The organism is Armatimonadota bacterium, from assembly GCA_025059775.1.
Taxonomy (GTDB): Bacteria; Sysuimicrobiota; Sysuimicrobiia; order Sysuimicrobiales; family Sysuimicrobiaceae; genus Sysuimicrobium.
Map to the genome: position 1 here is coordinate 1 of JANXCW010000008.1, position 55,057 is coordinate 55,057.

At 69.2% G+C, this 55,057-nt stretch carries 61 protein-coding genes and 1 pseudogene (1 of these 62 cut by a window edge); 16 read left to right on the top strand and 46 right to left on the bottom strand.

The features are described 5' to 3' along the window. The 4 genes from N0A24_07120 to N0A24_07135 all read right to left on the bottom strand — a co-directional run. The coding region (locus tag N0A24_07120; protein MCS7173151.1) for an HAD-IC family P-type ATPase at nt 1–3,847 on the bottom strand (3,847 nt) is incomplete at its 3' end. A gap of 598 nt (nt 3,848–4,445) precedes the next feature. Beyond that, nucleotides 4,446–4,748, bottom strand: a complete 303-nt coding sequence (locus tag N0A24_07125; GenBank protein ID MCS7173152.1) for a hypothetical protein — start codon at nt 4,746–4,748, stop codon at nt 4,446–4,448. 291 nt (nt 4,749–5,039) lie between these two features. Then, complete coding sequence (locus tag N0A24_07130) at nt 5,040–5,645, bottom strand: hypothetical protein (protein MCS7173153.1); 606 nt, start codon at nt 5,643–5,645, stop codon at nt 5,040–5,042. A gap of 1,200 nt (nt 5,646–6,845) precedes the next feature. Beyond that, a complete protein-coding gene (locus tag N0A24_07135; GenBank protein MCS7173154.1) occupies nt 6,846–7,214 on the bottom strand; it encodes a PadR family transcriptional regulator in 369 nt (122 codons plus the stop codon). Nucleotides 7,215–7,729: 515 nt separating this feature from the next. Here N0A24_07135 and N0A24_07140 point away from each other — a divergent pair. The 4 genes from N0A24_07140 to N0A24_07155 all read left to right on the top strand — a co-directional run bounded on the left by N0A24_07140 (nt 7,730) and on the right by N0A24_07155 (nt 10,050). Next, nucleotides 7,730–8,209: a sigma-70 family RNA polymerase sigma factor gene (locus N0A24_07140; GenBank protein MCS7173155.1), complete on the top strand. Its 480-nt coding sequence runs from the start codon at nt 7,730–7,732 to the stop codon at nt 8,207–8,209. A 38-nt stretch (nt 8,210–8,247) separates the two neighbouring features. Then, on the top strand, nt 8,248–8,787 hold the full coding sequence (locus tag N0A24_07145; GenBank protein ID MCS7173156.1) for a zf-HC2 domain-containing protein: 540 nt from the start codon (nt 8,248–8,250) through the stop codon (nt 8,785–8,787). 214 nt (nt 8,788–9,001) lie between these two features. After that, on the top strand, nt 9,002–9,313 hold the full coding sequence (locus N0A24_07150) for a hypothetical protein (protein ID MCS7173157.1): 312 nt from the start codon (nt 9,002–9,004) through the stop codon (nt 9,311–9,313). Between the two features lie 8 nt (nt 9,314–9,321). Continuing rightward, a complete protein-coding gene (locus N0A24_07155; GenBank protein ID MCS7173158.1) occupies nt 9,322–10,050 on the top strand; it encodes a S8 family serine peptidase in 729 nt (242 codons plus the stop codon). 65 nt (nt 10,051–10,115) lie between these two features. Here the strand turns inward: N0A24_07155 and N0A24_07160 are convergent, their stop codons facing one another. From N0A24_07160 to N0A24_07250, 19 genes are all read right to left on the bottom strand, one after another. Beyond that, nucleotides 10,116–10,427, bottom strand: coding sequence for a hypothetical protein (locus N0A24_07160; protein ID MCS7173159.1), 312 nt, complete (start codon nt 10,425–10,427; stop codon nt 10,116–10,118). 3 nt (nt 10,428–10,430) lie between these two features. Continuing rightward, nucleotides 10,431–10,808, bottom strand: a complete 378-nt coding sequence (gene fliS, locus N0A24_07165) for a flagellar export chaperone FliS (GenBank protein MCS7173160.1) — start codon at nt 10,806–10,808, stop codon at nt 10,431–10,433. Then, complete coding sequence (gene fliD, locus N0A24_07170; protein MCS7173161.1) at nt 10,805–12,145, bottom strand: flagellar filament capping protein FliD; 1,341 nt, start codon at nt 12,143–12,145, stop codon at nt 10,805–10,807. Before fliD ends, fliS begins: the two co-directional genes overlap by 4 nt. A 76-nt stretch (nt 12,146–12,221) precedes the next feature. Next, nucleotides 12,222–12,515, bottom strand: coding sequence for a flagellar protein FlaG (locus tag N0A24_07175; GenBank protein MCS7173162.1), 294 nt, complete (start codon nt 12,513–12,515; stop codon nt 12,222–12,224). A gap of 60 nt (nt 12,516–12,575) precedes the next feature. Then, complete coding sequence (locus tag N0A24_07180; GenBank protein MCS7173163.1) at nt 12,576–13,793, bottom strand: flagellin; 1,218 nt, start codon at nt 13,791–13,793, stop codon at nt 12,576–12,578. Between the two features lie 180 nt (nt 13,794–13,973). After that, a complete protein-coding gene (gene csrA, locus N0A24_07185; GenBank protein ID MCS7173164.1) occupies nt 13,974–14,207 on the bottom strand; it encodes a carbon storage regulator CsrA in 234 nt (77 codons plus the stop codon). 8 nt (nt 14,208–14,215) lie between these two features. Beyond that, nucleotides 14,216–14,638, bottom strand: coding sequence for a flagellar assembly protein FliW (gene fliW, locus N0A24_07190; GenBank protein MCS7173165.1), 423 nt, complete (start codon nt 14,636–14,638; stop codon nt 14,216–14,218). Nucleotides 14,639–14,641: 3 nt separating this feature from the next. After that, entirely contained in the window at nt 14,642–15,508 is an 867-nt protein-coding gene (gene flgL / locus N0A24_07195; protein ID MCS7173166.1) for a flagellar hook-associated protein FlgL, read from the bottom strand. Then, the gene (flgK, locus tag N0A24_07200) at nt 15,508–16,914 is read right to left on the bottom strand and encodes a flagellar hook-associated protein FlgK (protein MCS7173167.1); all 1,407 of its coding nucleotides are present in this window, start codon (nt 16,912–16,914) and stop codon (nt 15,508–15,510) included. The genes flgL and flgK overlap by 1 nt, the downstream gene beginning before the upstream one ends. A 9-nt stretch (nt 16,915–16,923) precedes the next feature. After that, nucleotides 16,924–17,382 carry a flagellar protein FlgN gene (locus N0A24_07205; protein MCS7173168.1) on the bottom strand — a complete coding sequence of 153 codons (459 nt, stop codon included), beginning with the start codon at nt 17,380–17,382 and terminating at the stop codon, nt 16,924–16,926. After that, nucleotides 17,366–17,626: a hypothetical protein gene (locus N0A24_07210; GenBank protein ID MCS7173169.1), complete on the bottom strand. Its 261-nt coding sequence runs from the start codon at nt 17,624–17,626 to the stop codon at nt 17,366–17,368. The genes N0A24_07205 and N0A24_07210 overlap by 17 nt, the downstream gene beginning before the upstream one ends. Before the next feature lie 63 nt (nt 17,627–17,689). Next, entirely contained in the window at nt 17,690–18,100 is a 411-nt protein-coding gene (locus tag N0A24_07215) for a hypothetical protein (GenBank protein MCS7173170.1), read from the bottom strand. Continuing rightward, nucleotides 18,088–18,363, bottom strand: a complete 276-nt coding sequence (locus N0A24_07220) for a hypothetical protein (GenBank protein ID MCS7173171.1) — start codon at nt 18,361–18,363, stop codon at nt 18,088–18,090. Before N0A24_07220 ends, N0A24_07215 begins: the two co-directional genes overlap by 13 nt. Next, nucleotides 18,363–19,463, bottom strand: coding sequence for a flagellar basal body P-ring protein FlgI (locus tag N0A24_07225; protein ID MCS7173172.1), 1,101 nt, complete (start codon nt 19,461–19,463; stop codon nt 18,363–18,365). The genes N0A24_07220 and N0A24_07225 overlap by 1 nt, the downstream gene beginning before the upstream one ends. Nucleotides 19,464–19,482: 19 nt before the next feature. After that, the gene (locus N0A24_07230; GenBank protein MCS7173173.1) at nt 19,483–20,100 is read right to left on the bottom strand and encodes a flagellar basal body L-ring protein FlgH; all 618 of its coding nucleotides are present in this window, start codon (nt 20,098–20,100) and stop codon (nt 19,483–19,485) included. Beyond that, entirely contained in the window at nt 20,063–20,563 is a 501-nt protein-coding gene (locus N0A24_07235; GenBank protein MCS7173174.1) for a flagella basal body P-ring formation protein FlgA, read from the bottom strand. The genes N0A24_07230 and N0A24_07235 overlap by 38 nt, the downstream gene beginning before the upstream one ends. Before the next feature lie 3 nt (nt 20,564–20,566). Then, nucleotides 20,567–21,355, bottom strand: coding sequence for a flagellar basal-body rod protein FlgG (gene flgG / locus N0A24_07240; GenBank protein ID MCS7173175.1), 789 nt, complete (start codon nt 21,353–21,355; stop codon nt 20,567–20,569). 14 nt (nt 21,356–21,369) lie between these two features. Next, nucleotides 21,370–22,074 (bottom strand): hypothetical protein, encoded by a 705-nt coding sequence (locus tag N0A24_07245; protein ID MCS7173176.1) that lies wholly within the window; start codon nt 22,072–22,074, stop codon nt 21,370–21,372. A 59-nt stretch (nt 22,075–22,133) separates the two neighbouring features. After that, a complete protein-coding gene (locus N0A24_07250; protein ID MCS7173177.1) occupies nt 22,134–22,925 on the bottom strand; it encodes a J domain-containing protein in 792 nt (263 codons plus the stop codon). Between the two features lie 105 nt (nt 22,926–23,030). Here N0A24_07250 and trxB point away from each other — a divergent pair, with 105 nt between their 5' ends. Next, nucleotides 23,031–23,954, top strand: coding sequence for a thioredoxin-disulfide reductase (gene trxB / locus N0A24_07255; protein ID MCS7173178.1), 924 nt, complete (start codon nt 23,031–23,033; stop codon nt 23,952–23,954). Nucleotides 23,955–23,982: 28 nt separating this feature from the next. Beyond that, nucleotides 23,983–24,291: a DUF4282 domain-containing protein gene (locus N0A24_07260; GenBank protein MCS7173179.1), complete on the top strand. Its 309-nt coding sequence runs from the start codon at nt 23,983–23,985 to the stop codon at nt 24,289–24,291. Nucleotides 24,292–24,295: 4 nt separating this feature from the next. Here N0A24_07260 and trxA read toward each other — a convergent pair whose 3' ends face one another. Next, nucleotides 24,296–24,634 (bottom strand): thioredoxin, encoded by a 339-nt coding sequence (gene trxA, locus N0A24_07265; protein MCS7173180.1) that lies wholly within the window; start codon nt 24,632–24,634, stop codon nt 24,296–24,298. Nucleotides 24,635–24,748: 114 nt separating this feature from the next. On the opposite strand from trxA, the gene N0A24_07270 reads away from it, so the two are divergent. Then, entirely contained in the window at nt 24,749–25,864 is a 1,116-nt protein-coding gene (locus tag N0A24_07270; GenBank protein ID MCS7173181.1) for a site-2 protease family protein, read from the top strand. Here N0A24_07270 and N0A24_07275 read toward each other — a convergent pair. The 6 genes from N0A24_07275 to N0A24_07300 all read right to left on the bottom strand — a co-directional run bounded on the left by N0A24_07275 (nt 25,861) and on the right by N0A24_07300 (nt 32,590). Further along, nucleotides 25,861–26,370 carry a tetratricopeptide repeat protein gene (locus N0A24_07275; GenBank protein ID MCS7173182.1) on the bottom strand — a complete coding sequence of 170 codons (510 nt, stop codon included), beginning with the start codon at nt 26,368–26,370 and terminating at the stop codon, nt 25,861–25,863. The genes N0A24_07270 and N0A24_07275 overlap by 4 nt on opposite strands. Nucleotides 26,371–26,377: 7 nt before the next feature. Then, entirely contained in the window at nt 26,378–27,646 is a 1,269-nt protein-coding gene (gene serS, locus N0A24_07280) for a serine--tRNA ligase (GenBank protein MCS7173183.1), read from the bottom strand. 9 nt (nt 27,647–27,655) lie between these two features. Continuing rightward, nucleotides 27,656–29,242, bottom strand: coding sequence for a phosphoglycerate dehydrogenase (serA, locus tag N0A24_07285; protein ID MCS7173184.1), 1,587 nt, complete (start codon nt 29,240–29,242; stop codon nt 27,656–27,658). A 2-nt stretch (nt 29,243–29,244) separates the two neighbouring features. Beyond that, nucleotides 29,245–30,396, bottom strand: coding sequence for an alanine--glyoxylate aminotransferase family protein (locus tag N0A24_07290; GenBank protein ID MCS7173185.1), 1,152 nt, complete (start codon nt 30,394–30,396; stop codon nt 29,245–29,247). A gap of 847 nt (nt 30,397–31,243) precedes the next feature. Next, nucleotides 31,244–31,657, bottom strand: coding sequence for an archease (locus tag N0A24_07295; protein ID MCS7173186.1), 414 nt, complete (start codon nt 31,655–31,657; stop codon nt 31,244–31,246). Beyond that, nucleotides 31,658–32,590 (bottom strand): LysR family transcriptional regulator, encoded by a 933-nt coding sequence (locus tag N0A24_07300; protein ID MCS7173187.1) that lies wholly within the window; start codon nt 32,588–32,590, stop codon nt 31,658–31,660. It lies immediately after the preceding gene. A gap of 114 nt (nt 32,591–32,704) precedes the next feature. Between N0A24_07300 and selD the strand changes: the two genes are divergently transcribed. The 3 genes from selD (at nt 32,705) to N0A24_07315 (ending at nt 34,970) form a co-directional block, all read left to right on the top strand. Then, nucleotides 32,705–33,754, top strand: coding sequence for a selenide, water dikinase SelD (selD, locus tag N0A24_07305; GenBank protein MCS7173188.1), 1,050 nt, complete (start codon nt 32,705–32,707; stop codon nt 33,752–33,754). Nucleotides 33,755–33,906: 152 nt separating this feature from the next. After that, the gene (locus tag N0A24_07310; GenBank protein MCS7173189.1) at nt 33,907–34,170 is read left to right on the top strand and encodes a hypothetical protein; all 264 of its coding nucleotides are present in this window, start codon (nt 33,907–33,909) and stop codon (nt 34,168–34,170) included. Then, a complete protein-coding gene (locus N0A24_07315) occupies nt 34,134–34,970 on the top strand; it encodes a ParB/RepB/Spo0J family partition protein (GenBank protein MCS7173190.1) in 837 nt (278 codons plus the stop codon). Before N0A24_07310 ends, N0A24_07315 begins: the two co-directional genes overlap by 37 nt. On the opposite strand, the gene N0A24_07320 is transcribed toward N0A24_07315, so the two are convergent. Continuing rightward, entirely contained in the window at nt 34,967–36,400 is a 1,434-nt protein-coding gene (locus N0A24_07320; protein ID MCS7173191.1) for a BON domain-containing protein, read from the bottom strand. The two genes, N0A24_07315 and N0A24_07320, sit on opposite strands and share 4 nt — an antisense overlap. Before the next feature lie 46 nt (nt 36,401–36,446). Between N0A24_07320 and N0A24_07325 the strand changes: the two genes are divergently transcribed. Next, entirely contained in the window at nt 36,447–37,355 is a 909-nt protein-coding gene (locus N0A24_07325; GenBank protein ID MCS7173192.1) for a hypothetical protein, read from the top strand. Here N0A24_07325 and N0A24_07330 read toward each other — a convergent pair. Then, the gene (locus tag N0A24_07330; GenBank protein ID MCS7173193.1) at nt 37,307–37,954 is read right to left on the bottom strand and encodes a histidine phosphatase family protein; all 648 of its coding nucleotides are present in this window, start codon (nt 37,952–37,954) and stop codon (nt 37,307–37,309) included. The two genes, N0A24_07325 and N0A24_07330, sit on opposite strands and share 49 nt — an antisense overlap. Continuing rightward, nucleotides 37,951–38,871 carry a ribosome small subunit-dependent GTPase A gene (gene rsgA, locus N0A24_07335; protein MCS7173194.1) on the bottom strand — a complete coding sequence of 307 codons (921 nt, stop codon included), beginning with the start codon at nt 38,869–38,871 and terminating at the stop codon, nt 37,951–37,953. The genes N0A24_07330 and rsgA overlap by 4 nt, the downstream gene beginning before the upstream one ends. Before the next feature lie 45 nt (nt 38,872–38,916). On the opposite strand from rsgA, the gene N0A24_07340 reads away from it, so the two are divergent. Together N0A24_07340 and N0A24_07345 are read left to right on the top strand one after the other, a co-directional pair. Then, nucleotides 38,917–39,840, top strand: coding sequence for an ABC transporter ATP-binding protein (locus N0A24_07340; GenBank protein MCS7173195.1), 924 nt, complete (start codon nt 38,917–38,919; stop codon nt 39,838–39,840). Further along, on the top strand, nt 39,840–40,601 hold the full coding sequence (locus N0A24_07345; GenBank protein ID MCS7173196.1) for an ABC transporter permease: 762 nt from the start codon (nt 39,840–39,842) through the stop codon (nt 40,599–40,601). The genes N0A24_07340 and N0A24_07345 overlap by 1 nt, the downstream gene beginning before the upstream one ends. 347 nt (nt 40,602–40,948) lie before the next feature. Here N0A24_07345 and N0A24_07350 read toward each other — a convergent pair whose 3' ends face one another. Next, on the bottom strand, nt 40,949–41,926 hold the full coding sequence (locus N0A24_07350) for a site-specific DNA-methyltransferase (GenBank protein ID MCS7173197.1): 978 nt from the start codon (nt 41,924–41,926) through the stop codon (nt 40,949–40,951). Nucleotides 41,927–42,020: 94 nt separating this feature from the next. On the opposite strand from N0A24_07350, the gene N0A24_07355 reads away from it, so the two are divergent. Beyond that, nucleotides 42,021–43,262, top strand: coding sequence for an FAD-binding oxidoreductase (locus N0A24_07355; GenBank protein MCS7173198.1), 1,242 nt, complete (start codon nt 42,021–42,023; stop codon nt 43,260–43,262). Nucleotides 43,263–43,265: 3 nt separating this feature from the next. On the opposite strand, the gene N0A24_07360 is transcribed toward N0A24_07355, so the two are convergent. From N0A24_07360 to N0A24_07415, 12 genes are all read right to left on the bottom strand, one after another. Next, complete coding sequence (locus tag N0A24_07360) at nt 43,266–43,523, bottom strand: hypothetical protein (GenBank protein ID MCS7173199.1); 258 nt, start codon at nt 43,521–43,523, stop codon at nt 43,266–43,268. A 69-nt stretch (nt 43,524–43,592) separates the two neighbouring features. Beyond that, nucleotides 43,593–44,048, bottom strand: a complete 456-nt coding sequence (locus N0A24_07365) for a DinB family protein (GenBank protein ID MCS7173200.1) — start codon at nt 44,046–44,048, stop codon at nt 43,593–43,595. Nucleotides 44,049–44,165: 117 nt separating this feature from the next. Further along, entirely contained in the window at nt 44,166–44,453 is a 288-nt protein-coding gene (locus N0A24_07370; GenBank protein MCS7173201.1) for an HU family DNA-binding protein, read from the bottom strand. A 114-nt stretch (nt 44,454–44,567) separates the two neighbouring features. After that, nucleotides 44,568–46,997 (bottom strand): DNA gyrase subunit A, encoded by a 2,430-nt coding sequence (gene gyrA / locus N0A24_07375; GenBank protein ID MCS7173202.1) that lies wholly within the window; start codon nt 46,995–46,997, stop codon nt 44,568–44,570. A gap of 14 nt (nt 46,998–47,011) precedes the next feature. After that, nucleotides 47,012–48,907, bottom strand: a complete 1,896-nt coding sequence (gene gyrB, locus N0A24_07380) for a DNA topoisomerase (ATP-hydrolyzing) subunit B (protein ID MCS7173203.1) — start codon at nt 48,905–48,907, stop codon at nt 47,012–47,014. A 137-nt stretch (nt 48,908–49,044) separates the two neighbouring features. Beyond that, nucleotides 49,045–49,287: a DUF370 domain-containing protein gene (locus tag N0A24_07385; GenBank protein MCS7173204.1), complete on the bottom strand. Its 243-nt coding sequence runs from the start codon at nt 49,285–49,287 to the stop codon at nt 49,045–49,047. Between the two features lie 39 nt (nt 49,288–49,326). Next, nucleotides 49,327–49,620 carry a DUF721 domain-containing protein gene (locus N0A24_07390; protein ID MCS7173205.1) on the bottom strand — a complete coding sequence of 98 codons (294 nt, stop codon included), beginning with the start codon at nt 49,618–49,620 and terminating at the stop codon, nt 49,327–49,329. Beyond that, nucleotides 49,617–50,672 (bottom strand): DNA replication/repair protein RecF, encoded by a 1,056-nt coding sequence (locus tag N0A24_07395; protein MCS7173206.1) that lies wholly within the window; start codon nt 50,670–50,672, stop codon nt 49,617–49,619. Before N0A24_07395 ends, N0A24_07390 begins: the two co-directional genes overlap by 4 nt. Then, entirely contained in the window at nt 50,644–50,886 is a 243-nt protein-coding gene (locus N0A24_07400; GenBank protein ID MCS7173207.1) for an RNA-binding S4 domain-containing protein, read from the bottom strand. Before N0A24_07400 ends, N0A24_07395 begins: the two co-directional genes overlap by 29 nt. A gap of 1 nt (nt 50,887) precedes the next feature. Beyond that, the gene (dnaN, locus tag N0A24_07405; GenBank protein MCS7173208.1) at nt 50,888–51,994 is read right to left on the bottom strand and encodes a DNA polymerase III subunit beta; all 1,107 of its coding nucleotides are present in this window, start codon (nt 51,992–51,994) and stop codon (nt 50,888–50,890) included. 211 nt (nt 51,995–52,205) lie between these two features. Then, nucleotides 52,206–53,570 (bottom strand): chromosomal replication initiator protein DnaA, encoded by a 1,365-nt coding sequence (gene dnaA, locus N0A24_07410; GenBank protein MCS7173209.1) that lies wholly within the window; start codon nt 53,568–53,570, stop codon nt 52,206–52,208. After that, complete coding sequence (locus N0A24_07415; GenBank protein MCS7173210.1) at nt 53,567–54,385, bottom strand: ATP-binding protein; 819 nt, start codon at nt 54,383–54,385, stop codon at nt 53,567–53,569. The genes dnaA and N0A24_07415 overlap by 4 nt, the downstream gene beginning before the upstream one ends. 439 nt (nt 54,386–54,824) lie before the next feature. Between N0A24_07415 and rpmH the strand changes: the two genes are divergently transcribed. Both rpmH and rnpA read left to right on the top strand, forming a co-directional pair. After that, nucleotides 54,825–54,959, top strand: a complete 135-nt coding sequence (rpmH, locus tag N0A24_07420) for a 50S ribosomal protein L34 (protein MCS7173211.1) — start codon at nt 54,825–54,827, stop codon at nt 54,957–54,959. A gap of 47 nt (nt 54,960–55,006) precedes the next feature. After that, a pseudogene (gene rnpA, locus N0A24_07425) lies at nt 55,007–55,057 on the top strand (ribonuclease P protein component) (it continues 285 nt past the right edge of the window).

A 55,057-nucleotide genomic window follows, 5' to 3' on the forward strand; every position in this document is an offset into this window, starting at 1 on the left:
CGATGATGGAGACCTCCGCGAGCCGCTCGGTGAGCGTCCGCGCGTCGAGCTCGCGCAACTCACTCGCGTGGAGCAGTCGGCCTGGGCCCACCGGGAGCCCGGCCGCGCGGGCCACCGACTCCGCGGTGGCGGGGTGGTCACCCGTGATCATGATCACGCGTACGCCGGCCTCATGGCAGCGGCGCACGGCGTCCCGGACCTGCGGCCGCAGCCCGTCGGCAATGCCAATCAGTCCCAGGGCGACGAGGTCCCTCGGGTCTTCCAGCGGCGTTTCGACAGCTCCCTCTGCCACGAGCAGCACCCGGAGGCCGTCACGCGCAAGTCCCAGCGCCGTCTCCTGTAAGGTCTCCAAGCGGTCCGGACTCGGATCTCCGGAAGGATTGGCCATCGCGGCGCAGCGCGGCAAGAGGAACTCAGGGCTGCCCTTGAGGACCACCCGGTCGCGGAGCCTGACCGCATGGTACGGGCGGACGGAGTCGAAGGGCAGCTCCTCGAGTCGGGCCGGACTGCCCGCATCCGGCAGGTCAAGGGCGCGGGCGGCCTCGAGGATCGCCGCATCCGTGGAGTGAGCGAGGGCGTCGCCGCGGTCGAGGGACGGACTCGCGAGGGCCGCCGCGGCCAACAGCCGGCGGGCGGGATCCGAGACGAGCGGGGAAACGTCCTCGGTCCCCGCCGCGGTCACGAGGCGCTGGACCCGGAGCTGCCCGCGTGTCAGGGTGCCTGTCTTGTCCACACAGAGCACACTGACCCGCCCCAGGGCTTCCACGGCTGCGGGTCTCCTCGGGAGCACTCCCCGTCGGGCCAAGCGGCGGGCGGTCGCGGCCTCACTCAAGCGCGCGAGCAGAGGCAGGCCTTCGGGCACCGCGGCCACGGTAAGACTTGCACCCAGGGCGACCTGACTGACCACGGGCGCACCCCGGGCGATCCCCGCGACCGTGACGAGCGCCCCCGCGGCGACCGACACCGGCAGACTGAGGCGCGTGAGCTGCGCTAGACGCGCAGCCAGGCGGTCCCCAGGAGGCAGTACGTCTCCCAAGGCTTGCCGGGTGGCCCCCAGGCGGGTATCCTCGCCGACCCCGACTACGACCGCCCTGGCGCTGCCACTGAGGACGTCCGTACCGGATAGGACGATGGCCCGCTCGTCATCCGCTCGGCTGTCCTTGACCACCGGCACCGACTCTCCCGTCAGCGCCGCTTCATCCACCCGCAGGCTCTCGCTGTGGAGGAGCCTGGCGTCCGCGGGGACGCGGTCCCCGAAGCCGAGCAGGATCACGTCCCCGGGGACGAGCTCGGAGGGGGCGAGGAGTCGTTCGACCCCGTCGCGCAGCACACGGGCAGGCGGTGCACTCAGGCGGGCGAGGTGCGCAGTGGCCCGGGAGACGCTGTGCTCCTGCCAGCTGCCCACGGCCACATTGAAGAGAAGGGTTCCGAGGAGGATGACGAAGTCGAGGTGAGCACCTACCAGGAAGGAGAGCAGGGCGCCAGTAGCCAGGACAGCGAGAAGCGGTGAGTTCAGCTGATCCATGAGCGCCCGCCCCCAGGAACCCTCCGCCCGGTCGAGGGGCAGTGCCCTGCGACGCCGCCGGGCCTCCGCCTCACTCAGCCCCTCAGGCCGACTCTGCAGGTGCTCCAAGACCTCGGCCGGGGAGAGGCGGGCCCAGCGCTCCGGTTCGGGATCGACGAACCCAAAGCCCGTCGGGTCCTCCCCTCCCCGCAGACGCATCCAGCCGGCCACCAGGGCGAGGAACGCGCTTCCCGCGGACACCAGAGCGAGGGCCGGCGAGGGTCCCCCTCGGAGTCCGAGCCCCGCGGCGAGCCCGTTCGACGCCAGGGAGAGCGCCACACTATCGCGGACCGCGAGGTCGCGCCGATGCCCCGCTTCCACTAGAGCGGCCACCGACGCGAGCCGTTGGACCACCGCGTCCGCGGTGGCATCGAGGGGACGCCGGTGGGGCGCCACGAGGACCGAAATGTGCGCCGCCGCGCAGGCCGGACCCGTCTGGCCATGGTCCGTCACGTAGAGGACGACCTCTCCCTGGGCCCGGAGGTGGTGGACGAGTTGCGCGGCATCGGGAGCCACTACCGTCTCCACGTCGGCCCCGCGGAGCCACGCGGGGACGGTCCCATGAGGGATCCGAACGAGGAGCCGCGCACCGGTTTGCGCACAGGCCCGGCGGAGGGGGTCGAGATCCGCCGAAACCCTCGGCCGGAAGGTCCAGACGGCGACCACATCACCGGAGGGCACCCGCTCCAGGGCGAGGACCACGGGGGCCTCCGCATCAGCGGGTCTTGCCCCGTCCCGGTCCTCGTGCTTGCCCGGAGTCACGCGAACCAGCCGGTAGTGGGTCTGCACGTTCCTCACAGCAGCGACTGGGTCGGCGGGAGGAAACAGGCTCCGCCAAAGCGTGCCGTGGGCCGCCTCGCTGGCCCACACCGTCGCCTCGGCGACGCTCACCGACGGGTCGAGGATGTGGCATCTGTCTAGCTGGAGCCCGTCCACGAGCAGAGCAGGATGGTCGAGGAGGACGACGGTGGGCCGGACCAGCCGACGGCCCGGGCGCAGGGCTGTGATGAGGGCTCCCCCTCGCAGAGCCCGGGCCACCGCCCCGAGGTCTGCGGCCTCGGCTCCGATCAGGGCGGTCCGCGCGTTGACCAGGACCAACACCTGTGTCGCTATGCGCAGCGAACGGGTAACAGCCCCCGCCAGCCCGGCCGAGGCGAACGCCAGCGGAGTGATCAGCCGCAGGTACTGGGAGAGGACCCGGGGGTAGGGGGGCGCCGCGAGCAACCGCCGCGGCGGGGTCACCGGCCCCCAGACCCCCGTGAGTTCCCCGTCCATCACGAACGTGCCGGCAGGGAGCCGGATCGGCGCATAGCACAACTCCACGGTCCCGTCCGGCCGGATCACCAGCGCGCCCCCGCGGACGGCGTCCAGGTCGAAGGAGAGCCGGTCGGGAGCCCGCACCGCTGCCTCCCCACCCGGACGGCGGACCGGAGTCCGTAAAAGCATCGACTCATAGCGCTGCCATGCCCGCCTCCATGGGAACAGGGCAGAGAGGAGGCGGAGTCCTTCGGCGAAGCTGACCACGAGTCCGTGCTGCTGGCCATAGGCGGTGTGGGCGAAGATGCTCGCAGAGCTGGTCACGATATCCGCCGCGGCCGGGCCGACCGCCCGTCGGAGTCCTTCCCGAAAGGCCGGGAACCCCCGTGCGATGGTCACCCCGTCGGCGATCAGCGCGGGGACGGGGCTCGTAGCTAGGGGGAGGGGACGCCCCAACATCCTGCGGACTGCCAAAAAGACGAGGGCTGCGCTCGCGGCCACGGTACGGCCAGCCGCGTACAGGAGGGGTCCGCGGTCGGTCGGAACGGTGGCTCGGTAACGGAGGAGAGGCTCTTCAGGGATCGGCAGGCCACTCAACGCCTCAAGGATCGCGTCCAGGTCCACGACGTCGGGGTCGTGCTCGACGAGCATCCGCCCGGTCGCCACACTCGCCCGGACGGTGACGGACCGGAGCGTCGACAGCAGGTGTTCGAGGTCTTGGGCCAGACGATGGTTCCCGTGAAGGCCCGCTACCCGGAGACGGACCCGCTGCCACCGGCGACCTTCGCGGTCGACCTGGACCGTGCGTTGATCGACGGCCACGCGATAGGGGGCAAGCGGAACGGAAAGGATCCGCGCGCCTTCCTCGTCGAGCGGCAGACCTCCGCCGATCCCCTCGCGGATCGCTGCCACGATCTCGCCCTCGCTCGCCCCGTGCGGATCGTAACGGACGAGAAGGCTACCCGTCCACGGGTTGGCTTGGACCTGCAGCCCTCGCGCCCTTAACTCCCGCGCGAGCTCATCCAACCGGTGGGACTCAGCGCCATGGAGTCGAAAGCGGATCCGCCCGGGCAGCCGGTGTACCACGCGCAGTACGGCCGACCTGGGCGGTCGGGAACCCCTCCCCGCTGAGGCCGCGGGGCGCCCGGGAGGAGCATGGTCTACTTCGGCCGCCTGCTCCGCAGGCCCGGGGTTCGAGTCGACTGCCATTGTGCCCGAAGAGCTCTCGCTTCGGCGACGATGTCCTCGACTTCCTCCCGCACACGGGCAAGCAGGCCACGCAGCCGCCGCGCCGCCACAGAACCGATCGCAGCGCCCCAGAGAATTGCCTCGTCCAGCAACTGCTCGGCCCGAGCCACAGCCGCGGGGACAGCCGGTTCCTCTGCTCCTTCCTCAGGGGCCCCCCTGCCTTGGGAGACCGCCCCCTCTCGCCCGACGCCCTCCGGTGGGGATGGACGATCCGCTTCCACGCTGCCTCCCACCGGCCTGACCCGGCGACCTTCCGGACGGTCCGCAGGGCCCTCCGGTAGATCGGTCTCGTTGCGGGCCGGCTGCTCGGCTTCCGGCATCGTCGTCTCCCGATCGGACTCCATGACCTCGTCCGGCGCCCTGAGGCGGCCGCTGCTCAGTTAGAACCCGCGAGCGCTGTGGAGCGCGGCCGGGCGCCCGAGCCCGCCAAACCGTCCCGAACGCCGCGGAGGAGCGTTCGGGTGGTGGCGGCCGCTGCGAGGGCGCCCGCAATCCCGTACACGAGGCCCTGGCGGAGGGTACGTCGGACGCGCGGAGAGAACAGCAGGGCCGACGCGAGGAATGCGATTGCGGTTTCCGCTTCGACGTAGTCCTCCAGGTCCCACATCGTGTCCGCCTCCCCTTCCCCCTCCAGGACAAGATCCAGTATATCCCCGTCGTATTCCGTGTTCAACCGCATGGCTGTCCAGTACCCTCCCGCGCCTTGACTTCGATTCGAAGGCCATGACCCCGGAAAAGCCTCACGATGAAACGTTAAGGCCGCATTAAACGACACAGAAATTCCGTAGGGGTGCTCGCCGCGCTCCCTCCCTGCTCCGCGAACTCTGGCCTCCGCGTACTTCCGCTGGCCCTCCGAATCCGGTGCCTAGGGTCTTTCAGGCGCCGCCGCGCTCACGGATGGGAGTGGCATAACTCTTCGGGGAACACTCAGGGCCCACGGAACATTTGCCCACCGCGCGCTGCGCGGAGGTCACCGAGGGCCCCACGTGGTGACCCCTGGTGTCAGCCGCGCGAGCAGGTTCCCGTCTGTGTCCCGCAGGGTTACGACAACCCTGCGCACGATGGCCCGGCCCATCCCCTTCTGCCGATGCCAAGAGGCGCTTCCGTCCGCGCTGAGCTCGTGGACGACCACGGCGGGCAGGTTTGGGCCCGCCTCCCACTCCAACGTCACCTTCCGCTGCCCGGGGTTGAGCTTGGCCGAAACCCGGAACCTCACCTCGTCCCCTACCCGCCTGCTCTCCACCGAGAAGTCCACGTGCCAAGTCCGGCCATCACCGCCCACCACCGTGCCTCGAAAGCGGAAAGAGGCTTCCTGACTGTCCGGCCACTGCCCCGCAGCAGCCGCACAGGCCCGCCGGCGCACCTTCAGCCCCTCGGCTTCTTTCCCACCGACCGCGATCACCGTGTCCCGGATCTGCGGCGGCAGCCGTCCCCGCCGGGTGCTCACAATGGGTCGGCCCGGGATGCTGATGACGTGGATCACCCCGGCGTCGTCCCATCTAAAGGCGAGGCGACCTCCGGATCGGTTCAGAAACTCGTAGTGGTAGAGGCCCTGTCCCGTTGGCTCATGCCTCACCCAGGACCGGTACCAGAACGGCCAGCTGCGGTGCTCGACTCTCCCGCCCGTCGAGCACCATTCTCCGGGTCTGGCCTCACGGGCATCCGACGCTGATTGGCTGGTGAGGATGAGGAGAAAGACCGCAACCCAGAGCGCCGTACCTGGCAAAAAGTCACGCCCATTGGCCCCGGGAGGATGCTCTATCGGCAACCTAGCGGTTCCTACCACCGCGAGCCTCTGCCCTCCTCCGCAGCCGTGCTGCTCACTGCCCACTCAGATACTTATCTACCTCGGTGAGAATATGCTTAGCGACACTAAGCAACGTGTCGGCCTTCACCTCCATTTCATCCCTCCTCCTAGGCCTGCGCATCCGGGGCTTGCCGGGTTCGGCGAGATCCATCTCATGAATGATCTCGTTCCTCGTATTCAATGCCCCCAATCGCCGCCTCGTGCTTTGCCAAGAACACGTCGGCAATCCCTAGGTATTGCTTAACACGCCGCAGCTGCTCATAGGACTGCATGCTCTCCGACAATAGGTCCTCCCGCAACATTGCAATGGCCCGCTTCTTCGGGCTCTCGCTAATGAGCAATTCCGCGAGGACCCTGCTGTCTGGTCCACCGTCGTCCCCGGCACGTCTGAGCCTTCTTGCCACGTAATCCTGTAGGGCTTCATGCGTCATTTCCGACCGCTCGCACAATGTATCCAAAGCGTCCTGGTGAGTATCTGCTTCACGGTGGCATCAAGCCCCGCGCCAGCCATGACTACAACGGCTCGTAGCAAGTCTTGCTCCTCCGTTTTCGGCGCGCCGCCCCCTCACCTCTTTTGGAGATCGCCGTATATCTTTAGGAGATGCGAGCACGACTGCTTCACACTACGGTCCCTCCCACGACCTAATCCACTATTCGGATGCGCGACCGTCTGAGGCGCTTGTGGCGGACTTCTCCCGTACGGCGGCTCAGATTCGCGAACCTGGTGCGAGTTCCTGCACCCCATCCACTTCCAGCCAGTCGTGTTCCACCTAAGTCACCTCGTGCCAAGGGAACCGTGCCGGGTCGCGGAACCTCGTGCGGACGCGGCGTGCTCCGACAGTCCGTCACCCCGTTGGACCCGGCGGGAATTGAGCCGACTTCGGCAAGAGGCCTTGCGTGCCGGCGTGTCACCTCAGAACGCTGGCCTGCACCTTCAGGAGGTTCGCGCGCCCCACGGTGCTGGGACTCTCAGCCGCCGTACAGCTCCCGCATCGTCCGGTCGAAGAACTGCCGGCCCGCGTCCAGGCGCTTGCGGAACTCCCGCTTCAGTACCCGGAGGTGGACGCGGCCCGCGTCGGTGATGGAGAGGGCCCAGCGCCGGCGGCCCTCGGGGTTCACCCAGCGCCCCTCTACGTAGCCCTCCGCGATGAGGCCCCGGACCACCTTGGAGACCGTGCCCTTGTTGGGGACCCAGAACCCCTCCCCCCCCAGACCTCGGATCCTCCGCAGGAGGTCCGCCTCGCTGAGCCCGGAGGCACCTTCGAGGAAGTGCAAGACCAGCAGGGCCACAAGCCGCTGGGCGCTCGTGATCCCCAGGTTGATGGCGGTGGGCGGCATACCCGATCTACCAAACAGAGATTCGCGGTCACCCGCCCGGTTCCTGCTGAGGGCTGCTGGCAGGAGACATGGCCCCACCACGCGTTTCCAGGCGAAAGCTCCGGCGGCCCGGGCGCTGCACCCGAGCCGCCGGAGCCGCGGTGGACGGGTCGCTTACCTCCTCGGGGTGTCCGGCCGCCCTCCGTCTCTGTCAGGCCCGCCGGGCGGCTCCCCGGGGGGAGGTGTCGGCACTATTGGTTGGCCGGGGCCAGGTCCAGGGGCTGTGATCATCTTTTGGTTTCTGAACTCCACGTTGACGGTCTGGCCCGGGCCCACGGTGACCGACACGGAGGGTGGGGTCACCGGCGTCCACCCCGCCTGCACCACTTCCGACACCGTGTAGGTCATGGGAGCCCCCGGGCTACCCGCAAGGACTGTCTTCGAGCCTACATACCGTGAGGAAAGCGAGGATGGGGCAGGGCGAGGAGCCGGAAGCGCTTCTGGTCCGGCGACCGCGGCCGGGGACGAGGGGGCGTTTGAGGCCCTGTTCCGGAGGTTCGAGCGTCCTCTGTAACCGGTACTTCCTGAGGATGGTGGGGGACGGAGACGCCGCGGAGGAGCTGGTGTGTGAGACCATGGCAGCGGTGTGGAAGAGCGCTTCCCGGTTCCGGGGAGAGGCGCGGGCCTCCAGTTGGATCTTCGGCATCGCGCACCGCCGGGCCCTCGATTTCCTGCGCCGGCAGCCGCGGCAGGTGTCTTTGGGGGACGCCGGAGCGCTTCCCGCGCAGATGGATCCGGAAGAGGAGGCAGAGCGGGCGGATTTGGTGGAGCGGGTGCGCAAAGCCCTCAGCCAGCTGTCGCCCGAGCACCGGGAGGTGGTGCACCTGGTGTTCGACGCCGGGTTGTCCTACCAGGAGGTCGCGGAGGTCCTGGGGGTACCGGTGAACACCGTGAAGACCCGGATGTTCCACGCGCGGCAGAAGCTGCGGGGGTTGCTGGAACGGGAGGGGGTGTAGGGACGGCCGGAGAGTGCCCGCAGCCCGAGCTGGCCGGGCTGCTTCCGTGGTACGTGAACGGCTCGTTGCAGGAGGAGGAGCGGCGCCTAGTGGAAGGGCACCTGCAGACCTGTGAGGTCTGCCGGCGGGAAGCGGGGCTGCTGTCCGCCGTGCGCCGGGCGGTGGAGGCGGACAGGACCGAGCTGCGTCCCGCGACGGACCTGTATGCCCGGACGAGGGAGCGCCTGCGCGACCGATCCCTGCTGAGCCGGGCGGTCAGGGTGCTGGGTCGGGCGGTGGCGCCGGTCCCTCTGTATGCGCGGCTGGTTTTTGCCGCGCAGCTGGCGGTCATCGTGGTGCTGGTGGGGATTCCAGTTACGGAGCAGGCCCCTACCACCCTGTCCGGTCCGCCGGAGCCTGCGAGGGGTGGTGTGCGGATCCAGGTACTGTTCCGGGAGCAGGCAACGGCCGCGGAAATCAGCCGGGCCCTTTCCGCGGCGGGGGTGGGGACCGTGGACGGACCGAGCCCTCTGGGGGTGTATCTCGTCTCGTGGAGGCCGAAGCCGGAAAACCGGCTTCCGAGGTGCTCCGCCGGGTAAGGGATTCGGGCGTGGTGGCCTTTGCGGAGGTAGTGGAGCAGGGGAGGTAGGGGCGTGGGACGGCAGTTGCTTGTGGGCGTGCTGGCCGTCCTGGCCGTGTGGTCCTCCGTGGCCGCCCGCCCCGCCAGAGCCCTCCACCCCTGCGCCCACACGGCAACCGCCCGAGCAAGTCATCGCCCTGCTCGCGGTCACGGACCCGGATCGGGCCGGTCGGGTGGCGGAGGAGATCGCGCGGCAGGTCAACGGCGTGGTCCGCTATGTGTACCCGCTGCTTTCCCAGGAGGCCACGCTCGTCGTCCTGGAGGTGTCGCCGCCCGCGAACCTAGCCATCGGGATTGCTCGCCGGCATCCTGAAGTGATCGAGGCCGATTTGAACAGCGCCTACGAGACCCAACAGGACCCTCTTGCGCGGCATCAGGTTGCCTTGCGGGCGACGGGCGCGGACAGGGTGCACCGCTTTCTGAGGGGGCGAGGCGTGGCAGTAGCGGTGGTGGACACCGGGGTGGATGTGGCCATGAAGACCTGAGGGAGGCGGTGGAGGCCGCGGGGACCTTCGTGGAAGGGATGGCTGGGCTGACGGCCGACCTCCATGGGACGGAGGTGGCCGGCATCATCGGAGCCCGGCGCAACGGGGTGGGGATTGTGGGGGTGGCGCCAGAAGCGCGGCTCGTGGCCTTGCAAGCCTGTGTACCGAAGCGACAGGGCGGCCGGGAAGGTGTCTGCCTGGGGCACCGGGTGGTGCGAGCCGTGGATACGGTCCTGAAACTCGGCGTGCGGATCCTGAACGTGAGTTTCGGAGGGCCGTCGAACCGGGCGGTGAACCGGGTGGTGCTGAGGGCCGTGGCGCAGGGGGTGGTGGTCGTGGCGGCGGCCGGGAACAACGGGCCTCAGGGGCCCTGGCTGTATCCCGCGGCGCTGCCGGGGGTGTTGGCGGTGGGCGCATCGGAACCTGGGGGCGAGCCCTGGTCTCGGTCAAACCTGGGAGGTCACGTGCGCCTGCTGGCCCCGGGAGTGGACGTGCTGACCACGCTGCCTTCGGACCGGTACGGGTTTGTAACAGGGATCTCCTACGCAGCCGCGGTGGCGAGCGGTGCAGTGGCGCCCGTGATGGAGGCGGTGCCGGACCTGTCGCCGGAACAGTTGACCGCTGCCCTCCGGCCCGCGGCGGCAGGAGGTAGGACCGGGGTGCCGGCTCAGCTCGACATCTGCAGGGCACTCGCCCGCATCGGGATTCCTGAGGTTTGTTTGTCGGGACACGGGTGAGAGGGAAGCGGGAGCGGCTTCTCTTCCAGGGCGTCGCCCGGCGGAGGCAATTCCGGACGCGGGGATCAGCCCCAAGTGTCCACGAACCGGCTGATGTCGCCCGCGAGGAACCGAGCCAGCTGCGTCCGACGAAGGGTGAGGAGAGCGATGATTCTGCGGTTCATCCGCAGGGCCGCGTCCAGCAAGGGCAAGGCTTCCCCCCGCAGCCGCACGCGGTCCTTCGGGTCTAGCGGGGGAAGGGATTCCACCGCCTCCATGAGTTCCTGGCGGCGGCGCAGGCATTCCGCCAGACGCTCGATCTCTCCCCGCTCTGCGGCAACCGCAGCCTGCTCGGTGCAATGCAGAATCTCCCGGTAGGTCTCGCGGTGGGCGTCCATGGATCAGTGCACACCCGCCCGGGTCTTGCGCTCTGCCTCCGCCCACGCTTCCCGCAGCTCCGCCACCCACCCCCGCACCCGCTCCAGCTCCGCGGCATCCCGGTTGCGTCTGGCTTCCCCCATGCGTTCGAACAGGTACCGGTAAAGGCTGAGGAGGTGGTGGGCCAGCTCGTACCGAAGATCCAGACAGGCCATGAGCTCCAGCACCACCTGCTCCGCCCGAACCACCGCCTGGTGGGCGGTGCTCTCGTTGCCCGCCCGGTAGGCGCGGATGGCCTCGTCCAGAAACCGCACGGCACCGTCGTACAGCATGACCACCAGCTGCCCCGGGGTGGCAGTGGAGGCGTGAAAACTCCTGTAGGCAAGGGCCGCGGGCTTCATGAGCTCCTCCCTCCCAGGTTGCGGATCTGCATCGCAAGCCAGTCCCCTTGGCTGCGCAGCTGGCCCAGGCTCTTCTCCAGCTCCGTGAACATGCGGACGAGCTGCTCCCGCTTGCGTTCCACCCGGTCCTCCCACCGCGCGATCTGCTGGTCGTAGGTGCGGATGCGGCTGTTGAGGGCGTCCACGGCCCCCCACACGGGGCCGTCCACCTTGGTGAGCCCGTCCGCCACCTCCCGTAGCCTGCTGCCCGCGGCCTCCAGCACCCGCCGCGCTTCGTCAAACCGGCCCTGCAGGGCGTCGGAGAGCTTCGACTCGTCCAGCGTGAGCCTGCCGTCCCGGCCCACCCGCACCCCCAGGTCGCTGAGCCGCCTGAGGGTCTGGTCGGCCACTTCCGTGCGGAGGACCGCGTCCGGCAGCTGGGCTTGGATCCGCTGGAGGGTCCCGTCGCCCTGCAGGGCCCCGCGCTGCCTGGTGTTTGGGTCGTACCGCCCGTACTGGCTGAGGGCGTCTGCGACGTCGTTGTACGCGGCCACGAACTCCCGCACCGCTCTTTTGACCGCTTCCACATCCTGCTCCACGGTCACGGTGGCCGTACCGGTGGCCGCCAGCGCCAGGGTGACCCCCGGCAGGAGGTCCGTGACCAGGTTGGTCGGACGGTGCGCCGTCACAGCCCCGCTGCCCGTACCCAACACCACCTCCGCGTCCTGGGCCGGGCTGAGCTCGTGGGGGAAGCCCAGCGCCTGCGTGCCACCCACCAGGCCGCTGGCGTCCACGGACACCGCCCCCGCCTGCCCGGAGGTCCTGGAGGTGACCAGCAGGCGGTAGCCGCCGTCCACCTGGACCACCGCGGCGTACACGCCTGCGCTCGCGGCGTTGATGGCCGCCGCGATCCCCGAAAGGGAGTTCTGGCCGTCTGCGACGGTGACGTCCTTGGGGCTCCCGTTGACGGTGACGGTCAGGGTCCCGGTGCCGAACACCAGGGCGTCCTTGTCCGCAACGGTGTCGGTGCTCAGCTGGTGGGCGGAAGCCAGCCGGCTGACGGTGACCGTGTAGGTGCCGGGTGGAGCACCCGGGCCCGCGGAGGCCACCACGACGCGGGTGTCGCTGCTGGTGGCCCTGGCAGCCTGGTAGGTGAGGCCCCTTGCCAGGGTCGCGGCCCGCTCTTCCAGGGCGGCCAGCTTGCTGTTCAGGGCCCGCCAGGCCCCAAGCCTCGCGTTGGCGTCGCTTTTCCGGGCCTGCAGCTTCCGGACCGGCGCCCGCTCCACCTCCAGCAGCTTGTTGATGACCTCCGTGGTGTTCAGGCCCGAGATCAAGCCGTCGACGCTGAACGTGGACACTTCAGCCCTCCTCCGCCCCTCCCTGCCCGGGGACCGGGGCCAGCTTCAGGACACGCAAGGACCGTGCCGCACCCTCTCACACCCGCACGTCCAGGCCGCCCGCGCCCAGGAGGAACTCCACCACCTGGTTGGGCGGGATGGTCCGGATGGTCTCGCCGGTGCGGGTGTCGTAGATGCGGACCAGCACCCGGCCTGTGCGTTCGTCCACCACGAACTGGGCGGCCACGTCCAGGGCCGAAGCCACAGGCTGCCGCTGCACCCCGCCCTGCTGGGCCGGGCCCTGGCCGTTGCCGCCGCGGACCCGCTCTTCCCGTGCCGGCTGTGGCTCGGGCTTTTTCGGGCTGCCTGAGCTCGGCGGAGGGACCTGCATCGTCACCACCTCCCCGCCCGGGGGCGGGGCCTACCCGGCCCCGCCCCCGAAGCCCTCCGCTTACCGCAGCAGCTGCAGCACCACCTGCGGCGCGGCGTTGGCCTGCGCCAGCATGGCGGTGCCCGCCTGGAGCAGGATCTGGTTGCGGGTGAACCGCACCATCTCCTGCGCCATGTCCACGTCCCGGATGCGGGACTCAGATGCCGTCAGGTTCTCGTGCTGCACGCCCAGGTTGGCGATCGCGTGCTCCAGCCGGTTCTGCACCGCACCCAGCCCGGACCGGACACCGTTCACGTAGCTGATCGCATCGTCCACGGCGTCGATGAGGTCCTTGGCTGCGTTAACTTGCGCCGAATTGTCGTTCGTACCAATGGCTGACTGGAGCGCACCAATCGCCAAACCCAACCCTGTCATCTGGTTGGCCGTGCCGCCAACGATGCGCACGTCGCTGAAACTCACGCTGAAGGAATGCGTCGAATTGGGTCCGATCTGCATGTTGGCCGAGCCTGTACCAGAAGCGGTCGTGATCGACCGGGTGTCAAACGAGTTCCCGATGGCGCCGGCGTCCGTGAAGCCTCCGGTCGTCGTGACCGTCAGCTTGACCCCGAGCGCGGAGAAGTTCAGCTCCAGCCTCTGCCCAGCGCTTAAGCCACCAGAGAGAGTAACGTACTGTTGCGCGTTGTCACTCGACCGGGTCAGCGTCAGTCGTCCCGTGGACGAGTCATAGCTGAACGTGTAGGTTTCGCCGGGACGGGCTCCGCTCACGTCCAGAGCGATGATGTGGCCAGAGTCGGTGCCGTCCGTGACGGTAGAGCCAACCTCCAAGTCGCTGCCCGCATCGACCGTCGTCACGAGGCTTCCGTTCAGCAGTTGCTTGCCGTTGAAGGTCGTACGGTCGACGATCGAGTCGATCTCCGTCTGGAGCGCCTGCAGCTCCCCGAGGATGGCCGCACGGTCCTCGGTGGTCAGGGTGTCGTTTGCCGCCTGGACGGCCAGCTCCCGCATGCGCTGGAGCATCGAGTGCACCTCGTTGAGTGCGCCCTCGGCCGTCTGGATCATCGACACACCGTCCTGCGCGTTGCGGATGGCCTGTGCGACACCCCGGACCTGCGCCCGCAGCTTTTCCGAAAGAGCCAACCCCGCGGCGTCGTCCGCGGAGCGGTTGATCCGGAAGCCGCTGCTGAGCCTCTCCAGCGACTTGCTCAACGCGTTGTCCGTGGCCACCAAGTTCCGGTGGGCGTTGAGCGCGGCGATGTTCTGGTTGATCCTGAGTCCCATGACCTCGTTCCTCCTTGAACTTGGTTTTCCGGGCCTCCGTGCCCGGGTGTGGAGTTGCCGGCTCATTGGAGGCGGGCCGGCGCCGCCTTTCGGGTTTTTATCGCCGCTTGTCCCCCGCTCTCACCCGCCTTTCCTCCGAAGACATTTCCACCTACGGATATCGGCGGGCGGACGAAAACCTTAAGGGGCGGACGCCGTAGGCCGCAGGACCGTGCGGAGCTCCTCGGGCCCGGCCTGCGTAGCCTCCTGATTCTCCCGCTGGATTTCCCGGTACACCTCCTCGCGGTGTACGGGGATCCAACGGGGGGCGGTGATTCCCAGCCGCACCTGGCCGCCCTCGATCCCCAGCACCCGGACCTCCACCTCCTGGCCGATGCGGATGGCTTCGTTGAGCTTCCGGGTGAGCACGAGCACGGAGCGCCTCAGCCAAGACAGATGGGCTGGCGAACCGAGTACGGAGTGTGCGTCAGGATCTTCTGGCGGCCGATCCGGGAGGTGGTGTTGAGCAGGATGGGTGCCGCCAGGTTCGCGGTGGCCCGGAGGGGGTCCCTGCGCACGGTGACCACCACCAGGACCGCCACCTCCCGGGGATCCGAAACCGCCAGGACTTCCATGTCCTCCTCCTCCAGAGGCACCTCGTAGCCCGGGAAAAGACCGAAAGGGTCGGCCACGGGCAACGCCACCTCCGGGTCATCCACCGCCTGCAGCCACAGGAACGCGCTCCCCTCCTCCCCCAGGAGCACGAACCGACGGCAGTGCGCAAATCCCGGGATTCCCTCGGGGAAATGGATCACCCGATCCTCCGCAACCTCCTGCACGCCCCAGTGGCGGGTCCGGACCTCCACGGTCTACCTCAGGAAGTCCACGAGGGAGGGCTGGATCAGGCGCGCGCCCGTGGCCAGCGCGGCCCGGTACACGTTCTCCTCCGTCTGCAGTTGCACCACCACCTCCGCGATGTCCACGTCCTCCCGCGCGCTCAGAAGTTCCCGCACCCCTAACTCCAGCTCCGCCATGCGCGACTGCACCACCTCCACCCGGTTCGCCCGGGCGCCCAGCTCCGCGAGGGCGGCCAGCATTTGATCCAGGGCCGCATCGAGATCCGAGAGGGTGGCCCGTACTGCATCGGGGTCTCCGGCTTCCAGGGCACCCTGCAGGGTCTGAGCCGCAGAAAAGGCCTGGGAGAAGGCGAGGTCTCCTGGGATGGTGGCCTCAAGGACGATCCCTCGGTCCACCTCGCGGCGGATCCGGTTGCCGTTCCCCAGGTAGTTCCCATTCAGGTCAAAGGGAGGGGCGGTGGTGCGGGTGCCCCCGAAGAGGTACCTGCCGGCCACCTGGGTGTTGCCCAGGCTCACGAGCTCCCCCCGCAGCTCCTGCACTTCCCTGGCCAGGGCCACCATATCGGAGGGGGAGAGGGTGCCGTTTGCGCCCTGGACGGCCAGCTCCCGCAGCCGGTGGAGGATCTGGACCCCATCCTGCAAGGCCCGCTGGCCCGCGTCCAGCAGGGTCTTGGTGTCCTCCAGGTTGCGGCCGTACTGCTGCACCGCGTTGAGAGCATCCCGCATGACCAGCACGGGCGGGAGGTTGGGAGGATCGTCGGAGGGGCGGTGCATGCGCTTGCCCGTGGCGAGCTGCTCCTGGAGCTTCAGGAGCCGTTCCAGATTCGCGTTGAGGTTGCGCAGGAAGTTCAGGGTGAGGCTGTTGAGGGTGATCCGCATCAGCCGCCCACCATCCCGAGAAGGGTCCGGATCATCTCGTCCACGGTTCGCACCATGCGGGCTGCGGCCTCGTACGCATGCTGGTAGCGAAGCATCTGGGTCATCTCCTCGTCCAGGGACACACCGCTGGTGGCCTCCCGCCGCAGCTGCAGCTGGTCTGTGAGGAGATCCCGGTAGGCCACCTGGCGGCCCGCCTCTTGGGCCCCCACGCCCACCTCCGTCACCAGCATCCGGTAAAGCCCGTCCATCTCCTCGCTGCCCCGCAGCTGCGCGATCTGAAGGGCCACTTCTCCGTTTCCGGGCTCCCCGCCTCCGGCCCAGCTGCCCGCGGCCGCGATCTTACGGGGATCCGTGAGGATGTCACTGTGTACCCGGAGGGTGCTGGCATCCACGGGCGGGCCCGGCGGGACGTCCTCGGCCGGGTCGTGGAAGAAGGGCCGGCCAGTTTCCCCATCGAGGTTGTAGCCACCCCGGTGCAGGGAGTTCACCCGCTCGAAGAGGTTTCGGGCCAGCGTATCCAGCCGGTCCCGGAGCTCTGTTGTGCTCTCGTCCCGCGCCTGCAGCACCGCGGCAAGTGCCCCGCGGCGGACCACGAGGTCTTGGCCGTCCGGCCACCCAAACCCGTGCACCCCGCCGGGAAGGGGTTCTGTGATCCGGATCTCCGTGGTCCGTCCTCCCGGCCCCACCAGCTCCCGTCCCTGCAGGTACACCAGCAACTCCCCCGTCTCCGTCTCCGTGTAGGTGACGTCCGCGAGCTCCTCCAGCTCCGCCAGCAGCCGCTCCCGGTGGTCCCGCAGGTCCAGGGCCCGCCCGCCGGTAAGCTCCAGGCGGCTGATCTGGGTGTTGAGGTCTGCGAGCTCCCGACCGAGCTGGTTGATGCGCTGAACATAGCCCGTGGCCACGGCGTCCAGGTGCTGACGCATCTCCTGGAGGCGCTGCGCGGACTGGTGGAGGGCGTCCGTGAGGACTTGGGCCTGCTGCACCAGGGATGTCCGGGCTGCCAGGGACTCGGGGTTCAGGCTCACCTCCTGCCAGGCGTTCCAGAACCGGGCTAATAGCTCCCCCAGCCCGGTGTCCGACGGCTCTGGGAACACCGCTTCGACCTGTGTCCAGAAGTCCGCCCGAGCCCTCCACTCCGCGGAGCTCTGCCGGCTCTCGCGCAGCTGCCGGTCCAGGAAGAGGTCCCGGGCCTGCCGCAGGGCCGCCACCTGTACCCCACTTCCCACAAGCAACGTGGTCCCGAATCGAGAGAGGCCACCGGGCGGCGGGACCGAGGCCAGCACGGCCTCCTGCCGCGTGTAGCCCGGGGTGTTGACGTTGGCGATGTTGTGGCCGGTGACGTCCATCGCCCGCTGCTGGGCGAAGAGGGCCCGACGCAGCACCTCCAGGGCAGCGAAGGACGACACAGATCCCTCCTAGACCCTCTGGTCCACCCGCAGGCTCGTGGGACCGTCGTGCGCGCCCGTGAGCAGGGAGACCACGGTCCGTACGTACTGCAGATGGGAGGAGATGAGGAGCGCGTTGGCCTTGTTCACGTCCGCGAGCTCCCGCACGAGCTGGGCCAGCACCGTCCGCTGGTGCTCGAACCGCCGGGCCACCTCCGGCCGGCTGAGACGGGCAAGCTCCGCGAGGGTGAGCTCCCGCACGGACCGCCCCTCCCGATCCGCCACGAGCTCCAAGAGCTGTACCCGGGCCCGCTCCAGGGCCCGGATCTCGGCCACCACCCGCTCCTGCTCCGCCACCAGCCTGCCCACCGCTTCCGCGTCCCCCCGCACCAGGGCCCGCTGCTCCGCCCGCGCGAGATCCAGCAACCTCCGGTGGGCCTCGATCTCCTCGTCCAGCAACCCCACCACGGTCTCAAAGGGGTCGTTCATGGTGGCCCTCTTGAGCGGCGCGGAGGATGGCCCGGGCGATGGCGTCCAGGGGGAGGTGGTAGTGGCCCTGGAGGATCGCTTCCCGCAGGGCCTCCAGGCGCAGCCGGCGGCCGTCCACGGTCCGGCCTGGATCACCGCCCAGGTCTAGCCGGTCATGGGGCTCCCGGGCAGCCTCCCGTGGTCCCGTACCCTTCGGCCGTCCTCCGGGCGGGATTCCCGGCGGACCTACCGGATGGATCTCCACGTTCCCCTCCGCGCACGCATCTCCGCTACCTCTGTTATCGGCACCCTCGCGCCCTCCTTGAGCTCACCACAGGTCGAACCGCTCCGGGGCCTCCTCCCTCCGGATCCTCCGCCGCCGGGGCGGCGCGGTCTGGGGCAGTCGCTCGAGGGCTTGACGCAGCCCGCGGAGGGCTACGAGGAACTCCGCTCGGCAACCCGGGCACAGAAGCCCCAGGGAGATCCGCCGGCCGCACCGCCGGCACCGCACCTCCACCCCCGCCACCATGAGTCTCCCCTCCCGAAGCCAGCGGAGGACCCGGTCGAGGGGAATGCCGGTCTGCTCCGCGATCTCCTCCACAGGAAGCGGGCCGTGCGTGTTGAGGTAAGTCCGCAGCCGCCGCAGCTGCGCGTGCTCCTCCTCGACGCACGCCGGGCACTGCCCCCGCAGCAGAAAGGCCGATAGCCGGCCGCAGCGGGGGCAGCTCACCACGGGCATCCCCGCCTCCGCAAGGCCTCTTCCAGGGCCCGGGCAAGGCCCAGCCCGCCCGAGCGGGCCACCGCCAGGGCGAAGGACTCATCCAGCAGCTCCTGCGCAAGGCTCCGGCCCGCGAAGGATACATGTGAACCGAGGCTTTCCGCGGCCCGGCGCATGGTCCGCAGCACCTGGGTGAGGAACACCGCCTCGAACTCCTGCGTAACCCGCCGGAGCCGCAGGAGCTCCGCGGGTTCCCTTCCCGCGCGCGCCGCCTCGACCCGCATCACTGGATCACCAGCTCCCCCTGCAACGCCCCCGCGGCCTTGAGGGCCTGCAGGATGGCGATGAGGTCCCGCGGGCTTACCCCGAGGGCGTTGAGAGCCCTCGCCAGATCCTGGACGGAGTTGGTGCCTGGGATGGGGACCAGGGCTCCGGACTCCGGAGTCACCGAGACCCGGGTTCGCGGGGCCACCCGGGTCTCGCCCCGGGAGAGGGGCGGCGGCTGGGATACCTGGGGCTCGGCCTGGACCTCGATGCGCAGGTTGCCGTGGGCGATCACCACGGGTAACAGCCGCACCGCGCCCCCGATCACCACGGTGCCCGTGCGCTCGTTGACGACTACCCGGGCGCTCACATCCGGCCGCACCCGGAAGGACTCCACCCGGGCCACGAAGGCTGCGAGCCCGCCGGGGTAGTCCACCGGCACGCTCACGTCTACCCGGGCCGCATCCACCGCGGTAGCGAGGTTCCGTCCGAGTCCTCGGTTGATGGCCTCCGCCACCCGCACCGCGGTGGAGAAGTCCGGCTGCAGGAGCACCACGCTCACCACGTGGTTCTCGGCCACGGTGCTGACGACCGCGCGCTCCACCACGGCTCCTCCCGGCACCCGCCCTACGGTGAGGTGGTTGATCTGGGCTTTGCTCCCGCCCGCACTCTCGCCTGCACCGCCCACGGCCACGGGCCCCTGGGCCACCGCGTACACGTTCCCGTCCGCGGCCTGCAGAGGCGTCTGCAGCAGCACCCCGCCCACCAGGCTGCGGGCATCTCCGAGGGAGGAGAGGGTGACGTCCAGCCGGTCGCCCTCCCGGGCGAAGGGCGGGAGCTCCGCGGTGGCCATGACCGCGGCCACGTTTCGCACCCGCAGCCGGGAAGGAGGGACTACGATGCCGAGCCGGTTCAGCATGTTGGCCACGGACTGCACGGTGAAGAACGCTCCACTGCCGTCCCCGGTGCCCGCGAGCCCCACCACAAGCCCGTAGCCGAAGAGCTGGTTGGAGCGCACCCCGCTCAGCCGGGCGATGTCCTTGATGCGCACCTCCGGCTCCTGCCCCGCGCCCGGAGCGCCCAGGGCTATCGCCAGGAGTACGCACAACAAAACCCCCATGCGCCGCACGGTTCCCCTCCTACTCCAGCCAGCTGAACAGGAACCGCAGGAGCGCCCCGAACCCGTCGAGGATCCACTGGAGCGGGTTGTTGCCCGTGAAGGGGCGCCGCGGCCCTTCCAGCACGATGCGGACGTCCGAGAGGCGGTCCGAGCTGACGGTGTTGTCGCCCTGGATGTCCGTCCGCCGTACGAACCCCGTGATCCGCAGCCGGTACGGCTCCTCCCGCAGCAGCAGCTCCCGCTCGCCCGCCAGCCGCAGCACTCCCCGCGGCAGCACCTCCACCACCCGCAGGGTGATGCGGGCCTGCACGCCCACGTTGCTCCCCACCGCCCGGCTGGTGCTGGCGTCCTGCCCGGATTCAAATCCCGCCGCGGGAAAGAGGCTCAAGGCTCCGCTCCCACCGCCCAGATCCAGGGTGATAGACCGGGCGGAACTGGTGCGGCTCTGGGTCTGGGCGGAGATGCCCTCGGTCACCACCACGGTCACGAGATCCCCCACGGCTCCGGCCCGCTGGTCCGTGAACAGGGAGGACCCGTTCTGGGGCCACAGGGAGCCGGCCGCCGCGGGCACCGCCCAGAGCGTCAGGAGGACAAAGACCTCAGAACACCACCGCCACCAGCTCCGGCCGCACCACACGGGCTGCCACCTCCCTCCGGGTGGGGATCACCCGGACCCGGATCACCTGCCCGGGATCCCCGCTCTCCAGGGCCACGCCAGGGGCACTCACCCGGATCGCCCCCACCGCGGCCACCACCCGCACCGCACTTCCCCGACGCACCGCGGCGGAGCGGTCCGTGCGCCGCACCAGCACCTCCCGCGCCCCGGTCAGACGAAGGCGATCCGCATCGAACCCCGCCTGCACCAGGGCATCCAGGACCTCCCGCGCAGAAAGGCGCAGGGTCTGCCCCGGCCGCAGACCGGTCCGTACCACGACCCGCTCCAGGGCCTGCACCATGCGCTCCGGTCCCCCGAGGGAGGCGATCTCCCCCAGGGTCACCTCCGGGTCGTCCACGAAGGCGTTTCCGTGGAGCCGCACGGTGACCGCGGTCTGAGACGCCGAGAGGGCGAGGAGCAGGCCAACCAGCAGGAGGGGTTTCACGGACTACCTCCGCATGTTGTTAGCCTGGGCCATCATCTCGTCCGCGGTGCTCACCACCTTGCTGATGGCCTCATACGCCCGCTGGGCTGCGATCATCCGCACCATCTCTTCCACCACCTGCACGTTGCTGGATTCCAGGAACCCCTGGGCCAGAGTGCCCATGCCCTCCGAGCCCGGCTGCCCCGTGACGGGCTCGCCGGAGGCAGGGGTGGGAGTGAAGAGGTTGCGGCCGATCGCTTCCAGCCCCGCGGGGTTGCTGAACCGGGCCAGCTCGATCCGGCCCACCTCCGTGGGCGCGGACTCTCCGGGCAGCACCGCGGAGACGATGCCGTTGGCGCTGATGGTGATCTTGGAAGCCCCGGGCGGGATGGTGAGGTTGGGCTCCAGCAACAGGCCGTCGCTGGTGACGAGCCTCCCCTCCGCGTCCAGCTTGAACGTGCCGTCCCGGGTATAGGCCAGGGTGCCGTCCGGCAGGCGCACCTGGAAGAACCCGTCGCCCTCGATGGCCAGGTCCAGGGGGTTCCCCGTGTACTGAAAGTCGCCCTGACCGAACAGCCGCTGCACCGCGGAGACCCGGGTCCCCAGCCCCACCTGGGCCGCGGTGGGGACCACCGCGGCGTTGTCCGCGGGGGCTCCCGCGGCCCGGAAGCCCAGGGACATGAGGTCCTGGAACTCCGCCCGCGCCTTCTTGAACCCCGTGGTGTTCACGTTCGCGAGGTTGTGGGCGATCACGTCGATCTCCGCCTGCTTGGCCATCATCCCCGTAGCTGCGGTCCACAGCGCCCGGATCATCCGGCATCACCTCCCTAGATGCGCAGGACTTCCGCAAGGCGGCCCATGGTCTCGTCCGCCACCTGCGCGCACTTCGCGGCGGCCTCGTACGCCCGCAGGCCCGCCAGCAGCTGCACCAGTTCCCCCACGGGATCCACGGACGGCTGCTCATGAAAGCCCGTGCGTACGCGCGCGGGGGCATCCTGCAGGGTGCCGGGAGGTGCCTGGTACAGCGCGGGACCCACCACGGAGAGGGAGGCAGCCCGCACCACCCGCAACCGGCCCACCACCCGATCCTCCACCACCACGGTCCCGTCGGGCTGCACCGTAAAGGCCGTGCCGGCCACCCGGATGGGGCCTTCCCGCCCTTCTACCCGGATCCCCCGGAGGGTAAGGTAGCCCTCCGCGTCCACCCCGAGCCGGCCGCTGCTCGCCAGCCGACTCCCCTCGAGCACCAGGAATCCTCCCTCCACCGCGAGATCCCGGGGATCCCCCGTGGGCACCAGGACCCCGGGCCTGGGATCCACCGTCGCCTGGAGCGCCTCCGGTCCTCCGGGGAGGGAGCCGAGCGCGGTACCCGTGTCCCGGCGGTGGAGGGCCGCCTCCTGCCCGGTCCGCACCGCCACCACCAGCCGGTGGAACCCGGAGCTCTGCGCGTTGCTGAGGTTGTGGGCGATGAGGTCTACCCGCACCTGCCCCGCGGTCATGGCGGAGGCCGCGGACCGCAACACGTGCAGCATACACACCTCCCGGGCCGAGGACTCCGATCCCGGGGCTTGCAACTTCGGTGCCGCAACGGCTAGAAGGGGTAGGGCACAAGGGCCAGGGAGGTGCGATCCGGGGTCCGGGTGACCGCCACCAGCCACAGTCCGAAGGCCCGGGTACGGCGGCGGTGGTCTCCCTGATCCAGGTACTCCACCGCCTGGAGGAGTCGGAATACCTCCTTGGGGTCCACGGATCCTCCCGCGACCTCGTTGAGGAAGGTGCCAAGCAGGCTCTCCTCCCAGAGGGCCGGCCGAGGGCCGGAGAGCATTCCGCCTCCCACCGTGCCCTCCGCGCAGACCAGCAGAAGCCACAGCCCACGCTCCGGCTGGGCGTAGCTGCGCAGCTCCAGTCCCTCCCAGGCCCGTTCCTCGGTGCGGATGGGACCCGTGAAGCGGAACCGGTAGCCCTGGACGAGGGGGCCCACCTCCAACACCCCCACCTGGGCCCGGCAGAAGGGGGGAGGGGTTTTCCGCGGGGGCCAGGCGCTGAGGGCCCGGAGGGCGTCCGTGAGCTCCGCGAGTAAAGCCGCGTGGACCGCGGGAGTCTCCAGAGGAGCGGTGACCGTCTGCCCCTTCCCCGGCAGCTCCGTGCGGATTCCGGCCTCCGCCCGAAACCGGTCGTAAGCCGCCCGCTGTACAGGGTCGGAGAGCACCCGGTAGGCCTCGTTGATGAGCTGGGCCATCCGCACGTCCCCGCCCAGGTCCGGGTGGTGCCGGAGATCCCGCATGAGCACGTGGTACACCTTCTGGATGACCAGCGGGTGGGCCCGCGGGTGCACCTGCAGCACCTCGTAGTAGTCCACGTCCTTCCGGAACTCCCCCGCCATCCCTTGCCAGGAATCCGTCGGAGAAAGCAAAATTCCTGCCAGTGGGAATCGCCGGCTCCAACCCGACGTTCCGGCAGGTGACCAAACCCGTCCAGGAGGAACTCCATGCGGAACGTGATCATCCTGGGGAGCGGGCCCGCAGGGCTCACCGCGGCCATCTACACGGCCCGGGCGAACCTGCAGCCTCTGGTGATCGAAGGGAGTGCCCCCGGCGGGCAGCTCATGCTCACCACGGAGGTGGAGAACTTCCCGGGCTTCGCGGACCCCATCCTGGGGCCGGAGCTCATGCAGCGGATGCGCCAGCAGGCGGAGCGGGTGGGCGCGGAGTTCGTCTCGGACGACGCGGTGGCCGTGGACTTCTCCCGACGGCCCTTCCGCATCACCGTGGGGAACGGAGAGACGTACGAGGCGCGGGCGGTGATCGTAGCCACGGGTGCCCGGCCCCGGATGCTGGGCCTTCCCTCCGAGCAGGAATACCTGGGCTATGGGGTCTCCACCTGCGCCACCTGCGACGGCTACTTCTTCCGCGGCAAGCCCGTGCTGGTGGTGGGCGGTGGGGACACGGCCATGGAGGAGGCCCTGTACCTGGCGAACCTGGCCAGCTCCGTCACCGTGGTGCACCGCCGGGGGGAGCTCCGAGCCAGCAAGATCCTGCAGGACCGGGCCTTCCGCAACCCGAAGATCTCCTTCATCTGGAACCACGTGGTGGAGGAGATCCTGGGGAGCGGGGGTCGTGTGACCGGTGCCCAGCTGCGCCACGTGCAGACGGGGGAGACCCGGGTGGTGGAGGCGGAAGGGATCTTCGTGGCCATCGGCCACATCCCCAACACGGATCTGTTCCGAGGCCAGCTGGAGCTCGACGAGGCGGGCTACATCGTGCTCAAGCGGGGCATGATGACCAGCGTGGAAGGGGTATTCGCCGCAGGGGACGTGCACGACCGGACCTACCGGCAGGCGGTGACGGCCGCGGGCTACGGGTGCCAGGCGGCTATCGAGGCGGAACGCTGGCTGGGCGCGCAGGCGGGGTGAGGACAAAACTCAGCCGAGGAGGCGCGGCATGCAGGCGGAACCCAGGGGATTCTTCGAGGCCCTCTTCGATTTCTCGTTTACCTCCTTGGTCACCACCCGGCTCGTCCGGGTCCTCTACATCCTCACCGTGATCCTCACGGGCGTCTGGAGCCTGTTCTTCCTCCTGGCGGGCCTGAGCCGGGGCGGGGGAGCGGGACTGGTGAGCCTCGTGCTGGCCCTCCTCGGATTCCTGGTGGCGGTGACCTACACCCGGGTGCTCCTGGAGGTGCTCGTGGTGATCTTCCGGATCCACGAGAACGTCCAGGAGCTGGTCTCCCGCAGCCGCGCGGGCCAGTAGGCGCCTACACCGTGGCTCCCACCGCGGCCTCGATGCGCCGGCGGAGCTCCGCTTTGGGCATGTAGCCGATGAGGCGGCCGACCATCTCCCCGCCTCGGAAGATGCCCAGGGTGGGGATGGACATCACGTTGTACTGGATGGCCAGGTTCGGGTTACGGTCCACATCCACCTTCGCGAACTTGATACGGCCCTCGTACTCCGCCGCGAGTTCCTCCACGATGGGCGCGATCATGCGGCACGGTCCGCACCACACCGCCCAGAAGTCTACGACCACGGGGATCTCCGACTGCAGCACTTCCTGCTCGAAGGTCGCCTCAGTGACCTCCACCGGCTTTGCGGCCATGCGCGTACCCTCCTGTGCGTGGTTCTACGCAACCAAACGCGGGGTCCTCCCCCAGAATTCCCCTCCGGCGGACCCGCGCCGGCTTTCTATCGTACCATAGGGCCGGAGGCCCGGGTGGGCGGATCCTTCCGAATCGGGAAGATCCTGGGGATCACCGTCCAGGTGCACTACACCTGGTTCGTGGCCCTCTGGGCCCTCGCGTTCTCCCTGGCCCGTGGCGTTTTCCCGGAGCAGATCCCAGGGCTCCCGTCCGAGACGTACTGGACCATGGGAGCGGTGGGCGCGGTGCTGCTCTTCAGCTCCGTGCTGGTGCACGAATTGGGGCACGCCCTCGTGGCCCGGCTTTACCAGATTCCTACCCGCAGCATCACCCTCTTCCTCTTCGGCGGGGTGGCCCACATTGCCAGGGAGCCGGAGCGACCCGGACACGAGTTCTGGGTGGCTATCGCGGGTCCCGCCACCTCCCTCGGTCTCGCGGGCGTCTTCTGGGTCCTCACCCCCCGGGGGGAACCTGCGCCCGCCACCGCCCTTATGGGGTACCTCGCGTGGGCCAATCTCCTGCTCGCGGCCTTCAACATGCTCCCCGCTTTCCCCCTGGACGGGGGGCGGGTGCTGCGGGCGGTTCTGTGGGCCTTCTATGGATACGAGCGGGCCACGAGGATCGTCACCTTGCTGGGGCAGGTTACCGCGGGCGCCTTCATCCTCCTCGGGGTGGTGGGCGTGTTTACGGGCCGCGTGCTCAACGGACTGTGGCTCATCCTCATCGGGTGGTTTCTGGAGCAGGCGGCCTCTGCCAGCTACCAGCAGGCGGTTCTGCGGCGAATCCTGGGTGGGATCCGGGTGGCGGACATCATGACCCGGGAGGTGCGGGTGCTCCCCGCGGAACTTACCTTGGAGGAGGCGGTACACGACTACTTCCTCCCCTACAAGCACGGCGGATATCCGGTGGTGTACGGGGAACGGCTCGTGGGTATTTTCACCCTGCACGACCTCCGGCGGGTGCCCCGGGAACGGTGGCGGGAGGTCCGGGTGCGGGAGGCCATGACGCCCATCGCGCAGGCGAAGGCGGTGCGGCCGGAGCTCAGCGCCTACGAGGCCCTGGCCCGCATGCTGCAGGACGGGGTCGGGCGGCTGCTGGTGGTGGACGAAGAGGGGGACTTGGTGGGCCTCGTGACCCGCAGCGATCTCATGCACCTCATCCGGGTGCGCGCGGAGCTGGGCGTGGACTAGCCCACGGCCCTTCGACCCAGGGCGGCCAGCGCGGCCAGGAGCAACAGGGGGAGGCAGCCCGTGCGGCCCTCAGAGGCCTGAGCACGGGCCATGAGGTGGGTCGCTTGCTTCATGTGCCGCACGAAGGCCCCGTAGTCCCCCAGCTGCCGGTAGAGGGCCGCGAGGTTCTGGTGGGCGATCCAGTACTCGGGGTCCACCTCTAGGGCCTTCCGGTAGGCCTGCAGGGCCTCCTCCAGGCGTCCCTGCTCGTGGTAGACGGCCCCCAGGTTGGTGTAGGCGGGTGCGTAGCGGGGATCCAGCTCGATGGCCCGATGCAGGACCGCCGCCGCCTCCTGGTAGCGTCCCTGTCGTGCGAGCGCCGCCCCCAGCTTGCTGTGAGCCCGGGCGGAGCGGGGTTCGCACGCCACCGCCTCCCGCAGGAGCGCCTCCGCCTCCTGGAGCTCTCCAGCCTCCAGGAGACGCTCCCCCCGGGCCAGGAGCTCCTCGAATCCGCTCTCCACGCCCATACGCCCCCTAACGCGCGGGACGCAGGATCTCGAAGCCCACATACGGCACCAGGGCTTCCGGAACCCGGACGCTTCCGTCCGGCTGCTGGTAGTTCTCCAGAATGGCCAGCAGGGTTCGGGTCATGGCGAGAGCGGTGCCGTTGAGGGTGTGCACGTAGTCCGTGCGGTCCCCCTCCCGGAACCGGATGCCGAGCCTGCGGGCCTGGAAGTCTGTACAGTTGCTGCAGGAATGGGTCTCCCCGTAGTCTCCGCGGCCCGGCATCCACACTTCCAGATCGTACTTCTTCGCCGCGGGGTCACCCAGATCCCCACCGCAGATGAGGACCACCCGGTAGGGGAGCCCCAGCCGCTGCACCAGACCTTCCTCGAGACCCACCAAGTACTCGTGCTCCTCCCACGACCGGTCGGGGTGCGCGAACGAGACCATCTCCACCTTGTCGAACTGGTGGACCCGATACAGCCCCCGGCTCTCCCGGCCGTAGGTGCCCGCCTCCCGCCGGTAGCAGGTGGAGATCCCCACGTAGCGGAGGGGGAGCTGAGCAGCGTCCAGCACCTCGCCCATGTGCATGGCCACGATGGGGTGCTCCGAAGTACCCACCAGGCACAGATCGTCCTGCGCCACCCGGTACACCATCTGCTCATCCAACTCCGCCCCGCCCATGGCGCCCAGCACCACTTGGGAACGCACCAGGGTGGGCGGGTAGACGGGCACGAACCCCTCTGCGACCAGGAAGTCCAGGGCGAACCGGGTGAGGGCCAGCTGCAGCCGCACCCCATCGCCCCGGAGGAAGTAGAAGCGGGTGCCGCTCGTGGAAGCCGCCCGCTCGAAGTCCAGGATCCCAAGCCCGAGGCCGAGCGAGACGTGGTCCTTGGGAGGGGAATCGAACTGGGGTTTAGCGCCCCAGTACCGGACCGGCACGTTGTCGCGCTCGTCCGCGCCAGCGGGGACCGAGGGGTGCGGCGGATTGGGGAGCTGCAGGAGCAGCCGATCCAGTTCCTCCCGCCTCGCCCGAGTCTCCTGCTCCGCCTCGCGAATGGAAGCCGCTAGCTCCCGCAACTGTTGGAGGCGGTGCTGCCTTTCCTCCCCTTCGAGCCGGGGGACTTCCTGGCTTAGGCGGTTCTGCTGGGCCCGCAGCTCGTCCAGGCGGTGCTGGGAGGCGCGCCACGCCCGATCCGCCTCCAGCACCCGGTCCACGAGGCCTGGATTCCGGTTCTTGTGCCGCAGCGCCCACCGGAAGAACTCCGGATCCTCCCGCAGTTTCCGGAGGTCGATCATGACGCCTCCTCACAGTTGTACGGGCTGGACGCCGTAGATGCCATCCACCCGCCGGATCTCCTCCACCGCCTCCGGGGGCGTGGGCTGATCCGTGGTGAGCACCATCACTGCCACCCCGCCCGGTGCGGCCCGACCCAGGTACATCCCCGCGATGTTCACCGCGTGCCGGCCTAGGATGGTGCCCACCTTGCCGATCATGCCGGGGCGGTCCAGGTTCCACACGAAGAGCATGTGCGGTGCGGGTGCGAGGTCAATGGTGTGCTCGTTGATGCGCACAATCCGGGGCTCCCGCCGACCGAACAGGGTTCCGCCCAGCACCCACGTTCCCTCGTCCGTGTGGGTGGTGGCCAGCATGAGGCTACTGAAGTCCTCCGCCTGCTCCTGCCGCACTTCCACCACCCGCAGCCCTCGTTCGGAGGCCACCACGTGGGCGTTCACCAAGTTCACGGTGCGCTCCACCACCCCTTCGAGCAGCCCCACGAGGAAGGAGGCGCTCAGCAGCTGCCCTTCCACGCGGCTCAGCTCCCCCTCCAGCCGCACCTCCACGGACCGGATGCGGCCCCGGGCTAGCTGTCGGCTGAGCCCCCCCAGGATGCGGGCGAGCTCTAGGTGCGGGGCGATGCGGTCCCACGATTCCGTGCGGTACGCGGCCACGTTCACGGCACCCCGGGGGAGCCGACCCGCCAGGGCTTCCAGCACCTGTTCCGCCACCTCCAATCCGATGGCCTCCTGCGCTTCCCGGGTGGAGGCCCCCAGGTGAGGGGTCGCCACCACCCGGGGGTGCCGCACCAGGCGCAGGTCCCGGGGCGGTTCCGTCTCGAAGACGTCCAGGGCCGCACCCGCCACGTGTCCCTCCTCCAGGGCCCCCAAAAGCGCCTCCTCGTCCACCAGCCCCCCCCGGGCGCAGTTCACGATGCGAACTCCCCGCTTGGCCCTCCGCAGCGCCTCCGCGTTGAGCATTCCGCGGGTCTGCGGATTCAAAGGGAGGTGGAGGGTGATGAAGTCGGACTCCCGGAGGAGGACCTCGAAGGGTACCAGGGTCACGCCCAGCTGGGCCGCCCGCTCGTCGCTGAGATAGGGGTCGTGGGCGATGATCCGCATACCGAAGGACTGGGCGCGCCGGGCCACCTCGCTCCCGATGCGGCCGAGCCCCACGATGCCCAGGGTCTTCCCGTACAGCTCCGTTCCCACGAACCGCTCCCGCGCCCACTCCCCCTCCCGAAGGGCCGCGTTGGCCTGCGGGATGTTCCGGCACAGGGCCAGGAGAAGGGCCAGGGTGTGCTCCGCGGTGGCCCGCACGCTGGCCTCCGGGGTGTTCAGCACCAGCACGCCGGCCCGGGTGGCCGCCTCCACATCCACGTTGTCGGTGCCCACACCGGCCCTGGCCACCACCCGCAGCCGGTCCGCGACCTGGAAGACGGAGGCGGTGACCCGGGTCTGGCTGCGCACAATGAGGGCGTCCACGCCTCGGATGCGCTCCCGCAGGGCCGCCTCCTCGAGGCCCCGGTGCACCTCCACCTCTGCGGCTTCCCGCAGCCTGCGGAGGCCTGTCTCGCTGAGGCCGTCCGCCACTAGGATCCTCGGTCGCGCCTCCACGGCTAGACCGTCACCTCCTGCAGGGCCTCCTCCGCGGCCCGCACGCCCGAGCCACGGGCGACGGGAACGCCGAGGAGGGTGAGCACATCCTCCAGAGCTTCCATGCACCGGAGAATGTCCTCCGGACGGACGTGCCCCAGATGCCCGATCCGGAAGACCCTGCCGCTGAGCTTGCCCTGCCCGCCTGCCAGCACGATGCGGTGGCGCTCGTACATGGCGTCCACCAGGGCCCGGACACTGGTACCCTCCGGAGCCCATACCGCGGTGACCGCGCTGCTGGCGTGGGCGCTATCCCCCACGGGCCGCAATCCCAGCGCCTCTACCCCCGCCCGTACCGCCCGCGCGAGCCGGCGATGGCGGGCGAAGCTGGCCTCCAGTCCCTCCTCCCGCAGCAACCGCAGCCCCTCCTGGAGGGCATAGAAGATGGAGATGGCAGGGGTAAAGGGCGTCTCCGGGATCTCCTGCTCCAGGGAGGTCAGGAGCAGGGTGAAGTCCCAGTAGAAGCGGGGCATGCGGGCGGCCCGGTGGGCCTCCCAGGCCCGGTCGCTTGCGGCCGCGAAGCCCACCCCAGGAGGGCAACCAAGAGCCTTCTGGCTGGCGGCCACCACCACGTCCAGGCCCCAAGCGTCCATCTCCAGGGGCACGGCACCCAGGGAGGAGACCGCATCCACCAGCAGCAGCGCCGGATGGTCTCCCCGTGCTCGGGCGATGGCCTTGAGGTCGTTGGCAATGCCCGTGGAGGTCTCGTTATGGGTCACCAGCACCGCGCGCACGTCCGGATTGCGGCGCAGCTGCTCCGCCACCAGATCCGGCGGAACCGCACTCCCCCACTCTACCTCCACCCGGATGACACGGGCCCCGTAAACCTCCGCGATCCGCGCGAACCGATCTCCGAAGGCTCCGCACACCAGGGCCAGCACGGAGTCCCCCGGGGAAAGGGTGTTCACCACCGCGGCCTCCAGCACCCCGGTCCCGGAGGAGGCGTAGGGGAGTACGGGAGCGCTCGTCCGGTACACCCACCGCATCCCCTCCAGCACCTCCCGGAGGACCCGGGCGAAGGCTGCGCTCCGGTGGTTCACCAGGGGGCGAGCAGAAGCCGCCCGTACGGACGACGGGACCGGAGTGGGTCCCGGGATCAGCAGCAGGTCCTCCATGGTTTCCCTCCCGAAATAAAAAATCCTCCACGTCCCACAGAGACGGGAGGAGCATCCCGCGGTGCCACTCTGCTTCCGGTGCGAGTACACCGGCCCTCGATCCGCGGTATCGGGCGCTCCCGGCGGCCTTCCACCACAAGACGGCCTGGGCCGCGGCTCCGGAGCTGGAGGGCACCGCGCGCACCGGCCGGATTCCACCTCTCCCGACTCGCTGGACTGTGGCGCGCGCGGCGCAGGCCCCGTCCTCGCCGTACACCCTACGCTCGGGCTTCTCTTTAAGGTACGATAGGACCAACCGTCCCGGCCGTCAAATGCCCCGCGCCCCGCGGGCCCGGAGGCGATCGCCCCGCCATCCGTACAGCCTTCGTTTGGCCACCTCCACCAGCAAGTAGGTACCTTGCCACCGCCCTTGCCTGCCAGGGGCCCGCGCGGTGCGGATGACGAAGACCACCAGGCACTGGTCACCATGGACTCCACGAACCAGCCGGTTTGAAAGAAGGACTCGGGGGCGCGGAAGACGTGCAGCAGGACCCCAGCTGGGCCTCGGGCTTTCAGGGCCAGGACAACGCGGTGCTTGTGGGCCGGTGTCATGCGTGCGAAGACGTCCGTCAGCAGGGCTTGGTCGAAGGGGCTTGGGAGGATGCGCTGACGGGCCATGCGCACGGCCCCCTGCGCGAGGGTGACGATCATGGGCAAGGACTCCGGCGTCAACCCCACGGCCAGGGCCGGCCGCCTCACGGCCAGGCTCACGGACAGCACCAGGAGCACCGCTGACCACGGAAGAGCCCATGAACACCAGGTGCATCCGGACCGCCCGTGGTAGCTCCGTTCGGATCCGCCACCGCCCCTACACGTCCACGTACACCACCGCCACCCAGTGAGCCCCTTCCCGCTCCACCCGGGCTTGGTGATAGGTGGCGGCCTTCACCTCGATGCCGCGGGGGTGACGCTGTGGATCGAAGGGCTCTCCGTAGACCCGGGCCCGCAGGCGACCGTTGGAGACCTCCAGGATCTCGGCTTCATGGGCCACCAGGCCGTCCCGACCGTTGAGGTGGAGGAGCTCGTTGAGCCACTCCACGGCTAGAGCCACCCGGTCCGGGGCCTCCACGGTCACCTCCCAGGCGCGCTCCGGGCGCACCGCGGCGGGATCCGTGATGAGGGAAAACAGACCCATGCACAGGTCCCGGAACAGGCCTTCCAGGCTCTCCGCCTCTACCCGCAGGCCAACTTCCGCGGTGTGCTCCAGGACCTCGAACGGCATCTACGAGACCGCTGCCTCGCTCGTGGAAGTGCCCTCTGAGACCGGCAATGCCTGCACGCTCGTGAGCAGATCGAGGAAGGTGCGCAGCAGGGCGTTCAACCGCTTTTCCCCGTGCCGCACCGCCCACAGGGTACGCACGGGGCGAAAGTCCGGGATCTCCAGGATCACCACCCGTCCCGCCCGCAGGGCTCCCTCCACCGCGATCCGGGAAACGATGCCCACCCCCAGGTTCGCCGCCGCGGCCTGGATGACCGCTTCCGTACTGGGCAGCTCCATGGCAGGGCTGATGGGAAGACCCAGGTTGCGGAAGGCCTGCTCCACCACCTCCCGGGTGCCGCTCCCCCGTTCCCGGAGGATGAGCCGCTCCCGCGCCAGCTCCCTGGCGGTGAGCTCCCCGCGCCGCGCCACGGCGCTGTCGGGGGCCGCCACAGGAACCAACTCGTCCGTGCGGTAGGGAACGTAGATCAGGGCCTCGTGGCGGAGGCTGGGGCCCACGATGCCGCAGTCCAGCTCATTGCGGAGGAGCTTCTCCTGAATCCGACGGGCCTCGTGGATCTCCAGGGTAATCAGGGCCTCCGGGAACCTCGATCGGAGTTCCCGGAGGACCTGGGGAAGCAGATAGGTACCCGCGGTGGACTCCGCGCCCACCCGGAGGGTCCCCCCCAAGCAACCCCGCACCTCCCGGACCGCCTGCTCCGCCTCCTCCAGCAGGCCCAGGATGCGGGAGGCGTACTCCTCCAGGACCCTCCCCGCCTCCGTGAGGTAGGTGCGCTTGCCGATCTGCTCGAAGAGCTCCACCCCCAGGGCTCGCTCCAGGTCCCGCACCTGGATGCTCACGGAGGGCTGGGTGATCCCCAGGGCTTCCGCGGCACGGGAGAAGGACCCCGCCCGGGCCACGGTGTGGAAGATCTTGAGCTGGTGGACGTTCAGCATCCCCTACCTGCACTATACGCGAGGGAATTCCCCACCCACCAGAGGGATCCGCGTGCGTCTCCCGAACTTTCGGGGGGATAATTAGGTTGCGGAAGCGTCCCTTTGGAGGTTCCTTTGACCGAGCGGGAGAGGGTACGGCTCACCAGCCTCGTGGACTGCGCGGGTTGAGCGTCCAAGCTGGGTCCGGAGGACCTGGCCCAGATCCTGGCGTGGATCCCGCCGACTCCTGACCCCAACCTTCTGGTGGGGCTGGAGGCCCGGGATGATGCCGCGGTTTACCGGCTGGACGCCCAGCGGGCCCTCGTCCTCACCATCGACGTGTTCACGCCGGTGGTGGACGACCCGTACACCTATGGGGCCATCGCGGCCGCGAACAGCCTCTCGGACATCTACGCCATGGGGGCCCGGCCGTTCCTGGCCCTCAACCTCCTCGCCTACCCGCAGGGCCGGCTGGACCGGGAGGTGGTGGAGGAGATCGTCCGGGGGGGGACGGAAAAGATGCGGGAGGCGGGGGTGGTGGTGGCGGGGGGGCACTCCCTCGACGATCCCCAGCCCAAGTTCGGGTACGCGGTGGCAGGGTTCGTGCATCCGGAGCGGGTGATCACGAATGCGGGCGCCCGGCCCGGCGACCGCCTCCTCCTCACCAAGCCCCTTGGCATCGGGGTGATCACCACGGGGATCAAGCGGGAGCAGGCCGGTCCGGAGGCGGTGGAGGCCGCGACCCGGGTGATGCTGGAACTCAACCGGGCCGCCTCGGAGGCCATGACGGAGGTCGGTGTGCACGCGTGCACCGACGTCACCGGCTACGGGCTTGTGGGCCACCTGCACGAGCTGGCGGCAGCCTCCCGGGTAGATGTGCGGGTTTCCGCCTCCCGGGTCCCCGTCCTGGAGGAGGCCTGGGCCCTCGCCCGCAAGGGCGTTTTCCCAGGCGGCACGCACCGCAACCGGCGCGCGGCCTCCCGGTACACCCGGTGGCACCCCGAACTCCCGGAGACCCTGCAGCTCCTGTTGTGCGACGCGCAGACGAGCGGTGGGCTGCTGCTGGCGGTTGGCCCGGATCGACTCGTAGCCCTCCAGGATGCCCTCACGGCCCGGGGCGTGCAGGCCGCGGAGATCGGGGAGGTCCTGGAGGAAGGGGAGGGGCGCATCGAGGTGGTGCCGTGAGGCGAACGCCTGAGCGGGTTGACGGAACGGGGTCCGTGTGGAAGCTGGAAGTGCGCCGCCCCTCGGAGAACGACGGCTACGGAGGCTCCCTCTCTTCGCCGCGCGTCCCCTGCCCCAAGCTCCCCCGGCGCGCGTACCGTGGAGGGTCGCCCGTGCGGCAGCACCGTCCGACCATGGATCCCCGGATCCTCCGGGACGAGCGGTTCGGGCGCCTGAGCGCCGCCGCCAAGCTCCTGTGGTACCACCTCGCGTTCTCATGCCCGCACATGGGGCTCTCCCTGGAGGAGATCTGTCGGGGGCTGGTGGAGCTGGGAGATCCGGAGCTCCTGGGGTATCTCTGCCGGTACGCCATGCCGCACCACCCGAAGGAGGGGGCACCATGGCCAAGCGGAGAACGGCGGCGCCGGGCGCGGTAGCGCAGGCCTTTCCCTTTGTGGATCCCCACCGGGGCCAGGAGCTCCTGTTCATCGTGGTGCCCGTGGATCGGCTGGAGGTCATCGCCCACCAGCGCAAACCCAGCACGGGACTCGTGCGGCGTCTGGTGACCTCCATCCAGCGGCTGGGGTTCCTGGTGCCCGTGGTGGCGGTGCCCAAATCGGGCCGCAAGGGGGAGTACGTGATCATCGACGGCCAGCACCGGTTCCTGGCCGCCCGACAGCTGGGCCTGCGGGAGCTTCCGGTGATCGTGGTGCCGGAGTCCCTCGCGGAGCGCATGATGAACCTCAACATCGAGAAGGAGCCCAACATCCGGGAGAAGGCCCAGGTGGCCCTGGCCATCTACCGCCAGCATCTCCAGGCCCGGCCTGAACTTCCTGAAAACGACCCCGAGATCGTGGACACCCTGGAGCACCCCTACTTCGTGACCCTGGGGATCGCCTACGAGCAGCAGGAGAAGCTGGTGGGCAGTGCCTTCGAGCAGCTCCTGCGGCGGTGCGACGGGTTTGTGTCGGAGCCCCTCCGCGCCGCCTATGAGACCCGTACTCGGCGCGCCGCGAAGCTCCTGGAGGCGGACCGGCTCGTGCACGCGGTGGCGGCCCGCCTGCGGGAGGCGGGTGTTGCGCACCCCTACGTCTACCACCAGATCGTCACCGCCGCAAACCCGCACCGCCGCAAGCGTACGCCCGTGGCGTTCGACGCCCTCTTCGACGTGCTCCTCGAGCGACTCCGGGAACTGGAGCAAGACCCGCAGCGGGTGTTCGCGGAAGAGGAAAGCTAGGCCTGCTCCGGCCACAACCGCACGTCCTCGCAGCGGTAGGGGAAGGGCGGCGCCCAGTCCGGAGGCGGAGGGGGGTACCGCCCGGGATCCAGGTCCGGGTTCTCCGCGGCGGCGCCCGCGTGCACGTTGAGGAATACCCCGCCAAGGGTTACCCGCTCGACCTGCTCCAGGGGGATCACCACGCCCCGCTCCCACAGGGGCCCCGCGGGGTGCGGGGGTGCACCTGCCTCCGGAAAGTCGCCGTGCACCACCACCGCCACAACCCGGCGGCTTGCGGGGTCCACCACCACCGCCCCCACCCGGCCCACCTCTACGTCCGTGGCGAACACGGGTTGCCCAACCTCCGGCTGCACCACCCGGGCCCAGCTCTCCGGGATTCCGGGAGCCGCCAGGCGGTTGCTGACCGCCCGCACCCCGGGCAGCGTCGCCACCGTGCGCTCCACCTCCCGGGCATCCTCCAGGGTGGGCGCAGACCCCGTGAGCTCCACGGTCCCTTCCCGCACCCGGACGTGTACGGGGAGGTGCCGCACCCTCGGGTTGGCTACCAGGGCCGCGGAGACCTGTTGGAGCAACTCCAGGTCCACCACCAGCCCGAGTTCCACGTCCAGCACCCCCGGAACAGAGCGGGCCAGTTCCTCGGCCCGGGCCGCAAGCGCCCGGTTGTGCACGTGCCCCCGCAGGGACACCACCCCGTCCTCCACCTCAACCCGGATCGGAAGTCCCAGTACCCGCAGCAGCTCGTCCCGCTGCAGCGCCTCCTCCACGTCCCGCCGCAGCTCGTCGTCGGGACGGTACAGGGGTAGGCGCGCCACCGCCTCCCGGGAGGCCTCGAGGATCACCGCGTTGGGGGTAATGGTGCCCACCCAATCCGCGGGGACCGCCACGTCCCGGCTGAACAACAGCCCTTGACGAACCACCAGGTGCTGGACCTTTCCGGTTTCCGCGTCCACCAGGACCATATCCACCCGCCCGATCGGGCCATCGTGACACACCACCCGCTGCCCCCGGCGGATGGTGGCGAAGGGCTCCCCGGGCCGGGCCTCGGCCTCGGCCTCCACCCGGCGTTCCATTCCCTCCATCCGGCGCAGGGGCCCCGGAAGCCGCAACAGCGCGCCGTCCGAGCGCAACCCCTTCCAACCGGGCCAGGTGAGGCTTGCGGGCGCGTGATCCGCGGGTCGGTACGGATCCAGCTGGCCGAGGTCCGAAAGCCCCAGCGTGAGGCGGACCACTTCCTCCGTGGCGTCCGCCACGCGGTCCACGGGTACGAGGACCTCGCGGCCTGCAGGATCCCGTACCACCAGGGCCCGGATGCGCCGCTCCCTCGGGCTGATCACCACCTGTGTGACCTGGCCCGCGGGTCCGTCCGTGGCCTCCACCCGGGCACCGAGCCGGATCTCCAGCCGATGGGTCTCGGGATCACGCGTGCCCATGCTATCCTCTTCGTGAATCCCCGCAGGGAGTTTTTGGGTGAGCGCGATGAGCGTCCTCGATGTGCTCTGGCTGTTCTTTATCATATCCGCGCTGCAGCCCGTGGTTCAACGCCGCTGGCTGGAGGCGGCCCGCATGCGCCTGCTGCGGGAGTTGGAGCGCAAGCGCAACAGCCGCGTCATCGCCCTCATCCACCGGCAGGAGACCATGAGCCTCCTGGGCTTTCCCATCATGCGGTACATCGACATCCACGACTCCGAAGAAGTCCTGCGGGCCATCCGGCTCACCCCGCCGGAGATGCCCATCGACCTCATCCTGCACACCCCCGGGGGGCTCGTGCTGGCCGCGGAGCAGATCGCCCGGGCCCTACGGGAGCGGCCCGGCAAGGTCACGGTGTTCGTACCGCACTACGCCATGTCCGGCGGTACCCTGATCGCCCTTGCCGCAGACGAGATCGTGATGGATCCCCACGCGGTGCTGGGACCCGTGGATCCCCAGCTGGGTCAGTTCCCCGCAGCCAGCATCCTGCGGGTGCTGCACACCAAGCCCCTCAACGAGGTGGAGGACCAGACCATCATCCTCGCGGACATCGCGGAGAAGGCCCTCCGGCAGGTCCGCGAGACGGTACAGGGGCTCCTTTCGGACAAGCTCCCGCCCGCGCGGGTGGAGGAGGTGGCGGAGCGGCTGTCCTCGGGGCGGTGGACCCACGACTACCCCATCACCGTGGAGGAGGTGCGGGCCCTGGGGTTGCGGGTCTCCACGGAAATGCCCCGGGAGATCTACGCCCTCATGGACCTCTACCCGCAGGCCCCGCAGCGCCGGCCCTCCGTGGAGTACATCCCCGTCCCCTACCGACCCCCCGCGCCCGTCCGTACCCCGGGAGGGGCCGAGCGACGGGAAGCTGGAGGCTACTCCTGGCCGATGAGACCTGGGTCCGGGGAGGGAAGCCTGAGGTAGCAGGTGTCGTTGAGGGTGACGATGCGGACCTCCTCCGGGGGGGCGGCCTCGATGAGGTTCACGGCGCCGTTGTGCTGCTGGAGGCGAAAGTAGGCGCCGAGGGGCGCTCCGAGCAGGGTGAGGAGGATCAGACGGTTGATGCCCGCATGGGACACCACCACCACGGTCTCGCCGGGATGCTCCGCTACGATGCGCCAAAAGGCCCGCATGGCCCGGTCCCGGGCCTCCTCCAGGGTCTCTCCGCCCGGCAGGCGCACGCGGGCCGGATCCCGCCACCACCGGCGCACGAGTTCTCCCACCTCCGCCTCCATCTCCTCCACCCGAAGGCCATCGAGGATCCCGTGGTTCAGCTCCACCAGGTCTGGCTCCGGGATGGGCTCCAGCCCGTGTAGGGCCGCGATGCGCTCCGCGCCCCACCGGCACCGGCCGAGGGGGCTCGTGTACACCGCGGCCACGGGTTCCTGAGCAAGGGCCGCGGCGAGCCGGCGCATCTGGTCCCGCCCGAGGGAGGTGAGGGGGGAGTCGGAGCGGCCCTGGTAGCGACGCTGGGCGTTCCACTCCGTCTGCCCATGGCGCACCAGGAACACCCGGGTGGTCATGCGTACCGCTCCCGCTCCGCCTCCTCCGCCTCCAACAGCAGGCGCAGGTAGCTCTCGTACCGGCTGAGGGGGATCTGCCCGGTCTCTACCGCCTCCCGGACCGCGCAGCCCGGCTCCGCCCGGTGCAGGCAGTCCCCGAAGGCGCACGCCTCCGCCCGCTCCCGGATCTCTGCAAAGCACCGGCCGACCTCCTCCGGCCGGAGGTGCACGAACTCCAGGACCTGGACTCCCGGGGTATCCACCACGAAGGCGTCCTCCCCCACCACCACCAGCTCCGCGGCGGTGGTGGTGTGCCGCCCTCGCCCCGTGCGGGGGCTCACCTCCCCCACCCGGAGACGGCGGGTGCGCAGCAGGGCGTTGAGCAGACTGCTTTTGCCCACCCCGCTGGGTCCCACGATGACCGTGAGGTGCCCGCGCAGGACCTCCCGGAGGACCTCCAGTCCCTCACCGGTGAGGGCACTCGTGCGCAGCACGGGATAGCCGATGCGCTCGTACAGGGCCCTCAACTCCCCGGGGTCACCCAGGTCCACCTTATTGAAGCACAGGAAGGGGTGCAGGCCGCTGCCTTCTGCCAGGACCAGGAAGCGGTCGATGGCGTGGGGGTCCGGGTCGGGCTGACGGCTGGCGAACACCACGCAGGCCTGATCCACGTTCGCCGCGAGGATCTGGAGACGGTGGGGGTCTGCCGCCGCGGGCTTTGTGAGCTGCTGGGTCCGCGGCAGCACTTCTTCGATGACCCCCTCCTCCGAGGAGAGGGGCACAAACCGGACCCGATCCCCCGGCACGATGCGGCCGGGGGCTTCTCCCGCCGCGACCCGGCGGCGCAGCTTCCCCCGGGCCACGCACCGGTAGGTGCGGCCCTCGTGGTACACGAAGAAGAAGCCGCCCACGGCCTTGGTGACGATTCCCTCCCGCATGCGCCATCCTAGGAAGTTGGCGACGGAGGTGGAAATCCCTTGTCCGTGACCGTGGTGGAGGCGCAAAACCTCGTCAAGCGGTTCGGAACGGTCCTCGCGGTGGATGGCATCTCCTTCGAGGTCCGTGCGGGGGAGTGCTTCGGGTTTCTGGGCCCCAACGGCGCGGGCAAGACTACCACCATGAAGATGATCTATTGCGCGGCCCGGCCCACGGACGGCGTGCTGCGGGTGTTCGGCCTGGATGTGCGGCACCACTCCCGACGCATCAAGCAACAGATCGGCGTGGTCCACCAGGCGGCCACCCTGGACGAAGCCCTCACGGTTCGGGAGAACCTCTTGGTGTACGGCCGGTACTACGGGTTGAGCTGGGCGGAGGCGGCCCGGCGGGCGGAGCGGCTGCTGGAGTTCGTGGAGCTTCAGGGCCGCGCCCACGAGCGCGTCCCGCGCCTGAGCGGCGGGATGCAGCGCCGGCTGATGATCGCCCGGGCCCTCATCAGCGACCCGCGCCTGCTGATCCTGGACGAGCCTACCACGGGCCTTGACCCGCAGGCCCGGCACGCGGTGTGGGAGCGGCTGCGCCAGCTTAAGCGGGCGGGGATCACGCAGATCCTCACCACCCACTACATGGAGGAGGCGGAGCAGCTGTGCGACCGGGTGGCCATCGTGGACGGCGGCCGCATCGTGGCGGAGGGAGCGCCCCGGGAGCTCGTGGAGCGGTACGCGGGGCGGGAGGTGGTGGAGGTGCAGCTCGCACCGGACGGCTCCGCGGCCGCGGTGGTGGAGCGGCTGCGCCCGCTGGCGGAGGCCCATGAGGTGACGGGGGACCGGATCCTGCTGCACACCCGGGACGGGGAACGGGTGGTCCACCAGGTGCGGAGCCTCGACCTCCCCATCGAGGGTGTGGCCCTACGGCGAGCCACCCTGGAGGACGTGTTTCTGCGGCTCACAGGGAGGAGGCTGCGGGAGTGATGGACCTGTCGGTGCGGGGAGCCCTCCGGTTCTGGCAGCGCAACCTCCTCATCTTCCGGCGGATCTTCCTCACCGCCCTGCCGGAGAACTTCCTGGAGCCCGTGCTCTACTTGGTCGCCTTGGGCGTGGGACTGGGAAGCTACCTGCGGGAGGTGGACGGGATTCCGTACATGGCCTTCGTGGCCACGGGGCTCGCCGCCTCCGCGGCCATGTACGGGGCTACTTTCGAGTGCACCTACAACGCCTACGTACAGTTCGCCTACGACCGCGCCTATGAAGCCATCATCACCACCCCGCTTTCGGCGGAGGACCTGGCGGTGGGAGAGGTGCTGTGGGGGGCAACCCGCAGCGTGCTCTACGGGAGCGCCTTCGTGGCCGTGGCGACCCTCTTCGGCGCGGTGCAGTCCCTGTGGGCCCTCCTGCTCCCCACGGTGTTCTTCGCCTCGGGTCTCGTGTTCTCCGCGCTCGGGTTGGCCTTCACCGCCCTCACGCCCTCCATCGACCTTTTCACGTACTACTTCTCCCTGTGGATCACCCCTCAGTTCATGTTCAGCGGGATCTTCTTCCCCCTGGAGGCCCTCCCGGGATGGGTGCAGCGGGTCGCCTGGTTCACGCCCCTCTACCACGCGGTCCGCGCCTCCCGGGCCCTCGCCCTCGGGAATCCCTCGGCCGCCTGGGAAAGCCTCCTGTGGCTTGCCCAGGCGGCCCTGGTGTTCCTTCCCGTCCCCGCGGTGCTCCTGCGGCGCCGCCTTGTCCAGTGAGGCGGAGGTAGTGGCGGTAGTACCGCTCCACGGTGCGCCGGTTGATGGCGAACGATCCGGACCGCTCAGGGCGCAGGCCGCCGCTGAAGGTCTGCGGGATGTGGAGGAGTTCGTGGAGGATCACCCGATCCTGCTCGTCCGGGGGGAGCCGGCTGAAGGCGGGCTCCAGGAACTCGATGACGTAGACAGGACCGAGCCCCAGGACCTCCTGGAAGACGCGGGGAAGTCCCCAGATGCGGGCCCAGGCGTTGGCCCGGGCCCCATAGGCCCGCACACACATCACCCGCTCCGGCCGAACGTGACGGAACCCCAGGACCCGGACAAACGCCACCAGACGACCGTGCAGATCAGGGGCGGGAATCCAGCGGACGGGCATGCGGGAGGAGAGGCTTCAGCTGGGCATCGGTCCGGACCCTCCACCGTCCTTCTCCCACGGGGGAGCGGAGGCCCACCCTCCGAAACTCCACCACCAGCTGCCCCGAGCGTACCCGGAGGGGTTCACCCAACCTGCCGTAGGCGTACTCCACGTACTTGGGGACAATGTCATATCCTACCGCGTTCCGGCCAAGGTGCAGGGCCACTTTCACCGTCTGCCCCGAGCCCAGAAAGGGGTCCAGCACCGTATCCCCTGGGTAAGAATACAGTTGGATCAAGCGGTAGGGGATCTCCTCGGGAAAAGGACAGGGGTGGTCCAACTTACCCGGCGGGACCGGCGCGATGTGCCAGACGTTGTTTGCAACATCCCGCACGAACACGTCCCCGACCTCCACCCGGGATTGCTCCCGCTCCTCCCCGGTCCTCCCCCGGTAGATGGCGGGGCCCGGCTTCCGGAAGACCAGAATGTACTCCGTCATGATGTTGGGGTGGTAGTAACCCGGGTAGGGCTTCTGGATGAATACCCCGGCCCTGCGTACGCCTGCCGTGGTCTTGTGCCAGATGATGTCCTGCACGAACTCCCAACCGGATCTCGCAAGACGGCTGGTGAGATCAAACGGAACAGGAAACGAGCGGCCCTTGTAGAGCACGGTTCCTATCACCACACAGAGGTACCCCCCAGGCTTGGTGACCCGGAGGACCTCCCGGAAAGCCGCACCCAACCATCTCAAGTACCCCTCATAATCGGTGTAGCCGCTTCGGTAGGAGCGGGTACGGTACCATTGGTTCGGGTCTTCCGCATGCCGATCGTAGTCAACGGCGTTCCAGTACGGGGGGGACGTCACGGTCAAGGCTATCTCTTCGTCCCGCAGCTCCGACATCCACAGGCTATCGCCCGTGAACAACCGGGCGTAGATGGTTCCACGGCGGTAGACGAGTGGTGTGCGCACGACAGCTCCCCGGACGGCCAACATAAGCGCACAGACGTTCCCTAGAATTCGCGGTGGGGCCCGAAAACTCCTTCCCCGGTGGTACAATCCTCCCGTGCCGCACCTGATCGCCTTCCGCGCCACCGGCCTCGCCCAAGGCGGCACGCTCTCCTTGTGGCTCGATGCGCCGTACAAGCCCCGACCGCCCCTCCGGGGTGACCTCCGGGTTCAGGTGGCGGTGGTGGGAGGAGGGATTACGGGGATTTCCGTGGCGTACTGGCTGAGTCGGGAGGGGGTGGACTGCTGCGTGCTGGAGCGGGACGTGGTGGCGGGTGGCGCTACCGGCCGCAACGGAGGGTTCGTGCAGGAGGGCACCACTCCGGGATACGCGGACCTCATCGCCCGGTTCGGCCGGGCGGAGGCTCGGGCGCTCTGGGCCTTCACCGTGGAGAACCGAGAGCGCATGGTGCAGGTGTGTGCGGAGGAGGGGATCGAGGCGGAGGTGGATCCCTGCGGGAGCGTGGCCCTAGCTTCTGATTCCCACGAGCTGGAGGAGTTTGCACGCGAGGCGGCCCTGCTTTCTCTAGACGGATTTCCGGTGCAGCTCCTCGACGCGGAGGAGGTGGCGGGGCGCCTCGGACGCCCCGGATTCACAGGCGGGATGTTCAACCCCCGGGATATCGGCATCCACCCCGTCCGGTTTACCCGGGGGCTTGCGGGGGCGGCGGAGCGCCGCGGGGCCCGGATCTTCGAGGGTACCCCCGTGGTGGGGATCGAGCGGGAAGGGGCGGGCTGGCGGGCAGTGACCCATGCCGGAACGGTTCGGGCGGAGCGGCTGGTGCTCGCCCTGGACGCCTATACGGAGAACCTGGAGGCCCCCTGGGTCCGGTGGATCCGGGCGGTACGCGGCCAGGTGCTCGCCACGGCCCCCTTTCCCCGGCGGTTTGCCCACCTGTTCTACGCGAACGGTGGCCTCGAATACTGGCGGCAGATCCCCTCCGGCCGCGTGGTGCTGGGCGGGCTGCGGCGCCTGCACGCCCAGGAGGAGGTGGGGACGGAGGACCGGCTGCATCCCCGCATCCAGGAGGCCCTGGAGGCCTACCTGCGGGATCTCGGGGTGCCGCCCGAGGTCGCCGTCACACATCGGTGGAGCGGGGCTCTCGGCATCAGCAGGGATCACCTGCCCCTGCTCGGGCCTGTTCCGGACGAACCCGGTCTCCTGCTGGCAGCCGGCTACACGGGGCAGGGGCTCGCCTTCGCCTTCCTCGCGGGCCGCATGATCACGGAGCTCATCGTGTCAGGTTCCACCGATTCCCCGCACGTCCTCCTCCCGGCCCGCCTAGCACGCAGGGGCTGAAGCCTATCCGCCGAACCGCAGCCAGGCCGGGCCGAAGAGCAGCGTCACGATGCCCAGCAGGGCCCACAGACTGCTCTTGAGTCCCTCGATCCGCTCGCCCTCCCGGAATTCCCGGGCCGCCCCGACCAGGGGGAGTATGGTCAGGAGGAGTGCGAACCACGGACCCACCACATGGAACGGCTCAGGAAGCGTCCCGGCGATCCGGCGATACCCCTCCGCGATGGCGGCGAGGATCCATAGAAAGGCTAGCCCCAACCGCATCCGTGCACCTCGTCCCCGGAGTGACGCCCCTTCCCCCCGGTGACCTTCGGACGGACGTGGGACCAGGCCTCAGGAGGCCAGGAGCCTGGCGTAGATGCGCAGCTGTCCCAGATGGTAGCTGTAGTGGGAAATCGTGTGGAGGATGGCGTACCGCTTCGTGGCCATACCTGTCTCGCTTCCCCTCTGGACCTCCACGGTCTCCTCCAGGGCCGCGTCCGGAAGGCCCTGAAGGATCCGGCAGGTGCGCTCCGCCACCCGTCGGATCTCCTCCAGCACCTCTGCCTTGCGCACCGGAACGTCCAGGGCGAACTCCGCCTCCCGATCCCGCTGGAAGGCCTCCCCGCCGACGATCCGGTGGATCCAGTACCGCTCCGACCCCGCAAGATGCCGCAGGAGGATCCCTGGGGTGTTCAGTAGGCCCGGCGGCCTCCGGTTCAGCTGGTCCTCGCTCAGGGGGGCCGCGGTCCGGAGCACTGCTTCCCGGACCTCCTCGAGGTATGCCCCAAGCCTCTGCGCCTCTCCCATGGCCTCCTCCGTACACTTTCCTCCCCAGTTTACCGGATGGAGGGGGCAGAAGAAGACCCTCCACGACAAAGACGCCCGGGGGATCCCCGGGCGTCTTCGGCTTGCGCGGCCCCGCGATCAGCGGCGGCGGGCTCCGGCCACCGCGGTCCGCAGCTCCTTGCCGGCGGTGAAGGCGGGCACCTTCCGGGCTGGGATCCGGATCTTCTCCCCGGTCTGCGGGTTGCGGCCCTCCCGGGCCCGCCGCTCCCGAACCTGGAAGGTGCCGAAGCCCACCAGGGTGACCTTCTCCCCACGTCTCAGGGCCGTCTTGATGGCATCCAGCGCGGCATCCAGAGCTGCGTTCGCGTCCTTCTTGCTGAGGCCGGCTACCTGCGCGATGCGCTCCACAAGCTGCTCCTTGTTCATCTCCTCCCTCCTCCCGCTGCGGTGTGCTTTCCGGCCGGCAAATTTCTACAACCCGCGTCCCGACTCCTTTCTAGCCTCCACGGGGATTTTTAAAAATCATCCCTGTTTTAAAAATCATCCCTGCGGCGGCTCCACCACCGCCACCGCGCTCACCCGGTCGCCCGGATCCAGCCGCATCACCCGCACCCCCTGGGCGCCCCGGCCCACCATGCGGATTTCCCGCACCCACGTCCGGAGGATCTGCCCCTGCTCGGACGCCAGGAGCACCTCGTCGTCTGGACCTACCCCCCGAATGGCCACCACCCGGCCGTTCTTAGGCCCCACCCGCACGTTCCGGACGCCAGCCCCGCCCCGGGCCTGCAGGCGGTACTCCTCCACCCGGGTTCGGGTGGCATAGCCCTGGTCCGTCACCGTAAGCACCTCGGGCTTCTCGCCCACCACCGCGGCCCCCACCACCTCGTCGCCCTGCCGTAGCCGGATGCCCAGGACTCCCGCCGCGGCCCGGCCCATCTCCCGCACCCCTGCTTCCCGAAACCGGATGCACTGCCCTTCCCGGCTTCCCAGGATGACCTCCCGCCTGCCATCCGTGCGTCGCACGGCCACCAGCTCATCCCCCGGCTTGAGGGTGATGGCCACGAGGCCCGTCCGGCGGGTCCCCAGGAACTCCATCAGGCCCGTCTTCTTCACCAACCCTTGCTTGGTCACCATGAGGAGGTATCCCCCGTCCTCGAAGGACCGCACGGGGATCACCGCGGTGACCCGCTCCGCGGGTCCCAGGCTCACCAAGTTCATGAGCCCTGTACCGCGGGCGGTGCGTCCTGACTCCGGCACATCAAAGGCCCGCAGCCGGTAGGCCTTACCCCGGTTGGTGAAGAACAGCAAGTAGGTGTGGTTGGTGGTGACCAGCAGGTGCTCCACGAAGTCCTCTTCCCGGGCCGCGGCACCCACCACCCCCCGGCCACCTCGGCGCTGGGCCCGATAGGTCTCCAGCGGCACCCGCTTGATGAACCCGTCCCGGGTGAGGGTAATCACCACCTCCGTATCGGGGATGAGGTCCTCCTCCTCGAGGGTCACCTCCTCCGCGGTGGTGATCTTCGTGCGCCGGGGATCCCCGTACTTCTGTTTGATCTCCAGGATCTCCTCCCGGAGGATGGCGTCCACCTTCCGGGGATCCCGCAGCACGTCCTGGTAGTAGGAAATGGCCTTGAGAAGCTCCCGGTACTCCTCCTCCACCTTGCTGCGTTCCAGGCCCGTGAGACGCTGCAGCCGCATCTCCAGGATGGCCTCCGCCTGCCGCTCGCTGAGCCCGAAGGTCTTCATGAGCCCTTCCCGGGCCGTGGGGACGTCCCGGCTCGCCCGGATGAGGGCGATCACCCGGTCCAGGTGGTCCAGGGCCACCTTCAACCCCTCCAGGATGTGGGCGCGCTCCTCCGCCCGGGCCAGCTCAAACCGCACCCGGCGGGTGGTGACGTTGCGCCGGTGCTCCAGGTAGTGCCACAGCAAGTCCCGCAGGGTAAGCTGGCGGGGCACTCCGCCCACCAGGACCAGGAGAATGGCCCCGAAGTTCGTCTGCATCTGGGTGTGCTTGTAGAGTTGATTTAAGACCACCTGCGGGTTTGCCTCCCGCCGCAGCTCGATCACCACCCGGATGCCTTCCCGGTCCGACTCGTCCCGGAGATCGCCGATGCCCTGGATCCTCTTCTCCCGCACCAGCTCCGCGATGCGGCTGATGAGGGCGGCCTTGTTCACCATGTAGGGGAGCTCCGTGACCACGATGGCAGCCCTCCCGCCCCGCAGCTCCTCGATGTGGGCCTTGGCCCGCATCACGATGGTGCCCCGGCCCTTGGTGTACGCCTCCCGGATCCCCTCCCGACCCAGGATGAGGCCGCCCGTGGGGAAGTCCGGCCCCCGCACGATCTTCATGAGCTCCTCGGTGGAAAGCGCGGGATCCTCCAGGAGGGCTACGAGGGCATCGCAGATCTCCCGGAGGTTGTGGGGGGGAATGTTGGTGGCCATGCCCACCGCGATCCCGCTCGCGCCGTTCGCGAGGAGGTTGGGAAAGCGGGCGGGCAGGACCGTGGGCTCCTGACGGCTCTGGTCGAAGTTGGGGACGAAGTCCACGGTGTCCTTGTCGAGGTCCGCCAGCATTTCCATGGCCACGGCCGTGAGCCGGGCTTCCGTGTAGCGCATCTGGGCCGGCGGGTCGTCGTCGATGCTCCCGAAGTTGCCCTGGCCGTCCACCAGCGGGTAGCGCATCACCCACTCCTGAGCCATGCGCACCAGGGTGGGGTAGATGACGCCCTCCCCGTGCGGGTGGTAGTTGCCGGAGGTGTCCCCGCAGATCTTCGCGCACTTCCGGTAGGGACGGTTCGGGGCCAGCCCCAGGTCGTGCATGGCCACAAGAATCCGACGCTGCACGGGCTTGAGGCCGTCCCGCACATCGGGAAGCGCCCGGGACACGATGACGGACATGGCGTAGTCCAGGTACGCCTCCTGCATCTCGCGCTCCACGGGTTTGGGCAGGACCCGCTCGTCCACCGCCATGGCGTTCCCTCACCTCAGATGTCCAGGTTCCGTACTTCCCGGGCGTAGCGCACGATGAACTGCCGCCGGGGTTCCACCGCCTCCCCCATGAGGATGCGGAAGATGCGATCCGCCTCCTCTGCATCCTCGATCTCCACCCGGATGAGGGTGCGGGTACGGGGATCCATGGTGGTCTCCCACAGCTGCTCCGGGTTCATCTCCCCCAGCCCCTTATAGCGCTGCACCTCCACCGGTCCTTTCCACTCCTTGAGGATGGCGGCCAGCTCCTCGTCGGAGTACGCATACCGCTTCTCCCGGGCGTTGCGCACCAGATAGAGGGGCGGTACGGCCACGTACACCTTCCCGTGCTCGATGAGGGGCCGCATGTACCGGTAGAGAAAGGTCAGCAGCAGGGTGCGGATGTGGGCACCGTCCACATCCGCGTCCGTCATCAGGATCACCCGGTCGTACCGCCGCTTGTTGAGGTCGAAGTCCGCACCGATCCCGGTCCCCAGGGCCGTGATGATGGCCCGGATCTCCTCGTGGTTCAGCATCTTATCCAGGCGTGCCTTCTCCACGTTGAGGATCTTGCCCTGGATGGGCAGGATGGCCTGGAACCTCCGGTCCCGACCCTGCTTGGCCGAGCCCCCGGCGGAATCGCCTTCTACGATGAAGAGCTCCGCCCGCAGGGGATCCCGCTCCACGCAGTCCGCCAGCTTCCCGGGAAGGGTGCTCACTTCCAAAGCACTCTTGCGGCGCACCAGTTCCCGGGCCTGCCGGGCCGCCTCCCGGGCCCTCATGGCCTGGATGGCCTTCGCCAGGATGCGCCGGGCCTCCGGAGGATGGGTCTCGAGGTAATCCGCCCACGCCTCCCCCAGCAGCGACTCCACGATGCCCTTGACCTCCGTGTTGCCCAGCTTCGTCTTGGTCTGCCCCTCGAACTGGGGGTCGGGCATCTTCAGGCTGAGGACCGCGCTCAGCCCCTCCCGCACGTCCTCCCCTACCAGGGAATCCTCCCCCTCCTTCAGCATTCCGGCCCGCCGGGCGTAATCGTTCGCGACCCGGGTGAGGGCCGCCCGGAAGCCTGCCAGGTGCGTGCCGCCCTCCGTGGTGGGAATGGTGTTCACGAAGGAGAGCACGTGCTCCACGTACCCCTCGTTGTACTGGATGGCCACCTCCACCTCCACCCGGTCCCGCTCCCGCCGGAAGTAGAAGGGCGGATCGTTGAGGACCTTTCGGTGTCGGTTCAGGGATCGCACGAGCTCCGCGATCCCCCCCTCATACCGGAACTCCTCCCGCTTGCCCGTGCGCTCGTCCAGGAGGCTGAGTCGCAGCCCCGCGTTGAGATAGGCCAGCTCCTCTAGCCGCTGCCGCACCAGCTCGTACTGGAACTCCCTCTCCACGAAGATCTGCGGGTCGGGCTTGAAGCGTACCCGGGTACCCGTGTCCTGGGCTTCTCCCACCGTCTCAAGGGGCGTGGTGGGCTTTCCTCGAGCATATCGCTGCCGCCAGCGCTTCCCCCCCCGCCGGACCTCCACCTCCAGCCACTCCGAGAGGGCATTGACCACGGACACCCCCACCCCGTGCAGCCCGCCGGAGACCTTGTAGGCCCCGCTGCCGAACTTGGCGCCCGCGTGGAGCATGGTCAGTACGGTCTCCACCGTGCTCCTCCCGGTCTGCGGATGGACCTCCACGGGGATCCCACTCCCATCGTCCACCACGGTGGCGCTCCCGTCCTGATGCAGCACCACCTCGATCCGGGTACACCGACCCGCTAGGGCCTCGTCCACGCTGTTGTCCACCACCTCCCAGAGAAGGTGGTGCAGGCCGCGGCTCCCGGTACTCCCGATGTACATCCCCGGCCGCCGCCGGACCGCCTCCAGTCCCTCGAGAACCTCGATCTGGTGTACGCCGTATGTGTGCTCGGACATCCCTTTTTGCCTCCGACTCCCCGTGCGTGCTGGGCTTGAGAAAGCACATTAACAGATGAAAGGATACTGGAAAGGCGGAAGGCCGTCAACGGCCCAAAGCCTTTTGGGAAGCGGGTTTCCGGCTAAGAGTCCCGCCTTCACCAGCCCGTCTGGGCCCTCCGGGCCAAGGTCTTCGGGGAGACGGAACTGGCGTACACCCCTCTTACGGTCACCACCAGGGCCCGGGCGCGGCTGAGGTCGGTCCCGAAGAGCCGGCCTGCCTCCGCGGTCCGCCGTAGGAAGGCCTGGTTGGCTTCCGAGGCCTGGATGCACCGAAGATCCAGAATGCCCACGATCTCCCGGAAGGGCACCACGAGGTCACCACCCAGGTGCAGGTACATGAGGAATTTCCCCTCCTGATCCAGGAACCACGCGGCTGCTCAGTTCCGGGTTCCCTGGACCACCCGGATGGTTCGGACGAGGGCCCGGCCCAGCCGCCGGTTCAGCTCCGCCTGGAAGGCGGCCCGCCGGAGGCTCGCCTCCTGCGCCGCGGCCGCGTTCCGGGCCGAGAGAATGAGGGTTCCGGCCCGGAAGGCCTCCGCCCGGACATCCCGCTCTGTTCCATACAGAGCCTGCCATGCGGCTAGGACCTCCGCCTCCTCCAGCGCACCCATCACCCCCAGCCGCGCCGCGCAGGTACGCAGGAGCTCCCCCAGACGCACCGGGCCCTTCATCGCGCCCCCAGCTCCAGCACGTGCACCTCCCGGGCAGGCAGGTGGGAGCGGTCTGTGGCGGTGAAGATGGCCTGCGGACCCTCGGACAGCAGCCGCAGGAGCTCCTGGGTCCGCCGCGCGTCCAGCTCCGCCCCGGCATCGTCCAGGAGCATCACCGGGTCCTCTCCCGTCTCCTGCCGCACCACCTCCCGCTCCGCAAGCCGCAGGCTCAGGACCGCGGCCCGCTGCTGTCCCCTGGATCCGTATGCCCGCAGGGGAACCCCATCGAGGGTGATCTCCAGCTCGTCCCGGTGCGGCCCCGAGAGGGTCATGCCCCTGCGGTACTCCTCCCGGCGCTGACGGAACAGCATCGCCCGGGCTCTCTCCGGAAGGTCTTCCCCCAGTTCCCACGAAGGCCGATACACCACCCGGAGCACCCCCCCCGCCATAGGCCCTCCCACCTCGTGGACAATGGGCTCCAGACGGCTCACCAGCTCCGCCCGTCGCTCCGTGATGGCACACCCTACTTCCACCAGCTGCTCGTCCCACACCTCCAGCAGGTGCGGAGGGGCCTGGGCCCGCAGGAGGCGGTTGCGCTGTTGCACCACCCGGGTGTACCGCAAGAGGTTGTGGTAGTAGGAGGGGCTCAGCTGGCAGAGAAGCCCGTCCAGCAACCGTCTCCGGTACACGGAGGGCCCGTGTACCACCCCCGCGTCCTCTGGCCCAGCGAGAACCCGGACCGCGCGACCCAAAAGATCCCCCCGGTGCACCCGGTTTCCCTGCACCCGGATGGTCTTCAGCCCCGTCCGCTCCAGCCGTACTTCTACGGTGTGGATCCCATGCCGTCGCTCCAAGGTGGCCCGCACCAGGGCCCAGGGTGCGCCGAACCGGATAGCGTCCGCCTCCCGCACGGCCCTATGGCTGCGGCCCGTCACCACGAGGTCGATGGCTTCCAGCACGTTGGTCTTGCCCGCGCCGTTCGGGCCTACCAGGAGGTTGAGCCCGGGCGCGAACGCCAGTTCTGCGCGGGCGTAGTTCCGGAATTCAAGGAGAAAAAGCGTGCGCACCAGCATTCCCGCCCGCCCGCACCACCAGGACCCTTCCCCCTACCTCCACCACGTCCCCCGGACGGAGTACCCTTCCCCGCCGCCGTTCCACTTGACCGTTCACCCGGACCCACCCGGCCTGGATCCAGTACTTTGCCTCCCCCCCGCTGCGCACCACATGGGCCCACTTCAGGAAGGCTCCGAGGGCAATGGTGGGGGTTCGAATCGGCACCTCCTGCATCCTACCCGTACACCCGAACCGGAGCCAGGACGTAGACGTAGTCCTCGCTTCCCGCGGGGCGTAAGGCCCCTGGGGAGAGGGGACCTGTAAGCTCCAGCACCATCTCTCCGGTCTCTATGACGGCCAGGGCATCGAGGAGGTAACGGGCGTTGAAGGCCACCTCCATGGGCTCGCCCTCCAGCGCCACCTCCAGCTCCTCGTAGGCGGAGCCCACCTCCGGGGTGTTGGACTCCAGCCGCAGGACTCCCTCCCCGGCCCGGAACCGCACCACGCTCGCGGAATCCCGCGCGGTGATGGCTACCCGCCGCACCGCGGCCCGCAGCGCTTCCGTCCCCACCTGCACCCGCAGCTTCCACTCCCGGGGGATCACCTGCTCGTACTGAGGAAAGTTCCCCGCGATGAGCCGGGAGGTGAGCCGCACGTTCGGCAGGGTCACCACCACCTGTCCAGCACCCAGGGCGATCTCCACCTCCTCCTCCAAGCCCCCCAAGGCCCGATCCAGCTCCCGCATGGCCCGGGCGGGCACAATGGCGCTCATCTCCCCGGCTTCCGAGCTCAATCGGGCTCTCCGCAGGCTCAACCGGCCCCCATCCGTGGCCACCGCCCGGATCTCCCGTCCACTCGTCACCACGTACACCCCCGTGAGGAAGGGCCGGGTCTCGTCCGTGCTGGCCGCAAAGAGGGTGGACCGGATGAGGGTCCTGAGCAGTGGGGCCTGGATGGAGCAGATGGGCTTTGCCTCCTCCTGCGGACCCCGGGGGAAGTCCGAGGCCGGAAGGCCCAAGAGCTCGAACGCCCCTCGTCCGCACCGGATGTACCCGGTGGTGGATCCCTCGGGCACCTCCAGCTCCACCGTCGAGGGGGGTAGAGCTCCCACGATCTCCCCCACCAAGCGCGCGGGCAACGCCACGCTGCCCGGTCGGTCCACGTGGGCGGGCAAGGCGGTGCGCATGGCGATCTCCAGATCCGTGGCCGAGATCTCCAGCTGCGCGTCCGTAGCCTCGAACAGCAGATAGGAAAGGATGGGCAGGGTGGTGCGGGTGCTCACCGCCCTCTGGACGAGGTGCACGCCCTGCTCAAGAACTCCCTGCTCGCACGAAACCCTCATGGTTCTCGTTCCTCCGGGCTCAAGCTGGAAGTTCAAAAGATTTTGTCGTCATCGTCGTCGGCCCTGTGGAGAACGGGGAAAAGCGCCGAAACCATTGTACGACGCAGCCCCAGAAGGGGCACAGGATGTGGACTTCGGAAGGTACTGCCCGTGGACAGAGGGAGCGCACGGGGCGGCCGGAGAGGAGGCGTGTGGACAACCCAGGAGCGGCTCACAGCTTGTGCACAGGTTTTGGGGAATTGCGCAGCTGCTGCACGATCCGGTCTACTTGAGCGGCCAGGTAGGGATCCTTGCGCAGCTCTTCCCGCACGCGCTCGCATGCATGGAGCACGGTGGTGTGATCCCGGCCCCCGAACTCCTCTCCGATGCGGGGGAGGGAGGAGTCTGTGAGCTCCCGGGCAAGGTACATGGCCAGCTGCCGCGGGAAGGCGACGCCCTTGGTACGCCGCCGTGCCTTCATGTCCTCGAATCGAATGCCGAACTGCTCCGCCACCACCCGCTGGATGGCCTCGATGGTAATGGGCTGGGGGCGGTCGTCCGGAAGGATGTCCCGGAGGACCTCCCGGGCAAGCTGCAGGGTGACGGGCACCCGGGTGAGGGTGGCGTAGGCCACCACCCGCACCAGGGCGCCTTCCAGCTCCCGGATGTTGGAGGTAAAGTGCTGCGCGATGAACTCCGTTACCTCGTCCGGGACGCTCATCCGCTCCAGCTCCGCCTTCTTGCGGAGAATGGCCACCCGGGTCTCGTAGTCGGGGGGCTGCACATCCGCGATGAGCCCCCAGCTGAACCGGCTCCGGAGCCGCTCCTCCAGGGTGTGGATGTCCTTTGGCGGTCGGTCCGAGGTGAGGATGATCTGCTTGCCTGCCTCGTGCAGGGCGTTGAAGGTGTGGAAGAACTCCTCCTGGGTGCTGGGCTTGCCTGCGATGAACTGGATGTCGTCGATGAGCAGGACGTCCACGCTCCGGTAGCGGCGACGGAGGTCCTCCGTCCGGCCGCCCTGGATGGCGCTGATGACCTCGTTGGTGAACTTTTCGCCCGTGCAGTAGAACACCCGGATCTCCCGGCCGCTGCGGAGGAGGTGATGGGCGATGGCCTGGAGGAGGTGGGTCTTGCCGAGTCCCACGCCCCCGTAGATGAACAGGGGATTGTAGGCCCGGGCGGGCGCCTCCGCCACAGCCAGGGCCGCCGCGTGGGCGAACCGGTTTCCACTTCCCACCACAAAGGTCTCGAAGGTGTAGCGGGGGGAGAGGGGCATGCCCTCAAACCGGGCCCGGGGGGAGGCTGTGGGCCGGGGTTCCTCAGTTGGGCCGTCCTCCGTGATCACCAAGCGGAGCCCCAGGCGGCGGCCCACCAGGCGGGAGAGCTCCTCCTCCAGCAGGGGCTGGTAGCGCTCCTCCACCCACTGTTTGGCGAGGAGGTTGGGCACCCCTAGCAGGAGGGCGTCCTCCTCCAGGCTCAGGGGCTTGGCGCTCTTGAGGAACAACTCCAGGCCGGGCCCCGGCCGCGCGATCCGTTCCTGGAGCCGTCCGAGGGCCTCCTGCCAGAGATGGCGCGCGTGGTCCTCCCTCGCCTTCATGCTCCTCCTCCGGCTTTGAAGACCTTATCGAGGTACCGGACGCCCTCCTCCGTGAGGGTGCGCCGGCCGCCCGCGTGCGATTGGACGAGCCCCATCTCCTCGAGGGCCGCGAGTTCCCGGTACGCGGTGCTCAGGCTGATATCCAGCTCCCGGGCCACGGTGGTGGGTCCGGCGCTACCGAACTCCGCCACCAGCAACAGCACCCGCCCCTGCCGCTCCGTGAGCCGGGGCTCGGCCCGCTCCCCAGGCCGAGGAGCGGGCCGGGGGGGGTTCATCTGAAGGGTCACCACCGTCCCGCCGTTGAGGTTGTCCTCGATGGAGATCATTCCGCCCAGGAAGCTCAACTGCTCCCGGGCGATGGGGAGCCCGCTTCCCACCCCCCGGATGTACTTCCGCATGGTGGCCGTGGCCGTGGTAAACCCGGGCTGCATGGCCTTCTCCTTGTCCCGAATGCCCGGGCCCTGGTCCGAGATCCGGATGGTGTTTCCGTCCTCGCTGATGGTGATCACCGCGTTCTTGAAGTGCGCGTGGATCAGGTTCTCCACGATCTCCCGGATCACCACGAAGGGGATGCGGCTGCCCCGCCGCTGCGCGTGCTCGTAGGTGGCCGCGGCCAGCTTCCCCACGAGTTCGTGGAAGTCGTCGCTGGAGAGGGAGATCACCCGGGGCTCCGCGAGGGGGGAGTCGTAGATGGCAAGGCGCACCTCCGGAGTCCCCTCGGGCTCTGCCCTCCCCTCCTGCTCCCGGATGATCTGGTCCAGCAACTCCCGCAGCGACATTCCACTCACCCCGATGGCGAGAGGGATCAATTGCACGACCCCTGGCCGATTCCTCCTCCTCGACCTCCCCGCAGCTCCCTTTCGCCCCTTTCCACCGGGATTCTTCCCTTGTTGGGGAAGGCTCTCAAAAAGGCCTCGAAAACCACGCCAGGCCGACCCGAAAACGAGGCCTTCCCTTCCCCCACCACCGCCCGTGACCGTAATGGTATCGCGCCTGCCGGAAGTTATCCACAACCCGTGAAAAACCTGTTGATAATCCTCCTCCCACCGGCCCGCCTCCCCGCTCCCGAGGCGGTTGGGGAGCGGGGGTGGGATCCGTCTGGCCCAAGCCACGGGGTCCGGGCGCCCCGAAAAGTTGTGGAAAACTGCTGGTTTGTCCACAGGCTGTCCACAGACCGGGGAGTCCGGGGATGCTATACTAGGCGGGGCTCGCGTGGGGTGAGGGGAGGCATGACGCAGGACCAGGAGGGTATCCTTGAAGCGGACGTACCAGCCAAAGCGTCGGAAGCGCAAGCGGACCCACGGGTTCCTGGTACGGATGCGCACGCCCGGGGGCCGGAACGTCCTCAAGCGCAGGCGGCAGAAGGGGCGCAAGCGGCTGACCGCGTAAGGACCCCTCCTTGCGGGCGGCGGAGCCCCTGGCCTACTCTCCGGACCCGGCAGGAGTTCCAGGCGGTGTACATGGAAGGGGAGCGGCACGGAGGGATC

What these genes read in the sequence shown, in the direction of transcription:
- N0A24_07385 (MCS7173204.1), bottom strand. Translation starts at nt 49,287, where the DNA reads ATGTACCTGCACCTGGGTGGTGACCTCGTGGTGCCCTTCCGGGAGATC.
- N0A24_07370 (MCS7173201.1), bottom strand. Translation starts at nt 44,453, where the DNA reads ATGAACAAGGAGCAGCTTGTGGAGCGCATCGCGCAGGTAGCCGGCCTC.
- N0A24_07175 (MCS7173162.1), bottom strand. Translation starts at nt 12,515, where the DNA reads ATGCAGGTCCCTCCGCCGAGCTCAGGCAGCCCGAAAAAGCCCGAGCCA.
- N0A24_07245 (MCS7173176.1), bottom strand. Translation starts at nt 22,074, where the DNA reads ATGCTGCACGTGTTGCGGTCCGCGGCCTCCGCCATGACCGCGGGGCAG.
- serS (MCS7173183.1), bottom strand. Translation starts at nt 27,646, where the DNA reads ATGATCGACCTCCGGAAACTGCGGGAGGATCCGGAGTTCTTCCGGTGG.
- N0A24_07400 (MCS7173207.1), bottom strand. Translation starts at nt 50,886, where the DNA reads ATGCAGGAGGTGCCGATTCGAACCCCCACCATTGCCCTCGGAGCCTTC.
- N0A24_07180 (MCS7173163.1), bottom strand. Translation starts at nt 13,793, where the DNA reads ATGGGACTCAGGATCAACCAGAACATCGCCGCGCTCAACGCCCACCGG.
- trxB (MCS7173178.1), top strand. Translation starts at nt 23,031, where the DNA reads ATGCGGAACGTGATCATCCTGGGGAGCGGGCCCGCAGGGCTCACCGCG.
- N0A24_07275 (MCS7173182.1), bottom strand. Translation starts at nt 26,370, where the DNA reads ATGGGCGTGGAGAGCGGATTCGAGGAGCTCCTGGCCCGGGGGGAGCGT.
- N0A24_07345 (MCS7173196.1), top strand. Translation starts at nt 39,840, where the DNA reads ATGGACCTGTCGGTGCGGGGAGCCCTCCGGTTCTGGCAGCGCAACCTC.
- trxA (MCS7173180.1), bottom strand. Translation starts at nt 24,634, where the DNA reads ATGGCCGCAAAGCCGGTGGAGGTCACTGAGGCGACCTTCGAGCAGGAA.
- gyrB (MCS7173203.1), bottom strand. Translation starts at nt 48,907, where the DNA reads ATGTCCGAGCACACATACGGCGTACACCAGATCGAGGTTCTCGAGGGA.
- N0A24_07160 (MCS7173159.1), bottom strand. Translation starts at nt 10,427, where the DNA reads ATGGACGCCCACCGCGAGACCTACCGGGAGATTCTGCATTGCACCGAG.
- N0A24_07360 (MCS7173199.1), bottom strand. Translation starts at nt 43,523, where the DNA reads ATGCGGTTGGGGCTAGCCTTTCTATGGATCCTCGCCGCCATCGCGGAG.
- N0A24_07250 (MCS7173177.1), bottom strand. Translation starts at nt 22,925, where the DNA reads ATGGCGGGGGAGTTCCGGAAGGACGTGGACTACTACGAGGTGCTGCAG.
- N0A24_07320 (MCS7173191.1), bottom strand. Translation starts at nt 36,400, where the DNA reads ATGGGCACGCGTGATCCCGAGACCCATCGGCTGGAGATCCGGCTCGGT.
- rsgA (MCS7173194.1), bottom strand. Translation starts at nt 38,871, where the DNA reads ATGCGGGAGGGAATCGTCACCAAGGCCGTGGGCGGCTTCTTCTTCGTG.
- flgG (MCS7173175.1), bottom strand. Translation starts at nt 21,355, where the DNA reads ATGATCCGGGCGCTGTGGACCGCAGCTACGGGGATGATGGCCAAGCAG.
- flgL (MCS7173166.1), bottom strand. Translation starts at nt 15,508, where the DNA reads ATGCGGATCACCCTCAACAGCCTCACCCTGAACTTCCTGCGCAACCTC.
- N0A24_07205 (MCS7173168.1), bottom strand. Translation starts at nt 17,382, where the DNA reads ATGAACGACCCCTTTGAGACCGTGGTGGGGTTGCTGGACGAGGAGATC.
- N0A24_07390 (MCS7173205.1), bottom strand. Translation starts at nt 49,620, where the DNA reads ATGAAGGGCCCGGTGCGTCTGGGGGAGCTCCTGCGTACCTGCGCGGCG.
- N0A24_07365 (MCS7173200.1), bottom strand. Translation starts at nt 44,048, where the DNA reads ATGGGAGAGGCGCAGAGGCTTGGGGCATACCTCGAGGAGGTCCGGGAA.
- N0A24_07215 (MCS7173170.1), bottom strand. Translation starts at nt 18,100, where the DNA reads ATGCCCGTGGTGAGCTGCCCCCGCTGCGGCCGGCTATCGGCCTTTCTG.
- fliS (MCS7173160.1), bottom strand. Translation starts at nt 10,808, where the DNA reads ATGAAGCCCGCGGCCCTTGCCTACAGGAGTTTTCACGCCTCCACTGCC.
- N0A24_07135 (MCS7173154.1), bottom strand. Translation starts at nt 7,214, where the DNA reads ATGCCGCCCACCGCCATCAACCTGGGGATCACGAGCGCCCAGCGGCTT.
- N0A24_07260 (MCS7173179.1), top strand. Translation starts at nt 23,983, where the DNA reads ATGCAGGCGGAACCCAGGGGATTCTTCGAGGCCCTCTTCGATTTCTCG.
- N0A24_07220 (MCS7173171.1), bottom strand. Translation starts at nt 18,363, where the DNA reads ATGCGGGTCGAGGCGGCGCGCGCGGGAAGGGAACCCGCGGAGCTCCTG.
- dnaN (MCS7173208.1), bottom strand. Translation starts at nt 51,994, where the DNA reads ATGAGGGTTTCGTGCGAGCAGGGAGTTCTTGAGCAGGGCGTGCACCTC.
- N0A24_07295 (MCS7173186.1), bottom strand. Translation starts at nt 31,657, where the DNA reads ATGCCGTTCGAGGTCCTGGAGCACACCGCGGAAGTTGGCCTGCGGGTA.
- N0A24_07300 (MCS7173187.1), bottom strand. Translation starts at nt 32,590, where the DNA reads ATGCTGAACGTCCACCAGCTCAAGATCTTCCACACCGTGGCCCGGGCG.
- N0A24_07330 (MCS7173193.1), bottom strand. Translation starts at nt 37,954, where the DNA reads ATGACCACCCGGGTGTTCCTGGTGCGCCATGGGCAGACGGAGTGGAAC.
- N0A24_07125 (MCS7173152.1), bottom strand. Translation starts at nt 4,748, where the DNA reads ATGCGGTTGAACACGGAATACGACGGGGATATACTGGATCTTGTCCTG.
- N0A24_07315 (MCS7173190.1), top strand. Translation starts at nt 34,134, where the DNA reads ATGGCCAAGCGGAGAACGGCGGCGCCGGGCGCGGTAGCGCAGGCCTTT.
- gyrA (MCS7173202.1), bottom strand. Translation starts at nt 46,997, where the DNA reads ATGGCGGTGGACGAGCGGGTCCTGCCCAAACCCGTGGAGCGCGAGATG.
- N0A24_07225 (MCS7173172.1), bottom strand. Translation starts at nt 19,463, where the DNA reads ATGGGGGTTTTGTTGTGCGTACTCCTGGCGATAGCCCTGGGCGCTCCG.
- N0A24_07395 (MCS7173206.1), bottom strand. Translation starts at nt 50,672, where the DNA reads ATGCTGGTGCGCACGCTTTTTCTCCTTGAATTCCGGAACTACGCCCGC.
- N0A24_07325 (MCS7173192.1), top strand. Translation starts at nt 36,447, where the DNA reads ATGAGCGTCCTCGATGTGCTCTGGCTGTTCTTTATCATATCCGCGCTG.
- dnaA (MCS7173209.1), bottom strand. Translation starts at nt 53,570, where the DNA reads ATGAAGGCGAGGGAGGACCACGCGCGCCATCTCTGGCAGGAGGCCCTC.
- N0A24_07290 (MCS7173185.1), bottom strand. Translation starts at nt 30,396, where the DNA reads ATGGAGGACCTGCTGCTGATCCCGGGACCCACTCCGGTCCCGTCGTCC.